Raw genomic sequence first — 55,462 nt, forward strand, 5'->3', positions numbered from 1 at the left:
CCTTCGTTCCTCGGCAGCTGCTACGAGGTATTAATCTTTCAACCCTGCCCCTGCTATGCGATGCTGGCGCTCTGCTCAATTGCCGACTACATCTTAAGAAACATCTGTAGGAGCGGCCCGCAGCTATCTGATCCTTAGACACATCTACCACAGGGAGCCAGCATGCTGACCCTGCTCAATCTGCTTTCCGCCGTGGCCTTGCTCATCTGGGGCACGCATATCGTCCGAACCGGCATCTTGCGGGTCTACGGTACCAACCTGCGCCATGTCATCGGGCAAAACGTCTCCAGGCGCATGTTTGCCTTTGTCGCGGGGATCGTGGTTACCGCCATGGTGCAAAGCAGCAACGCCACGGCCATGCTGGTCACCTCCTTTGTCGGCCAGGGGCTGATGGCGCTCACTCCCGCGCTGGCCACCATGCTCGGTGCCGATGTCGGTACGGCCTTGATGGCGCGGGTGCTGACCTTCGACCTGTCGTGGCTGTCGCCGCTGTTGATTTTTCTGGGTGTGATTTTCTTTTTGACCCGCAAGCAAACCCGTGCCGGGCAACTGGGGCGGGTGGGCATTGGCCTGGGCTTGATCATCCTGGCGTTGCAATTGATTGTCGAAGCCGCCACACCCATCACCCATGCTCAGGGTGTGAAGGTGATTTTTGCTTCGTTGACCGGCGATATTCTGCTCGATGCCCTGGTTGGCGCCCTGTTCGCCATGGTGTCTTACTCAAGCCTGGCAGCCGTGCTGCTGACCGCCACATTGGCGGGCGCGGGGGTTATCAGCCTGCATGTGGCCATCGGCCTGGTGATTGGCGCCAATATCGGCAGCGGCATACTGGCGTTTCTCAGTACCAATATGCAGAACGCAGCGGGCCGGCAGGTGGCATTGGGCAGCCTGCTGTACAAGCTGATCGGCCTGTTGTTGATCATGCCCGTGCTCGACCCGCTGGTGGCCTGGATGGACAGCCTGAGCTATAGCGCCCAGGAGTTGGTGATCGGCTTCCATCTGCTCTACAACACCGCCCGCTGTTTCTTGATGTTGCCGACAGTAGGCCTGATGGCGCGCATTTGCGCCTGGCTGCTGCCTGAGCGCGAGCAAACCAACGGTGTCGCCAAACCGCGCCACCTGGACCCCGCCGCCCTCGATACACCGAGCCTGGCGCTAGCCAATGCGGTGCGCGAAACCCTGCGTATTGGCGACCTGATCGACACCATGTTGGTCAATATGCTCGACGTTCTACGCGGCAAGCAAACGGCTATCACCGCGGAAATGCGCACGTTGAGCGATGAAGTCGAAGTGCTCTACAGCGCGGTAAAACTCTATCTGGCACAAATGCCTCGGGAGGATTTAAGCGAGCAGGACAGTCGGCGCTGGGCTGAAATCATCGAACTGGCGATCAACCTCAAACTTGCCAGTGATGTAATCGAACGCATGCTGCGCAAAGTCCAGCAGCAGAAAACCTCCCAGCGCCGGTCATTTTCAGAAACAGGGCTGGAGGAGCTGGTGGGCCTGCAAACCCAGTTAATCGATAATTTGCGTCTTGGGCTGACGGTGTTTCTCAATTCCGACCCGCAGAACGCCCGCCAACTGCTGCGTGAAAAACGCCGCTTTCGCGCCCAGGAGCGGCGTTTGGCCCACGCTCACGTAAGTCGCTTGCAGCGTAAAGTCACACAAAGTATCGAGACCAGTTCTATGCATCTGGAGCTGATCGCGGACATGAAACGCCTTAACTCGTTGTTTTGCGGCAGCGCCTACGTGGTGCTGGAGACCTCTGAAACCGGGGCCCTGGAGTTGGATGACGCAGCCGACACGCAACATTCGCCTTGAACGTTGTACGTCGGGCTGTTGTCAGCCGTTATGCAGCGACTAAGCTGCACGGGCTCAAGGATTCGAGAATTCAGGGATTTTTTATGCGTTGCCTGCTGTTTATCTGCTTGCTGCTTGGCGCTGCCCAAGGCTTTGCCCTGGATCGCTACAGCGTTGAGGGCTATCAACTGCCCAATGGTCTGCAACTGATCCTCAAACCCAACAACGATCGCGATCATGTGGCTATTCGGCTGGTGGTGGGGGTGGGTATGGATGACTTTTCCTGCGCCGATCAGCAATTGCCCCATCTGCTGGAACATTTGCTCTTCAGCGGCATCGACGACACCGGTGAAGGGGGGCTGGAGGAGCGCATGCAAGCGCTGGGGGGCGAATGGAACGCTTTTACCAGCAGCGCCGATACCACCTTTGTGATCGAGGCCCCGGCAAAAAATCAGCGCAAGATTCTCGACCTGCTGCTGGGGTTGCTGACCCGCACACAGCTGACCGAGCAGCGTATCAGCGACGCCAAGCAGGTGGTCGAGCGCGAAGACGGCGGCCATTATTCGCACTTGCAGCGCTGGCTGGACCGTCAGGACCTGGGCCACAGCGCCAGCAACCAGTTGGCTGTCGAATTGGGCCTGAAATGCGCCGAGCGGGCCGAAGTGCATGACCTTACCCGCCAGCAGCTAGAGGCTGTACGCCAGAAGTGGTACGCGCCCAACAACATGACGCTGATTATCGTCGGCGACCTTGACCGTTTCTTGCCAGCTTATCTCGAGCGAGCCTACGGTGCCCTCGAGCCGGTTGACCCCAGCGAGCACCGTCCCCTGGCCGCCATCGATGCCAAGGCCGACGCAGAGCGCGAGCTGGTGCGCGGTGTGGTGGGCGATACGGCAACCCTGCACTGGTTGCTGCCCGAACCGGTTATCGAAGGGCAATCCGATGAAACCTGGACCCTGCTGCGCGATTATCTGGAGTGGGCGCTGTACAGCGAACTGCGGCTCAAGCACGGCTTGTCTTACGGCCCCTGGGCTGAGCGGGAGGTGTTTGGCGGCGTGAGTTTTCTGAGTCTGAATGCGGATCTTGAACGCGAGAACGTGCCCAGGGCCCGTGAGGTGATGCAGCAACTCACGTCACGGCTGCTCAAGGACGGGCTGGATCCGCAGGTGTTTGCCCGACTCAAGCAAACGGCCATTTCCCGTCAGGCGTGGACGGTGCAAGGCAGCAGTGCGCTGGCTGATTACTACTGGGCCTCGCTGGGAGACTACGATGAAGGCCGTTTTGCCGACCCTGCCCGGCAGTTGCAGGCCATTAACCTGGAGCAGGCAAATGCCGCACTGCGCGAGTTATTTGCCGAGCCCGGGTACATTCGCATCGAAAAGCCGCTATTCAGCTATCACGGCTTGAGCATGGCCATTTTGGGCGGGTTGCTGCTGTTGATCAGCGCCGCGGTGGGTTGGCGCCTTTGGCGCCGGCGTTAAGGCTTGATTGCCGGAGTCGCAAACGTTTTGATACCGTAAAATCATTGCCTATTCGCGGCTGGTTGATCCAGCCGCCAGCGTGCGGAGTATTCATCGTGAGTGATCGTTCCAATCCTTGGCAATTGCAGGCCATCGTCTGCCAACTGCGCGCGGCGCGAAACCAGTGGCGTACGCAAAACGGCCGCGTCAGTGGCGAACAGGGCGGTCGCGAGCTGCCGTCGCGTGCTGCAATGGCCGATATTCTTGAAGCTCTTTGCGGTGCTTTGTTTCCGATGCGTTTGGGCCCGGTGGACCTGCGTGAAGAGAGCGAAGATTTCTACGTGGGCCACACCCTGGACGTAGCCCTCAATGCGTTGCTGACCCAGGCCCGGCTGGAGTTGCGTTATGTCGCGCGTCAGGGCGGGTTGCCGGATGAGGGAGTGGATGCGACGGCGACCTTGCTGATTCAGGACTTTGCCCTGGCATTGCCGGGTTTGCGCAGCATTCTCGATACTGACGTACTGGCCGCTTACCACGGTGACCCGGCGGCGCGCTGCGTCGATGAAGTGCTGCTGTGCTACCCGGGAATTCTGGCGGTGATTCATCACCGGTTGGCGCACCACCTGTACCGTGCCGGGCTACCGTTGCTGGCGCGGATCAGCGCAGAAATCGCCCATTCGGCCACGGGGATCGACATTCACCCCGGCGCGCAGATTGGCCGCAGTTTCTTTATCGATCACGGCACGGGTGTGGTGATTGGTGAAACTGCGATTATTGGCGAGCGTGTGCGGATTTATCAGGCTGTGACGTTGGGTGCCAAGCGGTTCCCGGCGGATGAGTCGGGACAGCTGCAAAAAGGCCATCCACGTCATCCGATCGTTGAGGATGATGTGGTGATTTATGCGGGAGCGACGATTTTGGGGCGTATCACCATTGGTCAGGGTTCGACCATTGGTGGCAACGTATGGTTGACCCGCAGCGTACCGGCAGGCAGCAACCTGACCCAGGCTAACCTGCTGCATGATGACGGGACGCAGAAGTAATACGGTTTAAGCCTCTTGCCCTCACCCCAGCCCTCTCCCGGGGGGAGAGGGAGCCGATGTGTGGTGACATCCCCCAATCAGTCCCCTCTCCCTCCGGGAGAGGGGCTCTTGATCTAGCGGGCGCTACGTACACCTTCAGCCAGCGCTGCACACAAACTCAGCACACCATCCACCGCCTGTTCAGGCGTCGCTGCATTCTCGATCTTGTCGATCAGGGCCGAGCCCACCACCACGCCATCGGCCAGGCGGGCAATTGCCGCAGCCTGTTCAGGGGTACGGATACCAAAGCCCACGCTGATCGGCAAATCAGTATGCCGACGCAGACGCGCGATAGCCGCGCCCACCTGTTCCGTGGTGGCCGAACCGGCACCGGTCACGCCCGCCACCGAAACGTAATACACAAAGCCCGAACTGCCAGCCAATACGGTCGGCAGGCGCACGTCGTCTGTGGTTGGCGTGGTCAGGCGGATAAAGTCCAGGCCTGCAGCCTGCGCCGGGTCGCACAGCTCGCTGTTGTGCTCGGGTGGCATGTCGACCACGATCAGGCCGTCTACGCCCGACTCTTTGGCTTCGGCGATAAAACGCGCCACGCCATAGTGGTGGATCGGGTTGAAATAGCCCATCAGCACCAGCGGAGTGTCGTTGTTACCGGTACGAAATTCACGAACCATCTGCAGGGTTTTTGCCAGGTTCTGCTTGGCACCCAACGCACGGATGTTGGCCAGTTGAATCGCCGGGCCGTCGGCCATCGGATCGGTGAAGGGCATGCCCAGTTCGATCACATCGGCGCCTGCTGCCGGCAAGCCTTTGAGGATGGCCAGCGAGGTGTCGTAATCCGGGTCACCGGCGGTGACAAAGGTCACCAGCGCCGCGCGGTTTTGTTCCTTGAGAGCGGTAAAGCGCGTTTGCAGGCGGCTCATCAGTGTTGCTCCTGTTGAGACTGTTCCATGTGGTGCATCACGGTTTGCATGTCTTTGTCGCCGCGACCCGAAAGGTTGACCACCATCAGGTGATCGGCCGGCAGCGTCGGTGCGCGCTTGAACACTTCGGCCAGCGCGTGGGCGCTTTCCAGGGCCGGGATGATGCCTTCAAGGCGGCAGCATTTGTGGAAGGCATCCAGCGCCTCAGCGTCGGTCACCGAGGTGTACTGGACACGACCGATATCGTGCAACCAGGCGTGTTCAGGGCCGATGCCCGGGTAGTCCAGGCCTGCGGAAATCGAATGGGCGTCGATGATCTGGCCATCGTCGTCCTGCAACAGGAAGGTGCGGTTGCCGTGCAACACGCCCGGCTCACCGCCATTGAGGCTGGCCGCGTGCTTGCCGGTTTCGATACCGTAGCCGGCGGCTTCTACGCCGATGATTTCAACGCTGGTGTCATCCAGGAACGGGTGGAACAGGCCCATGGCGTTGGAGCCACCGCCGATGCATGCCACCAGGCTGTCCGGCAGGCGGCCTTCCTGTGCTTGCATCTGGTCGCGGGTTTCCTTGCCGATCACGGCCTGGAAGTCGCGCACCATCGCCGGGTAAGGATGCGGGCCAGCCACGGTGCCGATCAGGTAAAAGGTGCTGTCAACGTTGGTCACCCAGTCACGCAAGGCTTCGTTCATTGCATCTTTGAGGGTGCCAGTGCCGGCCACCACCGGGATCACTTCGGCGCCCAGCAGCTTCATGCGGAACACGTTGGCCTGCTGGCGCTCGATGTCGGTGGTGCCCATGTAGATCACGCACTGCAGGCCAAAGCGCGCAGCCACGGTGGCAGTGGCCACGCCGTGCATGCCGGCGCCGGTCTCGGCGATGATGCGTTTTTTGCCCATGCGCCGTGCCAGCAGGATCTGGCCGATGCAGTTGTTGATCTTGTGGGCGCCGGTGTGGTTCAGCTCTTCGCGCTTGAGGTAGATCTTGGCGCCGCCACAGAACTCGGTCAGCCGCTCGGCGAAGTACAGCGGGCTTGGGCGGCCCACGTAGTCGCGTTGGAAGTAGGCCAGCTCCTTGATGAACTCAGGGTCTTTTTTCGCCAGCTCGTACTCGCGATCCAGGTCAAGGATCAGCGGCATCAGGGTTTCAGCCACATAACGGCCGCCAAATGAGCCAAACAGGCCATTGGCATCAGGGCCGGTACGCAAAGTGGATTGAGTCATGTGACGCTCCAGATAAAAAATGGCGAAGGTCTATGGGCCTGACTGTACCCGTGACAGCCCGGGATGAAAACCGATAAGATCGCCGTAACCTGTCAGGAAAACTCACAGATACCATGAGCCGCGATCTCCCCCCTCTTAATGCCCTGCGTGCCTTTGAAGCCACCGCCCGCCTGAGCAGCGTCAGCCAGGCGGCTGAGCAGCTACACGTCACCCACGGTGCCGTCAGTCGGCAATTGAAAGTGCTGGAAGAGCACCTGGGGGTGAGCCTGTTCGTCAAGGAAGGGCGCGGGCTAAAGCTGACCGAAGCCGGTATCCGCTTGCGGGATGCCAGTAGCGAAGCCTTTGAGCGCTTGAGAAATGTATGCGCTGAACTCACGCAAAGCCAGGTTGACGCTCCGTTCGTGCTCGGCTGTTCAGGCAGTTTGCTGGCGCGCTGGTTTATTCCGCGCCTGGGCCGATTGAATGCCGACTTGCCTGACTTGCGCCTGCACCTGTCGGCCGGTGAAGGCGATCTGGACCCGCGTCGCCCCGGGCTGGATGCATTGCTGGTGTTTGCCGAGCCACCCTGGCCAGCAGACATGCAGGTTTACGAATTAGCCAGCGAGCGCATTGGCCCGGTGGTCAGTCCCCGTTATGCGCGGTACGAACAACTGCGCCATGCCCCGGCCAGCGCCTTGCTCGACGAACCGTTGCTGCACACCACTTCGCGGCCGCAGGCATGGCCGAGCTGGGCGCAAAAAAACGCAATTGAGACGAAGGATTTAAAATACGGGCAGGGGTTTGAGCACTTGTATTACTTGCTGGAAGCCGCCGTTGCGGGGCTGGGTGTGGCGATTGCTCCCGAGCCGCTGGTGGCCCAGGACCTGCAAGCAGGACGGCTGGCTGCGCCCTGGGGCTTCAATGAAACCCCGGGGCAACTGACGTTATGGTTGCCCAAGCGCGCCGCAGACGGACGCGCCAGGCAACTTGCGCAATGGCTCAAGGCAGAGCTTGCGCGCAGCGCAGATTAATTGCCGCGCTTGCACAACAGGAAGGCTGCCAGCAGACCCAGTGCGCCGATGGCAACGCCAGCGGTGGCATACGGATGCTCTTGGGCGTATTCACGGGTAGCGATCGCGGTTTCGCGGGTTTTGTCCTTCACTTCTTCCAGCGCATCGCTGAGCAGATGACGTGAATGCTTCAGCGCGTTCTCGGCGTTGTTCTTGAGAATGCCAAGGGTCTTTTTGGACTCGTCCGAAGCGTCGTGCTTGAGGCTTTCAAGAGACTTGAGCAGGCTCTCGATCTCTGCTTCCATGCTTTGCAATGAGGCTTTACGTAAAGAGTTGCTAGCCATTAGGGCTCTCCTGCATTGATGAGTGAGGTGCTTGTTAAGTCGGACTACAGGGGCGTGAGAAAGTGCAGTTAACCTGAACTTTTCCTTTTAGATTGCCTACAAAGTATTTAGCACATTCGCTGCTAGGCTTTGATTTACGACAAAGGAGAACGTTATGTCTGACCATCACACCTACAAGAAAGTCGAATTGGTAGGCTCGTCCCCGACCAGCATAGAAGACGCCATCGGTAATGCACTGGCCGAAGCCAACAAAAGCATCAAGCACCTTGAATGGTTCGAGGTGATCGACACCCGCGGCCATATCAAGGACGGCAAGGTGGCGCACTATCAGGTAACGCTCAAAATCGGCTTCAGGATTGCCAGCAGTTGATTTGAGGCAAGGTTTTGCCCCGTGGACTGGCCGTTTGCCATAAAGTCCGCTACACAGTCTGGGTGCAATGCGGCATGTTCGCATTGCACCCTTTTTGTTTTGACCGGGGAATGTGACCGATGAAAAAGCTTTTATTGGCTGTAGGTTTGCTGAGTCTGGCAGGAACGGCGTTCGCGGCGGGCAAGCCGTGCGAAGAACTGAAAAGCGAAATCGCGGCGAAGATTGAAGCTAACGGCGCCAGACATTATTCGCTGACGGTTGTGGAAAAAGGTGCTGCCGCTGACGGCAAGGTAGTGGGCTCTTGCGAAGCCGGCACCAAAGAAATTGTCTATAAGCGCGGGTAAGTCCAGCTCAGTAGTAGATCTTGTGGGAGCGGGCTTGCTCGCGATGTGCACGCTGCGGTGTTTCAGATCAATCGCGTCGATACCATCGCGAGCAAGCCCGCTCCCACACTTCCCTTTGCGTCAGGCCCCTTTCATCACCTGCGACAGCAATTCATACGAGTGAATGCGGTCTGCGTGTTCGTACAGATCACAGGTAAAAATCAACTCATCGGCCTGGGTCTGCTCGACCAGCACGTCCAGCTTGGCCTTGATCTTCTGCGGGCTGCCGACCATCGCCAGGCCCAGGAAACTCATCACCGTCTCTTTTTCGTGGGGCAGCCACAAACCGTCCATCGTCGCCACCGGCGCGCGCTGCACCAGACTCTGCCCGCGCATCAGCGCCAGGATTCGCTGGTACACCGAGGTGGCCAGGTACTCGGCCTGCTCGTCGGTATCAGCAGCCACCAGCGGCACGCCCAACATCACGTAGGGCTTGTCCAGCACGGCAGAAGGCTTGAAGTGGTTGCGATAAACGCGAATCGCTTCATGCATCAACCGTGGTGCGAAATGTGATGCAAAGGCGTAAGGCAAACCCAGTTCACCGGCCAATTGTGCACTGAACAGACTGGAGCCCAGCAGCCAGACCGGCACATTGGTGCCAGTGCCCGGCATGGCAATGATCCGTTGGTCGGGAGTACGTGGGCCCAGATAGCGCATCAGCTCGGCCACATCCTGCGGGAAATCATCGGCACTGCCCGAACGCTCACGACGCAGGGCGCGGGCGGTCATCTGATCCGAGCCGGGCGCGCGGCCAAGGCCCAGGTCAATGCGTCCCGGGTACAGGCTTTCGAGGGTGCCGAACTGCTCGGCGATAACCAGCGGCGCATGGTTGGGCAGCATCACGCCGCCCGAGCCGACACGGATGGTTGACGTACCGCCGGCGAGATAACCGATCAACACCGAGGTCGCCGAACTGGCAATCCCATCCATGTTGTGGTGTTCCGCTACCCAGAAACGGTTGTAGCCGAATTTTTCCACATGCTGTGCCAGATCCAGCGAATTACGCAACGACTGGGCTGCACTGCCGTTTTCGCGGACAGGGACCAGGTCGAGGGTCGAGAATTTGATGTCAGACAGTCGTTTCATCAGCCGGCTACTCCAGGTGGGATGCAGGTCAGGGTGCTCGCATAACCTGCCAGTACTTACAGCAATATGGGCATATACCCGAGTTTCAATGGTCGACTGGGAATTGAGCTACTAAAAATGAAGATTGGTCCGACAGGGTGAACTTTGTGGGGCGAACTACCCTCACTAGTTCATTCAAGGCGTGAAACCTTCGCGCCGTTCTTCAGGAGGCACGCATGAGTATTAAAAAGAAAGCATCGGCTCATTGGGCAGGCGACCTTAAAACCGGCATTGGCTCCATCTCCACAGAAACCGGAGTGCTGCGCGAAGCGCCTTATGGCTTCAAGGCGAGGTTCGAAGGCGGTAAGGGCACCAACCCCGAAGAGCTGATCGGCGCAGCCCATGCAGGCTGTTTCTCGATGGCCTTGTCGATGATTCTCGGTGATGCCGGCCTCAAGGCCGACAGTATCGATACCACTGCTGAAGTAACCCTGGATCAAGTGGACGGCGGTTTTGCAATTACGGCCGTGCATCTGGTGCTCAAGGCCAAGGTGCCCGGCGCCACCCAGGCGCAATTCGACGAACTGACCACCAAAGCCAAAGAGGGCTGCCCGGTGTCCAAGGTACTGAACGCCAAAATCACCCTCGACGCGACGCTGGTGAGCTGACACCACCTGTGTGCCCCGCTAACCGCTAGCGGGGCACAATCGATACCCGGCTGCGACAGATCAGTCCTGCGCTGTGCGATATGTGATCGAATGGTCGTTACTCGCGTCAGATCATGACTTTGCGTTCTGCCTCAAGGGAGTCTCACCATGAAACGTTTTGCTCTAGCTGTAGTTTGCTGCGCCTTGGCCACCTCGGCTCTGGCGGCGCCCAAGCCGTGCGAAGAACTGAAAGCCGAAATCGAAGCCAAGATCCAGGCGAACAATGTGTCGTCCTACACCCTCGAAATCGTGAGCAATGAAGAAGTTCATGACGAGAACATGGTGGTTGGTTCGTGTGAAAGCGGCACCAAGAAAATCATCTACCAGAACAACGACCGTCAGCCTTCAAGGTAAGCAGTTGACCAGCCGCTCCTCGGCGACCACCTTGCCCGTTGCGTCGTACAGCCGGGCGTAGGCGTTGAAGCCCAGTGAGCGGGCCTGTAGCCGGTAACGCTGGCCGGGCTGGAAGTTGTCGTAATCGACGGTGACGTAACACAGGCGCTCCTGTGGGTCACTGAACATACCCATGCCGCCGACAAACACCTCGAAATCGAAGCGCACCATCAACTCGTGGCTACCTGGCGTTACTTGAAAATAGCGGCCATCGGCCTGTCGCTTGTTATCCAGACGCTCGGCCATTACCAGCTTGCCGGTTTGGGTTTCAAGGTCGACCCAGGCCATGGCGGGATCAGCCGGGGGGATTGGCGTGCTGGTACAGGCGCTGAGCAGACAAGCAGCCAGCAACCACAAAAGCGTGCGCATGATGATGTCCAAAAAAAGTGTTACGCAAGCATAGCGTGCATTATGGTCACATCACTCGCCTACTGGATCGCTTTATGACCTCGCGTGTTCGCGGCTTGTTGGTCCTTGCCTTGCCGCTTCTGCTCAGCGGTTGCTCCAGTGCGGGCTACTACTCGCAATTGGTCACCGGCCAATGGAATTTATTGCAGGCCCGTGAACCCGTGAGCAAGGTGATTGTTGATCCCCGGCGCCCGACAGTGTTGCGTGAGCAATTGGCAAAAGCCCAGGCTGCGCGCTCCTTCGCCAGCGAGCATTTACACCTGCCGGACAACCAGAGCTATCGTCTGTATGCCGACCTGAAACGGCAGTACGTGGTGTGGAATGTCTTTGCCACCCCGGCGTACTCCCTCGACCCCGTCACCCATTGCTTTCCCATAGCCGGGTGCGTGGCCTACCGGGGTTATTACAGTCAGGGAGCGGCGCGAGGCGAGGCGGCCCTGCAACACCAGCAGGGCATGGACGTGTTTGTCAGCGGCGTTGAAGCCTATTCCACCCTGGGATGGTTTGATGACCCGATCCTCAATGGCATGCTCAATTGGGGTGATGAGCGCTTGGCCACACTGATCTTTCACGAGCTGGCCCATCAGCAGTTTTATGTGAAGGACGACACTGAATTCAATGAGTCTTTTGCCAGTTTCGTGGAACAGGAAGGCACCCGCCAATGGCGCGTCGAACAAGGCTTGCCACCCTCCGACGGCAGCCATGTGCAGCAACGTGAACAATTTATCACCCTGGTGCTCGACACTCGCCAGCGCTTGAAGACCCTTTATGCACAGCCGTTGCCGGCAGCCGAAATGCAGCAGCGTAAAACCGCTGCATTCGAACGAATGCGCCGTGATTATCGTCAGTTACGGGATGAGCAATGGGCGGGAAATCCGCGCTATGACGCGTGGGTCAATGGCCCTCTCAATAACGCCAAATTGTTGCCCTTCGGTCTTTACGATCAATGGGTGCCTGCCTTCTCAGCCCTGTTCAAGCACGTGGGCGGCGACTGGCCGAGTTTTTATGCCGAAGTTGAACAGCTGGGTAAATTGCCCCCCGAACAGCGTAAGGCTGCCTTGTATAAATGGGCTGAACGCTGAGCTTTTTGAGGCTGCACTACATAGATAGCCCCCCTGAAATCCCTGTCTCAATAGGCTGAGAACCCACCGATACTCAGCCCGAAATGAAGCAGAACTTTCAAGGAATGCTGCCATGGAGCCAACCAACCCGCTGTTGAGCGCGCCCCTTCTGCCCCTTTACAGCAAGGTACGTCTAGAACATCTCAAGCCGGCAATCGAACACATTGTTGCCGACAACCTGCAGTCAATCAGCCGAATCGTCAGTGCCCAGTCCCAACCCACATGGTCGGGCCTGGTGTTGCCGATGGAAGCCCTGACGGCGCGGCTGGATGAAGCCATTGCCGTCATCACGACACTGGGGCAGGTACCAAGAGAAGTGTCATGGGAAACAGACATCGGCCAATGTTTTCTGGCTGCCTACAATTACAAGGCGCAAGTCTTGCAAAATCGCGAGCTTTATCTGGCCTGCAAGGCTTTGGCAGAAAGCCCTGAAGCCATGCAATTTGATCGCTCGCAGCAGGCTCTATTGGGCAAGATACTGCGCGACTACCGGTTGGCTGGGAGTGAGCTGTCAGCCTCTGGCAGAGGCGAACTCATCGAGCTCAACCACGAGATATCCCGACAGGAATGGGTTTTTTACGAAAACGCACGACAATCCAGAAAGTCCTGGAGCAAGCTGGTTACCGATGAGTCCTTGCTTGCGGGGCTTGCGAGTGAACTCAAGGGGCAGTTGGCAGACATTGCCACGGACGCCGACCTGCAAGGCTGGCTGATAACTCTTCAGGAGCGCGCTACCTACACCGCGATCATGCGCTCATGCGAAAACAGGGCGCTGCGCGAGGAGTTGTTCACGGCCTACAACACGCGGGCTTCCGAGCAGGGCCCCGCAGGCGGGCAATATGGCAATGGCCCGGTGCTCCATGATCTGCTCAGGCTGCGTCAGCAGAAGGCGCGCCTGCTGGGGTATGACAGCCATGCCGAGCTGAGCCTGCAGGGCAAGACGGCAACCTCGGTTGATGAGGTGCTGAGTTTTCTGCGCACTCGAATTGAACGCAAGTCGGCATTTTTTTCAACTCAAACCGCAGAGCTGAATGCCCTGGCGTCGGCCATGCAATACGACGGACTCAAACCATGGGATCTGTTGTTTCTGGCGCAAAAACGCGCTCTGCAACTAAGCCCGCTGGCGGGCGATCAATTGAAATCATATTTTGCGTTCACACGTGTTTTTGAAGGCATCGTGTTACTCGTCAAGCGCCTCTTCGCGGTCGATCTGGTCGAACAGGTATCGTTTGATACCTGGCACCCGGACGTTCGTTTGTTTGAGGTGGTCGAGTCAGGTGTTCGGGTGGGGCATCTTTATCTCGATCCTTACCTTCGTGAATCCAAGCCGAATATGTGCTGGATGCAGTCGGCACGTAACCGCAGAATCAATCAGCAAGGGGACCTGACCACCCCGGTGGCCATTCTCTATGGCAACTTCTCACCCGAATCCCCTGGCTCCCCATCACTGCTTACGCCGCAGCAGTTAACCCTGCTTTTCCATGAGTTGGGTTGTTGCATGAAGCAACTGCTGACCCGCAGTCCCTACGGTACATTTTCCCGCGTGGATGTACTGAATGCTGAGGCGTCCGGGTTTTCAGGCAAATGCGCTGAAAAGTGGTGCTGGTCACGGGACGGTCTGCGCTGGTTGGCCAGGCATGCCCAGCATGACAGTGAGCTGACCTATGAGCAGATAGACCAAGTACTTGAAGCGCGCAGTGCCGAGCGTTGGCTTGAAATGGCCCGCGAGCTTGGGCTTGCGCTGTTTGATTTTGAACTGCACCGCACCTGGGGCGATGGCCGCAGCGTGGAAGAGATCTGGCGCAGTGCACACAATGAACTCCAGCCCTTACCGTTGGCGCAGAACGACCGATCTGCCAACACTTTCGATGCGATCGTCTCGGGCCATGATGGCGCTTATTTCGTCAATGAATGGGCCGAAGCGATGGCTGAGCAGGTTTTTGCAAGGTTTGAACAGCAAGGTGTGTTTAACCCGCAAACGGGCTTGGCCTATCGCGAAGCCTTCCATGCACCGGGCATCGAACGCCCGCTGCATGAGTCTTTCGAGGTGTTTATGGGCCAGCCGCCCGCGAGCGTGTAGGTATCTTCAGGACTTGAGCCAGTTCTTCACCACGCATGAAGCAAAAGGGCTGGTACTGCATGCGCCGCTGCTCAGGGCTGCGCGCAACTGTGGGATATCCGCCTTCATCATGTAGCTCTCGCCATCTTTGTGGTGCGAGTTTTCGCCAAAGCCGCCCTGGGTCATTTCTTTCAGGGCGTCTTCCTTGCTCCAGTCCTGCACGACCACGCGGTACATCGCCGCCATCAGCCCGGTACGGTCCGAACCGTGCTTGCAGTGCATCAATACAGGGCCCTGTGCTTGTGCCGTCTGGATGGCACGCAGCGCGGCCAGCACATCGGTGTCATCTACATGGTTGGTGCGATAAGGCAGTTGGACTTGAGCGACGCCTGGAGTCTTGAGCCAGGAGCTGTCGGCATCAGGCAAGAAGTTGATGACGGTGGTTATCTGTAATTTTTCCAGCAGCGGCTGCGCGGCACTGTCAGGCAGTGCGCTGCGGTACAGGGTCGGGGACATTTGATAGAGGTTGTATTGCGTGGCAATGGGCTGTGCCCACTGTACAGGCCGGGCCTGGGCTGTTTCGTCGGCCAGGGCCTGAGGCACAGAAAACGCTGCCAGCAAGGTCAGGCACAGAGCAGGAAAAAACCGGGCTTTGGGCATATCAGTTCGACCATTAACAAAGAATTTGGAAGTTGAAACGCTAGATTGAGGGATGACTTATCAAAACTGTGTCAGGCATTTGTCAAAAAAGCGTGAGGGCGCAGCCAGTGATGGCCTGATGCTATTGGTGCGGCAAATTTACGCATGAAACGATTCATCTGGTCGCCTGGCCTGTTAGTATTTGTAACCAAACTTTGCCTGCGTCTTTTTTCTCAGGTCGATTTCGACCCGTATCGCTGCCAAAACGAAAAGCTGCCCATGAGCGGCTGTAATCCGTGAATGCCTGATGAGGTGCCCCGCATGTCTGAGCAAGACAACCCCCGGCGTGAGTTTTTGCGCAAAACCCTGACCCTGATTCCAGTGGTCACTGTTGCGAGCACGGGCCTGGGTGGTTCCGTTCTGATGGCTACGCCAGACGCTCAAGCCGCACCGGTCGCTGCGCCGCCCGTTGCCGCATCAGGCCCGGCCTATGAACCAACGTACTTCACGGCTGAAGAGTGGGCGTTCGTTAACGCCGCCGTCGCGCGTCTGATCCCGGCTGACGAGCAAGGCCCGGGGGCGCTCGAAGCTGGCGTTCCGGAATATATCGACCGTCAGATGAACACGCCTTACGCCAGCGGCGCGCTGTGGTTTATGCAGGGGCCGTTCAATGCCGACGCTGCGCCGGAAATGGGCTGGCAGAGCAAACTGGTGCCAAAACAGATCTATCGCCTGGGCATTGCTGCCACGGAGGAGCTCTGCAAAAAAGCCTATAACTCAACATTTGCTGGGCTAGACAGCGCTACCCGAGACGAAGTGCTCAAACAGCTGGAAGCCGGCACGCCTAAATTCGATAGCGTCCCGGCCAAGATGTTTTTCAGCTTTTTGCTGCAAAACACCAAGGAAGGCTTCTTTTGCGACCCTATTCACGGTGGCAACAAAGGCATGATCGGCTGGACCATGATCGGCTTCCCCGGCGCGCGCGCTGATTTCATGGACTGGGTAGAACGCAACGAGCAATACCCCTTCCCGGCAGTTTCCATTCGCGGCGAGAGGGCTTGAGCATGTCGACCGTTATGAAAAAAGTTGATGCAGTAATCGTTGGTTTCGGTTGGACCGGCGCGATCATGGCCAAAGAGCTGACCGAAGCCGGCCTGAATGTTGTGGCCCTGGAGCGCGGTCCGATGCAGGACACCTATCCAGACGGCAACTATCCACAGGTCATCGACGAACTTACCTACAGCGTGCGCAAAAAGCTGTTCCAGGACGTCTCCAAAGAAACCGTCACCATTCGCCATAGCGTCAATGACGTGGCCCTGCCCAACCGCCAGTTGGGCGCTTTCCTGCCGGGTAACGGTGTGGGCGGTGCAGGCTTGCACTGGTCGGGTGTGCACTTTCGGGTCGACCCGATCGAACTGCGCATGCGCAGCCATTACGAAGAGCGTTACGGCAAGAACTTTATCCCCAAGGACATGACCATCCAGGACTTCGGCGTCAGCTACGAAGAGCTGGAGCCGTTCTTCGACTATGCCGAAAAGGTTTTTGGTACGTCGGGTCAGGCCTGGACCGTCAATGGCCAACGGGTCGGTGAAGGCAAGGGCGGCAACCCTTATGCGCCGGACCGTTCGGACCACTTTCCGTTGGTGTCGCAGAAGAACACCTACTCCGCACAGCTGTTTCAGAAAGCGGCCAATGAGGTTGGCTACAAGCCTTATAACCTGCCGTCGGCAAACACCTCCGGGCCATACACCAACCCCTATGGCGCGCAGATGGGTCCGTGCAACTTCTGCGGTTTTTGCAGCGGTTATGTCTGCTACATGTATTCCAAGGCATCGCCCAACGTAAACATTCTTCCTGCCCTGAAGCCGTTGCCGAACTTCGAGCTGCGCCCGAATGCCCATGTGATCCGGGTCAACCTGGACAGCAGCAAAACCAAGGCTACCGGCGTGACCTATATCGATGCCCTGGGCCGAGAAATCGAGCAGCAGGCCGATCTGGTGATCCTGGGCGCGTTCCAGTTCCACAATGTGCGTCTGATGTTGTTGTCGGGCATTGGCAAGCCGTATGACCCGAAAACCGGCGAAGGTGTTGTCGGTAAAAACTTTGCTTACCAGAACATGGGCACCATCAAGGCCTACTTCGACAAAGACGTGCACACCAATAACTTTATCGGTGCAGGCGGCAATGGCGTGGCAATTGATGATTTCAACGCCGACAACTTCGACCACGGGCCGCACGGTTTTGTCGGCGGCTCGCCGATGTGGGTCAACCAGGCCGGTAGCCGGCCGATTGCAGGCACGTCCAACCCGCCGGGTACGCCGGCTTGGGGCAGCGCGTGGAAGCGTGCAACCGCCGATTACTACACTCACCAAGTGTCGATGGACGCCCACGGTGCGCATCAGTCCTACCGTGGCAACTACCTCGATCTGGACCCGGTGTATCGCGATGCCTACGGCCAGCCGTTGCTACGCATGACGTTCGACTGGCAAGAAAACGACATCAAGATGAACCGTTTCATGATGGAAAAAATGGGCAAGATCGCCGAAGCGATGAACCCCAAGGCCATTGCGCGTATCGGCAAACAAGTGGGTGACCACTTCAATACGTCGTCGTACCAGACCACCCACCTTAATGGTGGAGCGATCATGGGGACCAACCCGAAAACCAGTGCACTGAACCGTTACCTGCAAAGCTGGGACGTGCACAACGTGTTTGTGCCGGGTGCATCGGCTTTCCCACAAGGTTTGGGCTACAACCCTACGGGGCTGGTGGCTGCATTGACCTATTGGTCGGCGCGGGCAATCCGTGAGCAGTATCTGAAGAACCCCGGCCCACTGGTTCAGGCATAAGGAGCGATGACCATGAAAGCACTTGTTATCGCAACCCTGAGCCTGCTCGCCAGCTTTTCGGCGGTGGCCGCTGAAAGCGACCCGCAGGCGTTGATCAAACAAGGTGAATATCTCGCCCGTGCCGGTGACTGCGTGGCGTGCCATACGGCCAAGGGCGGCAAGCCGTTCGCCGGTGGCCTGGCGATGGAGACGCCGATCGGCACCATTTATTCGACTAACATCACGCCAGACAAAAACGGCATTGGCACTTACAGCTTTGAAGATTTCGACAAAGCCGTGCGTCACGGTGTTGCTCAGAACGGCAGCACCTTGTATCCGGCCATGCCGTATCCGTCCTATGCACGGGTCAACGAGGCCGATATGCGGGCGTTGTATGCCTACTTCATGAAGGGCGTTAAACCTGTCGAGCAAGCGAACCAGGAAGCCGATATCCCGTGGCCGTTGAGCATGCGCTGGCCGCTGGCGATCTGGCGCTGGCTGTTTGCCCCTGCGGTTGAAGATTTCAAGCCGCAAGCCGGGCAGGACGCGGTAGTTAGTCGTGGGGCGTATCTGGTGGAAGGCTTGGGCCACTGCGGTGCATGCCATACGCCACGGGCCCTGACCATGCAGGAAAAAGCCTTGAGTGCCAGTGATAGCCCGGCATTTCTGTCAGGCAGTGCACCGCTGGAAGGCTGGATCGCGAAGAACCTGCGCGGTGATCACAAGGACGGTCTGGGCAGCTGGAGCGAAGACCAGCTGGTGCAGTTCCTCAAGACCGGTCGCAGTGATCGCAGTGCGGTATTTGGCGGCATGAGCGATGTGATCGTACACAGCATGCAGTACATGTCCGACGCTGATCTGACGGCCATTGCCCGTTACCTGAAGTCGTTGCCAGCGGTGAATCCGGCTGACAAACCGCATCAGTACAACCCGGCAGTGGCGGACGCCCTGTGGAACGGTGATGACAGCAAGCGTGGCGCTGCGGTGTACATCGACAACTGTGCGGCTTGCCATCGTACCGACGGTCACGGCTATACCCGTGTGTTCCCTGCCCTGGCGGGCAACCCGGTATTGCAGTCGGCCGACCCGACGTCGTTGATACATATCGTGCTTAAGGGGGGGACGTTGCCTGCAACGCATACAGCGCCATCAACGTTCACCATGCCCGCATTCGACTGGCGTTTGTCGGATCAGGAAGTGGCCGATGTGGTCAATTTCATCCGCACCAGTTGGGGCAACCAGGCGGCTGAGGTGAAGGCCGGGGATGTGAAGGCGATTCGTTAACCCTGAGTATTCGGTGGGAGCGGGCTTGCTCGCGATGCAGACAACTCGGTATGCCTGACTTACCGAGTCGCTCCCATCGCGGGCAAGCCTGCTCCCACATTGGGTCTTCAGGGCTGTCTTGCAGACATCCCGAACCACTTCTGCGACAACGCCTCCAGCCTCCCGTCTGCCTTGATCCGCTGCAAGGCCTTGTCCAGGCTGGCCTGGAACGCCGGGTTGCCTTTCTGGAAGGGGATCACCAGGGCAACCTCCTCATCTGTGACCGGCGTTTTCTGCGCCACCGTGACCAATGGCCCACGTTCGACAAACCCATTGCCCTGAGCTACGCCTAAAGTCTGGCCTTGAAACATTGCAAGGCTGTTGAGTGAGCGCGGCTGCTCTTGCCGGGCAATCGTCTGCGCTGGCAGATGGCTGTAAGGTTCGCTGAAATCGAACCGATCCTGGAGTTCCTGGGTCAAAGCCACATGATTGATCGCGACATCGTATTTGCCGCTCTCAACCCCTGACAGCAAGTCAGCGTTACCGGTGACCAGAATGGAGGAATGTACTTCCAGTTCCTGAGCCAGCAACTCGGCCAGTTCAACGTCAAAGCCGGTCAGACGCCCGTCCTGCTTGAAGCTGAACGGTGCCATGTCGGCTTCCAGGGCTATGCGCAGTTCACCACGGTCGTTGATGTCGTCGATCAGTTCGGCCTGAGCAAAAGGGCTCGCCAGTGGCAGTAAAAGCATCAGGCCCGGCAATAAACGCATGGTCACTCCTTTGGTTGGGATGCAAGCGAATCGCATTTAACGTTCGCTTTGCTTTATGTTGGTCACTTGCGGGGTTGGACAACGGTTTGGCTCTAAGTTGTCAGGCACCGAAGAATTTTGCAAAAAACCGGAGAAAAAAATGAAAGCTCTACTGTCTCGTGTTGCGCTGGCTTCTGTATTGATGGGCGCTTCGGTCATGGCCACAGCGGCTGGCCTGGAATCGGAGCCTGCACCAAAAGGCGCCAAAGTGTTTATCGTCGAACCTAAAGACGGTGCCACAGTTGATCATACTTTCACCGTTAAATTCGGTATTGAAGGCATGCCTCTGGCGCCTATCACCGAGGCCACGCCGCATGCGGGCCATCACCACCTGCTGATCGATGTCGACCAGTTGCCGGCCGAGAACGCACCGATCCCGGCCGATGCCAACCATATCCATTTCGGCAAGGCCCAGACCGAAACCCAGGTCACCCTGCCACCTGGCAAGCACACCCTGCAACTGGTGCTGGGTAACCAGGTTCATGTGCCGTTCAAGCCAAGCATCGTGTCGGAAAAAATCACGGTTAATGTGAAATAAGCTTTTTCGACGCATAAAAAAGGGAGACCCGAGGGTCTCCCTTTTTAGTGAGAGGCGTTTAGAACAACACGCGGCAGCGAATAGTGCCGTTGATGGTCTGCAGCTTCTCTTGCGCCAGGTCCGAAGACTCGGCGTCGACGTCGATCACTACATAGCCAACTTTCTCGTTGGTTTGCAGGAATTGGCCGGAGATGTTGATCCCGTTTTCGGCGAAGATCTTGTTGATCTCGCTCATCACGCCCGGGATGTTCTGGTGGATGTGCAGCAGGCGGTGCTTGCCAGGGTGGGCCGGCAGGGCCACTTCCGGGAAGTTCACGGACGATACCGAGGTACCGTTGTCGCTGTACTTGACCAATTTTTCTGCCACTTCCAGACCAATGTTGGCTTGCGCTTCAGCGGTAGAACCGCCGATGTGCGGGGTCAGGATCACGTTGTCCAGGCCACGCAGCGGGCTTTCGAACACGTCGTCGTTGGAGCGCGGTTCAACCGGGAACACGTCGATGGCGGCGCCGATCAGGTGCTTGTCCTTGATTGCGTCAGCCAGGGCGTCCAGCTCAACCACTGTGCCGCGAGCGGCGTTGATCAGAATGCCGCCCTTTTTAATGGCACGGATTTCTTTCTCGCCGATCATCCACTGGGTGGCTGCGGTTTCCGGTACGTGCAAGGTGACGATGTCGGACATGCCCAACAGTTCGTGCAGATTGCCGACCTGGGTGGCGTTGCCCAATGGCAGCTTGGTCACGGTGTCGTAGAAGAACACCTGCATGCCCAGGCCTTCAGCCAGAACCGACAGCTGGGTACCGATCGAGCCGTAACCCACGATACCCAGCTTTTTGCCGCGGATTTCGAAGGAGTTGGCTGCGCTTTTGATCCAGCCGCCACGGTGGCAGGAAGCGTTTTTCTCAGGGATGCCACGCAACAACAGGATCGCTTCAGCCAGCACCAACTCGGCCACCGAACGGGTGTTGGAGTAAGGGGCGTTGAAAACAGCGATACCGCGTTCGCGAGCAGCGTTGAGGTCGACCTGGTTGGTGCCGATGCAGAAACAACCAACAGCGACCAGTTTCTTGGCGCAATCGAACACTTCTTCGGTCAGCTGGGTACGAGAACGGATGCCGATAAAGTGGGCATCAGCGATCTTTTCCTTCAGCTGGGCTTCAGGCAAGGAACTGGTGATGTACTCAATGCTGGTGTACCCGGCGGATTTGAGCACTTCAACAGCGGATTGGTGGACGCCTTCCAAAAGAAGGAACTTGATCTTGCTCTTATCGAGAGAAGTCTTGCTCATCTGCGTAAACCTGTGTCCCAGAGAAAAAATGGCAGGGAATGGACAGCGCGAGCTGACCTGGCCGGCGTGAAAACCGGCCCCGAGAATCGTCCTGTGGCTCGATTCTGCGGGGGGGTCGTATGCTAGCATAAGCGCCCCGCTAAACACCCATTCCTGCGACGTGAAGCGTTCTCAGGATGACCATGAATTGTTCGAGAGTTCTGTTGATGACCCATCCTGCCTTGATTGATGAGCTGAAGACCCTGGTAGAGCCTGGCAAGGTTTTGACCGACGCTGACTCCCTTAATGCTTACGGCAAGGACTGGACCAAGCATTTCGCTCCCGCCCCGTTGGCCATTGTGTTCCCGAAAACCACCGAGCAGGTGCAGGCTATCGTGCTGTGGGCCAACGCCCATGACGTGGCACTGGTACCGTCGGGTGGCCGTACCGGCCTGTCCGCTGCTGCCGTGGCCGCCAATGGCGAAGTAGTAGTGTCGTTCGACTACATGAATCAGGTGCTGGACATCAACCTGACCGACCGCACCGTGGTCTGCCAGCCAGGGGTGGTCACCGAGCATCTGCAGAACCTGGCCGAAGAAAACGGTCTGTACTACCCGGTGGACTTCGCTTCGGCTGGCTCCAGCCAGATTGGCGGCAATATCGGCACCAATGCCGGCGGCATCAAGGTGATTCGCTACGGCATGACCCGTAACTGGGTGGCCGGCATGAAAGTGGTCACCGGCAAGGGCGATGTGCTGGAGCTCAACAAGGACCTGATCAAGAACGCCACCGGCTATGACATGCGCCAGCTGTTTATCGGTGCCGAAGGCACCCTGGGCTTTGTGGTGGAAGCCACCATGCGCCTGGACCGTGCGCCGAAAAATCTGACGGCGATGGTGTTGGGCACGGCAGATTTCGATTCGATCATGCCGGTACTGCACGCCTTCCAGAACAAGCTCGATCTGACGGCTTTCGAGTTCTTCTCCGACAAGGCGCTGGCCAAGGTCATGGGTCGTGGCGACGTGCCTTCCCCGTTTGAAACCGACTGTCCGTTCTATGCGCTGCTGGAATTCGAGGCGACCACTGAAGAGGTTGCCAATGCGGCCCTGGAAACCTTCGAGCACTGCATGGAAGAAGGCTGGGTACTTGATGGCGTGATGAGCCAGAGCGAAACCCAACTGCAGAACCTGTGGAAACTGCGCGAGTACATCTCGGAGACCATTTCCCACTGGACGCCATACAAAAACGACATTTCGGTCACCGTGTCGAAAGTCCCGGCATTTTTGAAAGAAATTGACGCGATCGTCGGCGAACACTACCCGGATTTCGAAATTGTCTGGTTCGGCCACATTGGCGACGGCAACCTGCATCTAAACATCCTCAAGCCCGAAAACCTGAGCAAGGATGAGTTCTTCGCCAAGTGCGCGACGGTGAACAAGTGGGTGTTTGAAACCGTTGAGAAATACAACGGCTCGATCTCTGCCGAGCATGGCGTGGGCATGACCAAGCGTGACTACCTGACCTACAGCCGTTCGCCGGTTGAGATCGAGTACATGAAAGCGCTCAAGGCCGTGTTCGACCCTAAAGGCATCATGAACCCCGGCAAGATTTTTGCGGTTTAAAGTTAACGGTATTCAATAGCGGAGTCTGTCCATGAGCTATCAGCACCAGTATGTCGACGGTACCCGGATCCACTTTCCGATCGGTAAAGTGGTGTGCATCGGCCGCAACTATGCCGAGCACGCCAAAGAGCTGGACAACCCGATCCCGACCGAGCCCCTGCTCTTCATCAAACCGGGCAGTTGTGTCGTGCCACTGGAAGGCGGCTTTGCGATCCCCACCGAGCGCGGTTCGGTGCATTACGAAGCCGAAATTTCGGTACTGATCGGCAAGCCCCTGTCGAACAACCCGAGCGCCGAAGAAGTGCTGGATGCGATCTCCGGTTTTGCCCCTGGCCTGGACCTGACCCTGCGCGACAAACAGGCCGAGCTCAAAGGCAAAGGCCTGCCGTGGGAAATTGCCAAGTCGTTCGATGGCGCCTGTGTGCTGGCTCCTTTCGTACAGAGCAGCACTTTTGCTGACCTGGCCGATATCGGCATTCGTTTGACCATCAATGGCGAAGTGCGTCAGGACGGTAATAGCGCCCTGATGCTCAACCCGATCGTACCGATGATCCAGCACATGGCTGCGTGCTTCTCGCTACAAGCCGGTGATGTGATCATGACTGGCACACCGGTGGGCGTCGGCCCACTGAATGTGGGCGATGAGCTGGTGCTGGAGCTGACGGGCGTTAGCCGCTTCGAGAGCCGCGTTCGTTAGTCCGGGCCTGGCAATTGAAACAGCCTGTGGCAACGGCCACAGGCTTTGGCATTACACCGCCATCGGCGCGGTCATTGGTGCGTGGTGCTGGTAGCCTTCGAGGCTGAAGTCGCCCGGCTCGATCATGCCCAGCCACTCCGGCTGGTACACGCCGGTCTTGGCGAATTCCGGTACGCGGTCCGAGATTACCAGTTTGGGCATCGGGAACGGCTCGCGGGTGAGCTGCTCGTTAAGCATGTCCAGGTGGTTTTCGTACACGTGGGCATCGCCGATAAAGTAGGTGAACCAGCGTGGTGTATAGCCGGTCAGGCGGCCGATCAGGCTCAGCAGCGCAGCGCCTTCGGTCAGGTTGAACGGTGTCCCCAGGCCCAGGTCGTTGGAACGGATGTAGAGGGTCAGGGAAATCTCCCTGGTCTCGACATTCGGGTGGAACTGGTACAGCAGGTGGCACGGTGGCAGGGCCATTTCGTCGAGCTGGGCGCAGTTCCAGCCGTGGAACAGGATACGGCGGCTGCCCGGGTCATTGATGATGGTGTCGACGCACTGGCGCACCTGGTCGATGGCCTTGTACAGCACCACATAGGCCTGGCCGTCTTCTTCGCCTTCGGCAATCTGGCGATAACCCTGGCTCAGGCACAACTCGATAGCGGCCACATTGCTGCGATCAACTTGCTTGTAGGCCGGCCATTTGCGCCATTGCACACCGTAGATCTCGCCAAGGTCGTCTTCGCCCTGACGGAACGGGTTGGCCAGCCACTGGGCGTTTTCGTTGGCGTTCTGGTCCCACACCTTGCAGCCCAATGCGCGGAAGTCTGCAGCGCTATTGACCGGGCGCAAGAAACCGCACATCTCGCCAATGGCCGATTTGAACGCCATGCGCCGGGTGGTGATGGCCGGGAAGCCTTCCTTGAGGTCATAGCGCAGCATGGCGCCGGGCAGGCTGATGGTTTTTACGCCGGTACGGTTGGCTTGCAGGGTGCCGTTTTTAATGACGTTGGCAACGAGGTCGAGATATTGCTTCATGGTTTTCCTACCGTTTGAATGCGGGGCTTTATAAGCCCCGCCATCCGAATGTATTACGCAGCTTTTTGAGCCGCTGGATCGCGGTGGTAAGCCCACCAGATCAGGAACAGGCCGCCCGCGATCATCGGGATACAGAGAATTTGCCCCATCGTCACCCAGCCGAACGCGAGATAACCCAATTGGGCATCCGGCACACGGACGAATTCGACGATAAAGCGGAAGATGCCGTAGAACAGGGCGAACATCCCGGAAACCGCCATGGTTGGACGGGGTTTGCGCGAGTACAGCCAAAGAATCAGGAAGAGTGCCACACCTTCGAGGGCGAACTGGTAAAGCTGCGACGGATGACGCGCCAGTTGTTGTGGGTCGGTAGGGAAGATCATCGCCCACGGCACATCGCTGGCCTTGCCCCACAGTTCGGCGTTGATAAAGTTGCCGATGCGCCCTGCACCCAGGCCAATGGGCACTACAGGGGCGATAAAGTCCATGATCTGGAAGAATGACTTGCCGTTGCGCTTGCCAAAACCCCACACCGCCAGCATCACGCCGATCAGGCCGCCGTGGAACGCCATGCCGCCTTTCCACACTTCAAAAATCAGCAGCGGGTTGGCGATATAGGCGCTCAGGTCGTAAAACAGCACATAGCCCAGGCGCCCGCCGACAATCACGCCCATGGCCACCCAGAACACCAGGTCGGAGAGTTTCTCCTTGGTCCAGGTCGGGTCGAAGCGGTTGAGGCGGCGTGACAGGATCAGCCAGGCAGCGCCAATGCCGATCAGGTACATCAAGCCGTACCAATGAATTTTCAGCGGGCCGATGGCCAGTGCCACCGGATCAATCTGCGGGTAAGGCAGCATTGCGACTCCTTGTTAGATCAGGAAACTCAAGCCGACACAGAACAACAGTGCGGCAAACAGCCGTTTCAGCAGGCGTGGCGAGAGCTTGTGGGCCAGTCGCGCACCGAAACGGGCGAAAAACATGCTGGTCAGGGCGATCCCGAGCAGCGCGGGCAGGTAGACAAAACCGAGACTATGCGCGGGCAGGTCGGGGTTGTGCCAGCCAATGATCATGAAACTTGCTGCACCTGCCAGTGCAATCGGCAGCCCGCAGGCTGACGACGTGGCCACGGCCTGCTGCATCGGCACGCTACGCCAGCTCAGAAATGGCACGGTCAGCGAGCCGCCGCCGATGCCGAAAATCGCCGAAGCCCAGCCAATCACCGTACCGGCCAGGGTCAGCCCGACCTTGCCAGGTACCGTGCCAGTGGCCTTGGGTTGCAAGCCCAGGGCCATCTGAATGGCGATCACCACGGCGAACACACCGATGATTTTCTGCAAGTGGGGGCCGGCAATGGCTTCTGCGGTCAACGCACCGATGCCCGCACCGATCAGGATGCCCAGCGTCATCCAGAGCACCAGAGGCCAGCGCACGGCGCCTTTTCGATGGTGCTCGCGAATCGAGTTGATCGAGGTAAAAATGATCGTGGCCAGTGACGTGCCAACGGCCAGATGGGTCAGCACCTCGCTGTCAAAACCCTGCAAGGTGAAGCTGAACACCAGCACTGGCACGATGATCAACCCGCCGCCGACCCCGAACAGCCCGGCCAGCACCCCCGCAAAACCTCCCAGTACCAGATAGAGCAGAAATTCCATGACGCCCCCCCCAAATTTGATCCGCATGGTAACGGAGCAAGGGCTTTGGCTCCACTGCGCTGCACGGTATGGCGCGAGCCGCCCGAGCAATCTATAAGTAGTGTGGTTAAAAAAACATTAAGGACTGCCCATGTGTCTGATTGTCTTCGCCTGGCGCCCCGGCCATGCACAGCCTTTGGTCGTTGCGGCCAACCGCGATGAATTCTATGCCCGCCCCGCCAAACCCCTGGCGCAGTGGGCCAATGCGCCACAGGTATATGCCGGGCGCGACCTTGAAGCGGGAGGAACCTGGCTGGGCATCGGCGCCGATGGACGCTTTGCGGCCCTGACCAATATCCGCGAACCGCACAAGCCGCCTTCACGGCGCTCACGGGGCGAGCTGGTGGCAGACTTTCTCATCGGCCACCAGTCAATTGCCGAGTATTTCACCCAGGTAGGCCGACGTTCTGTCGACTATGCCGGTTTTAATCTGCTGTTGGGCACCGCAGATCAGCTCTGGCATTTCAATTCCGGGGAACTGGCGCCGCAACCGCTGAGCGCGGGGATTTATGGTTTGTCCAACGGCGGGCTGGATACGCCGTGGCCCAAACTGCTCAAAGCCAAGGCCGCGCTGGCCGAGGTGCTGGACAACCCGCAGCCACAAGCGCTGCTGGCGTTGCTCAAGGACCCGCAGACGGCCCCGTTCAGCGAACTGCCGGACACCGGCGTAGGTCTGGCCACGGAGAGTCTGCTGTCGAGTGTGTTTATCACCAGCCCCAGCTATGGCACCCGTGCCAGTACCGCGCTTATTGTGAATGCAGACGGGTCAAGGGTGATGGTGGAACACAGCTTCGGGCCGCATGGGGGGCGGTTGGGAGAGGTAAGGCTGGTGGTGTGACGCTAGCCCTCACCCCAACCCTCTCCCTCCGGGAGTGGGTTAGGGTGAGGGCGCTTTTCAGTAAGGCTTGATCGCCGCCGGGTTCATCATGCGGGTCAGGCCCATGTTTTTCAGCGCCAGTTGAATGGTGCTGCGAATGACCTGCGGGTTGTCGATGGTCATCACTTCGGCCAGCAGTTCCTTGGCGCGACTCAGGCTGACCTGACGCAGCATCCATTTCACTTTCGGCAAGTTGGTGGCGTTCATCGACAGGCTGTCAAAGCCCATCGCCATCAACAAGATCGCCGCCGCCGGGTCACCGGCCATTTCTCCACAGATGCTCGCCGGCTTGCCTTCGGCATGGGCGTCACGCACCACCGACTGCAGGGCCTGCAGCACCGCCGGGTGCAGATAGTCGTACAAGTCCGCCACGCGTGGGTTGTTGCGGTCCACAGCGAGCAGATACTGGGTCAAATCGTTGGAACCCACCGACAGAAAGTCGACCTGACGGGCCAGCTCCTTGGTCTGATAAACCGCAGCCGGGATTTCGATCATCACCCCAATAGGCGGCATCGGCACGTCGGTGCCTTCGTCGCGCACTTCACCCCAGGCGCGGTGCAACAGGTGCAGGGCTTCTTCGAGTTCGTGGGTGCCCGAGATCATCGGCAGCAAGATACGCAGGTTGTTCAGGCCTTCACTGGCCTTGAGCATGGCCCGGGCCTGCACCAGAAAGATTTCAGGGTGGTCGAGGGTCACGCGAATCCCGCGCCAGCCCAGGAACGGGTTTTCTTCCTTGATCGGGAAGTAAGACAGTGACTTGTCGCCGCCGATGTCCAGGCTGCGCATGGTCACCGGTTGCGGATGGAAGGCAGATAATTGCTCGCGATAAATCGCCAGCTGCTCCTTTTCGCTGGGAAAGCGCTGGTTGATCATGAACGGCACTTCGGTGCGGTACAGACCTACGCCTTCAGCGCCACGCTGTTGTGCTCGCGCCACATCGGCCAGCAGGCCGGTATTGACCCACAGCGGCATGCGATGCCCGTCAGGGGTGATGCAGGGTAGCTCGCGCAGGGCATCAAGCCCCAGGGACAGCTGGCGCTCTTCCTCGACCACCTCGGCGTATTGCTTGCGCAGCACTTCGCTGGGGTTGGTATAGACCTCGCCGTGGTAGCCGTCGACGATCATCTGGATGCCGTCGACCCTGGAGTACGGCAGGTCGACCACGCCCATCGCCGTCGGGATACCCATGGCGCGGGCCAGGATGGCAACGTGGGAGTTGCCCGAACCCAGTACCGACACCAGGCCTGCCAGCTTGCCTTCGGGCACTTCACCGAGCATGGTGGCCGTCAGCTCTTCGCTGACCAGAATGGTGTTGTCCGGGTAGACCATGGTTTGCTGGCGATCATGCTGCAAATAGGCCAGCAGACGACGGCCAAGGTCACGCACATCCGACGCCCGCTCACGCAGGTAGTCGTCGTCCATCAGTTCGAAACGGTTGACGTGATCGGTCACGACCTGGCGCAGCGCGCCCTGGGCCCATTGACCGGTCTTGATGACATTTTTGACTTCGCTGCCCAGCGACGCATCGTCGAGCATCATCAGGTACACGTCGAACAATGCCTGTTCTTCGGGGCGCAACTGGGTGGCGAGTTTCTTGGACACCGCGCGCATATCGTTGCGCACGCCTTCCAGGGCGGTCTTGAACAACGCAATTTCGGCGGGGATATCGGTGATGGTCTTGTCGGGCACCACATCCAGATCCGCGGGTGGCAGCATCACCACGGCGGTACCCACGGCAGCGCCCGGCGAACCCGGTACGCCGACGAACTTGGCTTCCTGGATGCCCTTGCCCTGACGGCCCAGGCCACGAATCGAACCCGTGGCTTCGGCGTGGGCAATAACCCCGGCCAACTGGGCGCTCATGGTCACCAGGAAGGCTTCTTCACCTTCGTCGAACTGACGGCGCTCCTTTTGCTGAATGACCAGGACCCCGACCACGCGCCGGTGGTGGATGATCGGCGCACCCAGGAAGGAGGCATAGCGCTCCTCACCGGTTTCGGCAAAGTAGCGATAGCGCGGGTGATCGGCGGCGTTTTCGAGGTTCAGAGGCTCTTCACGGGTGCCCACAAGGCCCACAAGGCCTTCGTTGGGCGCCATGCTGACTTTGCCGATCGAGCGCTTGTTCAAGCCCTCGGTGGCCATCAGGACAAAGCGGTTGGTCTCTGGATCAAGCAAATAGACCGAGCAGACCTGGCTGCTCATGGCCTCTTTGACGCGCAACACAATAATCCCCAACGCCGCCTTGAGATCCTTGGCGGAGTTAACTTCCTGGACGATCTTGCGCAGCGTATTGAGCATGGCTCGGGGTCGAACTCCGTGTCAGGCGCGCGTTAAAAGGCGCGGGGCAAGCTCTTTGAGAGCGCGACGGTAGACCTCGCGCTTGAATGTCACCACCTGGCCCAACGGGTACCAATAACTGACCCAACGCCAGCCATCGAACTCCGGTTTACCGGTCAAATCCATCCGCACCCGTTGCTCGTTGGAGACCAGGCGCAGCAAAAACCACTTTTGCTTCTGGCCGATGCACAGCGGTTGGCTGTGGGTACGTACCAGGCGTTGCGGCAAACGATAACGCAACCAGCCTCGCGTGCAGGCGAGTATTTCTACATCTTCGCGTTCAAGGCCAACTTCTTCGTTCAGCTCACGGTACAAGGCGTCTTCCGGCGTTTCGTCAGGGTTGATGCCACCCTGTGGAAACTGCCAGGCGTCTTGATTGATACGGCGAGCCCAAAGTACCTGACCAGCGTCATTTGTCAGAATAATCCCGACATTAGGGCGGAAACCATCGGGGTCGATCACGGCAACAACCTCGCAAACGCATGTCGCCGCATTGTTCCACAAAGGTTGTGAAAGCAGCAACGCGCCTTCCTGCCTTATGTGCACTCTTGTTAAAAGACCGTATTCTTGTGGCCTTTTCTCAGGCAACTCAACGGGTAACCTCAATGCGTCTGGCTTTATTCGACTTGGACAACACCCTCCTGGGCGGTGACAGCGATCACGCCTGGGGCGATTACCTGTGCCGCCGGGGCATTCTCGACGGCGACGCCTACAAGGCGCGCAACGACGCGTTCTATCAGGACTACCTGGCCGGCAAGCTGGACAACGCCGCCTACCTTAATTTCAGCATGGAAATCTTTGGCCGCCATGACATGGCGCAACTGGATCAATGGCACCGCGAATTCATGCGCGACTGCATTGATGGCCTGATGCTGCCCAAGGCCCATGCCCTGCTGGCCAAACACCGTGAAGCCGGCGACACCCTGGTGATCATCACTGCCACCAACCGCGTGATCACGGCCCCCATTGCCGAAAAACTCGGCGTGGAACATTTGATTGCCACCGAATGCGAAATCATCGATGGCCGTTACACCGGTCGCAGCACAGACGTACCGTGCTTCCGTGAAGGCAAGGTGACACGCCTGAACCGCTGGATCGAAGAAAACGGCTATAGCCTGGCAGACAGCTACTTCTACAGCGATTCGATGAATGACTTGCCGCTGCTGGAGCAGGTTGACCATCCGGTGGCGGTCGACCCGGATCCGAACTTGCGTGCGGAGGCCATCAAGCGTGGCTGGGAAGTCATCTCGCTGCGCGACTGACACACAACCTGTGGGAGCGGGCTTGCTCGCGATAAGATCGCCGCGGTTTTTCTGCAAGACCTCAGTGATGCCATCGCGAGCAAGCCCGCTCCCACACAAGCACGTGTGCTTAAACCGGCTTGGCGCCCATCAATCCCGCGATGGCGATAAAGCAGACTGCACAAAAAATGGCCAGCACCAGGGTAAACCACGGGTATCTGGCCATTCGCCCCAAGCGCAGACGGTTAAGGCGCACCACCAGCCACAGCCAGCTCAGGCTGCCGAGCAGGTACAAACAACTGCCCGCCAGCAGCCATATCTGGCTCAACGGCCAACCGGCCAGATGCACCAGAAACCAGCCACTGACGGGCAACGCCAGCAGACACAGGCCCATCAGCGCCCAAATATAACTCCAGGGCCGCTGCACCACTCCGCCTGACAGGTTTTTATCCCCTGCCCGCCAGCGGCGAATTACCACAACCAGCAAGGCAATGGCGCTGACAAACAGCAGCAGTGTCGACACGCCATGCAGCAGTTTTAACGCTGTGAACGTTTCCATTTGATTAATCCCTTGAGCCGTTCAATCAGCGTAGCGCCTATCAGCCAAGAAACAGCTGGTAGGCAGGGTTATCGCTCTCATCCCAGTACGGGTAGCCGATTTCTTCCAGCGCCGCCGGCACCAGGTGGCGCTCGTCCGCCGGTACCTGCAGGCCGGCCATGACCCGGCCATCCGCCGCGCCGTGGTTGCGGTAATGGAACATCGAGATGTTCCAGCGCCCGCCCAGCTTGTTGAGGAAGTTGAACAGCGCCCCCGGCCGCTCCGGGAACTCGAAACGGAACAGCAACTCATCGCTGACCTTCGCAGCATGGCCGCCAACCATATGACGGATATGCAACTTGGCCAGCTCGTTCTCGGTCAGGTCGACCACCGGGAAGCCCTGCTCAGTCAGACTGACCAGCAGCGCGCTGCGGGGATCGTTCTCGGGGTGGGTCTGCACGCCAACGAAAATGTGCGCTTCGCTGCCAGTGTGGTAGCGGTAGTTGAACTCGGTGATCTGACGCTTGCCCACGGCCTGGCAGAACGCCTTGAAGCTACCCGGCACCTCAGGAATGGTCACCGCAATGATGGCTTCACGGCCTTCACCCAGCTCGGCCCGCTCGGCCACATGACGCAGTCGGTCAAAGTTGACATTGGCACCGGAGTCGATTGCCACCAGGGTCTGGCCGCGCACGCCGCGCTGCTCGACGTACTTCTTGATTCCGGCCACGCCCAGCGCACCGGCAGGTTCGGTGATCGAGCGGGTATCGTCGAAGATATCCTTGATGGCTGCGCAGATCTCGTCAGTGCTGACGGTGATCACTTCATCCACATAGTCCTTGCAGATATCGAACGTGTGCTGGCCAATCTGCGCCACGGCCACGCCGTCGGCGAAAATCCCCACGGTTGGCAGCACCACGCGCTCGCCCGCCGCCATCGCGGCTTGCAGGCAGTTGGAGTCATCGGGCTCGACACCAATGATCTTGATGTCCGGGCGCAGGTACTTCACATACGCCGCAATACCGGCAATCAGCCCGCCGCCGCCCACCGGTACGAAGATCGCATCCAGCGGCGCCGGGTGCTGGCGCAGAATTTCCATCGCCACGGTGCCCTGCCCGGCAATGGTGTGCGGGTCATCGTAGGGGTGAACGTAGACGTAGCCTTCTTTTTCGACCAGTTGCAGCGAGTAGGCCAGCGCCTCGGGGAACGTGTCGCCATGCAGCACCACAATGCCACCACGGGAGCGCACGCCTTCGACCTTGATCTCGGGGGTGGTCTTGGGCATCACGATGGTCGCTTTGACCCCCAGCACCTTGGCCGCCAGGGCCAGGCCCTGGGCGTGATTGCCCGCTGACGCCGTCACCACGCCGCACGCGCGCTCGGCGTCGGTCAGGTGCATCAGTTTGTTGTAAGCGCCACGAATCTTGAACGAGTACACCGGCTGCAAATCTTCGCGTTTGAGCAAAATCTGGTTGCCCAACCGCTGGGTAAGCTGGTTGGCAGCTTGCAGTGGGGTTTCTACGGCAACGTCATAAACGCGCGAGGTGAGGATCTTCTTAACGTACTGTTCGAGCATCGGAAAGCTTCACTGGGCGGGTTGGCAGGGACCAAGGAGTCTACCCCAGCGTTTGCGCAGGCGACCATACGAATCCAAAGGTTTTAAAGCCTTGGGTTATACTCAGCTCCTTTCTTTTTCCCCCTTCCCGCCCCGGAGCCCGCATGACCCAGGATCAACTCAAACAGGCCGTAGCCCAGGCTGCTGTCGACTTCATCCTTCCAAAACTGGATGACAAGAGCATCGTCGGGGTCGGTACCGGCTCCACTGCCAACTGCTTTATCGATGCCCTGGCCCAGCACAAGGGTGCATTCGACGGCGCGGTAGCGAGCTCCGAAGCCACCGCCGCGCGTCTCAAGGGCCACGGCATTCCGGTGTACGAACTGAACACGGTCAGTGATCTTGAGTTCTACGTTGATGGCGCCGATGAAAGTGACGAAAACCTCAACCTGATCAAGGGCGGTGGCGCAGCCCTGACCCGCGAAAAAATCGTCGCTGCCGTGGCCAAGACCTTTATCTGCATCGCCGATGCCAGCAAGCTGGTTCCGGTGCTGGGCGCATTCCCGCTGCCAGTCGAAGTTATCCCGATGGCCCGCAGCCACGTGGCTCGCGAGCTGGTAAAACTGGGCGGCGATCCGGTGTACCGCGAAGGTGTGGTTACGGACAACGGCAATATCATCATTGACGTGTTCAACATGCAGATCACCAACCCGGTTGAGCTGGAGCGTCAGATCAACGCCATCGTCGGTGTTGTGACCAACGGTCTGTTCGCCGCCCGCCCGGCCGACCTGCTGTTACTGGGCACGCCTGAGGGCGTGAAAACCCTGAGCAAGTAACTGCGCCAGCAGGAAAATTTCAACTGTGGGAGCGAGCCTGCTCGCGAACGAACTTCGCGAGCAGGCTCGCTCCCACAAGAGAAAATGATCGGCCATTTCTCATCTACAAAGCCGGTTTCTTGAACACGTAAAACAGATTCGGCTCGCTCACCACATAGATAGTCCCTTCATCGTCCATCGCGACGCCTTCTGCCTGTGGCACTGAGCGGGTCAGACCGTGCTTGCCCTTCTTCAGCGACAGTGTGCTGATCGGTTGGCCGTCCAGACCCAGTTCAAGCAGCAATTTCGACTCATCTGACAGTGCCAGCAAATGCCCGGTGCGTTCGTCAAACTGCAAGCTCGACAAATCCCTTACAAACAACCGTGCATCCCGTCGCGGATTGCTCACAACATGGGTGGCATAAGGTTGCTGGGGGTTGGCTTGAGGGAAGCCGCGCACTTCATAAATCAGCATGGGGTCGCGCTCCTTGGCTACAAACAGGCGCTTGCCCACCGAGTCATAGGCCAAACCTTCAAAGCCCTTGTTGCCCGACTGATTGATCCCCAGCGTCAATTGCTCGGCATCCCGGGCATCCAGAACCCGGGTGTTGTCATCGACCTTGACCTTGATCAGGCGCTGTTGACGTTCATCGGTAATGACGTAGGTATTCTCGCCAATAAATTCGACTGCCTCGGCATCGCCGAACCCGACCAGTGCAATGCGGCGCAAGACCCGGCCATCAAGGGACAGCTCGATCAGCTCGGCTTTCTTGTTGGTCACGGTAAACAGGCTCTTACGCAATGGATCGAAGGTCAGTGCCGAGACATCATCCTCAAGCCCTTCGATGACCTTGCCCTGCATTACGGCGCGGTAGTCTCCCAGGTTGATTGCATCAGGATTGGCGGGGTGCCACATCTGGCTGATCTGGAACCAGGTCCGTTCAAACAGGCGAAAATGTTGCGCGGCAAAGCCGGCGGCCAGCAAGGCCACCAGCGTTATACAGAGAGTAAAAACGGTAGTGCGGTTGACACGGCGCATGGGTCGAACTCTAAACAGATCAGGCCAATGAAATACCACGGCTGTCTGAATTGAACCTTAAACCTCAACGGGCAACATGTCTTGCGCGGGCGCGGGATTTATTTGGCCACCTTCTCGAAGCGATAAAACAGGTTCGGTTCGCTCACCATATACAGCGTGCCGTGTTCATCAATCGCGACACCTTCGGCCCGGGGAATGGTGTTCTTCAGGCCATTGAAGCCACCGAGTAAGGTGATGAAGCTGACCTGCTCACCCAGCTCATCGAGCTCCAGCAGCATGTGCGAATCGGCCGACAGTACGAGTGTATGGCCTGTACGCGGATCGATGCTCAGGGCCGACAGGTTACGCAGATCCAGCTCATCGCTTGGCACTTTCTGCTTGCTGCCGGTTAGCACCTGGCTACCGTCGCTCTTCCATACAAACAACTGCGGCGGACGCTCTTCACCCAGCAGCAGTTGTTGGCGGCGAGGGTCCCAGGCAATGGCTTCGAAGGCCTTGTTCTGGTTTTTCGAAGGCCCCAGGTCGTACTTGGGGAAGTCGGCAATATTCAGGGACTTGGTGTCCGCGTCGATGTTGATGATGCTCAGCATATGCTCACGCTCATCGACAATGGCCAGCAGGCCGTTCTCCATGACTGTCAGGCCCTCCGGGTTGCTCCAGCCCACCAGCGGAATTTTGCGTAGTACGTCGCCATCCAGAGTCAGTTCCACGAGAAAAGGGTTTTTACCCATCACCGAGAACAGTGTTTTGGTCAGCGGGTTATAGGCCAGGTCCGATGCCTCGTCCTTTTCCATTCCTGGCAACACCTTGGCATCAATCACCGCCCTGTAGTCAGGTAGCCATATGCTTTCGTTCTGCTCGGACGGGCTCTCAAACCGCTCCAGTACCCACAACGCACCGCGGTCATCCCAATGCATGATCCACGCGAGCCCGTAGACCAATACCCCCACCAGTAATACCCAGGAATACCAGCGCATGCTGAAACGTGAGGGCCGGGGAACAGGCGGTATCAACTGTGGGTTTGTTGCCATTTGAGTGGGCTTCCGAAATGTTGGGCCAGATCTAAATATCACAAAGCGGGCTAACCAGCTGCCTCGTGCATGGCGATTATGCAGACGGAGTGTGAAATAAATGGCAAAAACGCAAAAAAATCATGCTGGCTGAGGTCCCGAGTGATTGGGCGTGTGCAAAGGCCTGGTGAGAGAGGACCATTAAACAGCCTGTAAACTTAGACTGATGACTCATCGCTCATCGCCAGAACTACTTGTCATGCAACTTTAAAGTACTCTTTCAGTAGGAACATTCTGAATAATTCAGGGACATTTATATTACTTCTGTTCGCCCTTGACACTCATACCCACAGACTCTTATCTAATAAAAATAATCGAGCCCAGCCACTTGTCAAAAAGCAAATATTTATCGCGTTAACCATGTGCGGCCAGTACTCGGTGCTGAAAGCGAGGGCCGGTCTGCGCAGACGTGTACCGTTCCCTTACATACTGGAAAGGAATCTTTAAATATGCCCTTTACCTCATGTTTCAACAAACTCCCTCCGCCCGTACTTTCAAACTCCGCAAGGCATACTGTGTGCGCGCGCGCGGCCGAGCACTTGCTTATTACAATAAACCCTTACAAGAACATGGAAGAAGGTGACCTTGTAGAGTTGTTCTGGGATGGTTGCTATGTCGCCTCGCGGCAGATTTTCAAAGCCGGTATTGGCCAGCCTGTCATGTTAAGAGTGCCAGAGAGTTTTATTCAAAATGGTACGGCGCGCCTTTACTACCGGGTGATGCATATCGGCAGCAGCCCGGTTCTTTCTGCGCAACTTAAAATATTGGTCAAACTTGACTGCCCTGGCGGCGAAGCCATTGGCGACGAAAACCAGGGCCTGGCCCCGCTTGTAATTCCGCAGCCCATCCAGCGCTACGGGGTTAACCCAAGCCAGATGAAACGCGGTGTCCCGGTGAGTATCGAACCCTATCGCAACATGGCCAACAATGACGCCATCACCCTGCTCTGGGGGGATGTACGCCTGGATTTGCCCAAACTGCGCAAAGTGGATATCGACAAACCCGTCAGCGTGTTCGTGCCCCCCCACATCATCCAGGAGGCTGGCGAAGACGCCAAGCTGGAAGTCACCTACTGTGTGATCGACCGCGTGGGCAACAATTCGCGCTGGGCACCGGCGCGAGTGCTCAAGGTAGGTGCTCCCAAGCTCTATCTCAACCCTGCCCCGAGGGAGGTACTGCACGCCGCAGAGCCCCGTTCCAACTGGCGTAACCAGGAGCAGGGAGCCAGGGAATCGTCTATCCATATTCCTAAAAGTTAGTTCTTAAAATTTTTATACTCGATTAGGGTATATGAACCGGACCACCGGACTCTCAGCTTTTATCCGCGCCGCACGAGCGGCGCTCCCATGAAACGTGAGGTAGGTATGGTCCGTAACACAATCACCCTTGTGCATAACGCCAGGGCATTGAGTGCAGCCAAGGAGCGCAACTAATGTCCAGCTTGGCCAATGCACACCTGCAAAGCGACCAGGATGTCGCGCCTCTGTTGCTGGCAGCGCAGGTTCTGCGCACCGACAACGAAGCCCTTGAAGCCGCACACACACTGGCAGCCAGTGCACGCGAACACGCGGGCAAACGCGACCAGCAACGCAAGCTGCCGTGGTCGCTCATAGAAGCCTTCACCCGCAGCGGCCTGGGCAGTATTTCCATTGCCCGCGAATTTGGCGGCCCCCAGGTGTCATTTGTGACCCTGGCTGAAGTGTTCGCGATCATCTCGGCTGCCGATCCGGCGCTGGGGCAAATCCCGCAAAATCAGGTTGGCATTCTCAGCCTGATCGCTGCCACGGCCACCCAGGCGCAAAAAGAACAACTGTTCTCCAGCGTGCTGCAAGGCTGGCGCATCGGCAATGCGGGCCCGGAACGCGGCAGCAAAAACACCTTGGACATTAAGGCCCGGATCATCGCCGATGGCGACGACTTCGCCATTAACGGTCAGAAGTTTTACTCCACCGGCGCCCTGTTCGCCCACTGGATTGCGGTAAAAGCCGTCAACGATGAAGGCAGGCAGGTCATGGCCTTCGTTCGTCGCGGTACACCAGGCTTGCGCGTCGTGGATGACTGGTCCGGTTTTGGTCAGCGCACCACCGCCAGTGGCACCGTATTACTTAACAACGTGCGGGTGGAAGCCGAACAGGTGGTCGACAGTTCGCGCCTCAACGATGCTCCGAACATTCAAGGCGCCGTGTCGCAATTGATCCAGGCCGCCATTGACCTGGGCATTGCCCGCGGTGCCATTGCCGACACCCTGAGTTTTGTCCGCGAGCGCTCACGCCCGTGGATCGACGCCAAGGTCGAACGCAACAGCGATGATCCTTATGTGATTGCCGATATCGGCAAACTGCACATTGAGCTGCACGCAGCCGAAGCCTTGTTGCGCAAAGCCGGACGCGTTCTGGACGAAGTCAGCGCGGCAGCGATCGACGCCCCTGGCGCTGCCCGCGCATCGATTGCGGTGGCCGAAGCCAAGGTGCTGAGCACCGAGCTGTCGCTGCTGGCCAGCGAAAAATTGTTCGAACTGGCCGGCAGCCGCGCCAGCCTTGCCGAGTTCAACCTCGACCGCCACTGGCGCAACGCCCGGGTGCACACCCTGCACGACCCGGTGCGCTGGAAATACCACGCCATCGGCGCGTATCGCCTCAACGGCACCCTGCCTGCCCGGCATTCCTGGATCTGACCCTGGAGACACCCATGTCACTGATATCCAAACAGGTCCCGGTTATCCACAGCGATGCCGAGGCCCTGAGCGTAGCCCGTGAACTGGCGGCGTTTTTCAAACGCGACAGTGCCCTGCGTGACCGCGAGCGGCGCTTGCCGTTTGATGAGCTTGAGCTGTTTTCCCATACCGGCCTGTGGGGCATCACCGTGCCCAAGGCCTACGGCGGCGCAGGCGTGTCCAGCGTCACCCTGGCGCAAGTGATCGCGCTGATCGCTGCGGCCGATGCCTCTCTGGGGCAAATCCCGCAAAACCACTTTTATGCACTCGAAGTTTTACGGGTCAATGGCACACACGAGCAAAAGCAGCGGCTCTATGCCGAGGTGCTGGCCGGAGAGCGCTTCGGCAATGCCCTGGCTGAAATCGGCACCAAGACTGCACACGATCGCACCACCCATCTGGCCCAGGCCGAACACGGCTACCGCATCACCGGCCGCAAGTTCTACGCCACTGGCGCACTGTATGCACAGCGGATACCTACCTCGGTTGTGGACGATAACGGCATCCAGCATCTTGCATTCGTGCGCCGCGACAGCGATGGCCTAAGCGTGATCGACGACTGGAGCGGTTTTGGCCAGCGTACTACGGGCAGCGGTTCGGTGGTTTTCGACAACGTACTGGTCGCAGCACAAGACGTGATCCCGTTTCAAAGCGCCTTCGAGCGTCCGACCCCGGTTGGTCCGCTGGCGCAGATCCTTCACGCGGCCATCGATACCGGTATCGCCCGCGCCGCCTTTGAAGACGCCCTGCATTTTGTGCGCAGCAAAACCCGGCCCTGGATTGATGCCACTACGGATATCGCCAGCGAAGACCCGCTGACCCTCAAAAGCTTCGGCCATTTGAGCGTACGTCTGCATGCCGCCGAAGCCCTGCTGGAACGTGCCGGAGCGTTTCTGGATATTGCTCAGAGCAACACCAGCGCCAGCACCGTCGCCGCAGCCTCGATTGCCATCGCAGAAGCCCGGGCCCTGAGTACAGAAATTTCCCTGGCCGCCGGCAGCACCCTGTTCGAGCTGGCGGGCAGCCAGGCCACCCTGGCCGAGCACGGCCTTGACCGTCACTGGCGCAACGCCCGCGTGCACACCCTGCATGACCCGGTGCGCTGGAAGTACCACGCGGTAGGCAATTACTACCTAAATGATGCCAACCCGCCATTGCGGGGGACCATCTGATGAGCAAAAAGAAGATTCTGATCAATGCCTTCAACATGAACTGCATTGGTCATATCAACCACGGTCTGTGGACTCATCCACGTGACAACTCGACCACCTTCAACACCCTTGAATACTGGACTGAGTTGGCGCAGCTGCTGGAACGCGGGCTGTTCGACGGGCTTTTTATCGCCGATATCGTGGGGGTGTACGACGTTTATCAACAATCGGTTGATATGCCACTCAAAGAGGCGATCCAGCTACCGGTCAATGATCCCCTGCTGCTGGTTTCGGCGATGGCTGCCGTCACCAAGAACCTCGGTTTTGGCCTGACCGCCAACCTGACCTACGACACGCCGTATTTATTCGCGCGTCGCATGTCGACCCTGGACCACCTGACCCGCGGTCGCGTGGGCTGGAATATTGTTACCGGCTACCTCGACAGTGCAGCCAAAGCCATGGGCCTGACCGAACAGGTCGAGCATGACCGGCGCTACGATCAGGCCGATGAGTACCTGCAAGTGCTCTACAAGCTATGGGAAGGCAGCTGGGAAAACGACGCCGTGCTCAATGACCCGGCCCGGCGCATCTATGCCCGGCCCGACAAGGTGCACAAGATCAAACACGAAGGTGAGTTCTATCAGGTGGAGGGTTATCACCTTTGCGCACCGTCGCCGCAACGCACCCCGGTGCTGTTTCAGGCGGGCAGCTCGGATCGCGGCCTGGTGTTTGCCGGTCGCCATGCCGAGTGCGTGTTTATCAGCGGGCAGACCAAGGCAGCGACCAGAGCCCAGGTCGACAAGGTGCGCGCCAGCGCTGTGGCTGCGGGCCGCAACCCGGACGACATCAAGCTGTTTATGGGGATCAACGTGATCGTGGCGCCGACCGAGGCCCAGGCATTGGCCAAGCGTGACGAGTACCTGAGCTATGCCAGTGCCGAAGCCGGCGTGGCGCACTTTTCCAGCTCCACGGGTATCGACTTTGCCGATTACGAACTGGACGAGCCGATCCAGTACGTGAAGAGCAACGCGATCCAGTCCGCCACCAAAGTGCTGCAAAACAACGACTGGACCCGGCGCAAGCTGCTCGAACAGCACGCCCTGGGCGGGCGTTACATCACGCTGGTGGGTTCGCCTGCGCAAGTGGCCGACGAGCTGGAATCCTGGATTGCAGAAACCGGCCTGGACGGGTTCAACCTGACCCGCATCGTCACCCCTGAAAGCTACGTCGATTTTATCGACTTGGTGGTCCCCGAACTGCAGCGCCGGGGCTCTTATAAAACCGCTTATGACACTGGCAGCCTGCGTCAGAAGCTGTTTGTGGAAGGCGATGCGCACTTGCCGCAACGCCATACAGGTGCGGCCTTCAGGCACAGCGCATAACTGTTTTTTTGTGGGAGCGAGCCTGCTCGCGAAGCTTGCAGGACTGCCAAACTTTCGCGAGCAGGCTCGCTCCCACAGGGTTCGAATTCCGACTCTTTGACTGGGCAATTATCATGAACAAAAAACACGCACTGGTTCTGGCCCTCGGGCTGTTTAGCGGTTTGCTCCACGCGGCCGATAAGCCGCTCAAGGTCGGCACCACCGCCGCGTTCGCCATTCCCCTGGAAACCGCAGTGGCCGAGGCCGACAAGCAAGGGCTCAAGGTCGAGCTGGTGGAGTTCACCGACTGGATCGCACCCAACGTCAGCCTGGCCAGCGGCGATATCGATGTGAATTACTTCCAGCACATCCCGTTCCTGGAAAACGCCAAGGCCGCCGCCGGGTTCGATTTGGCACCCTACGCCAAAGGCATCATCAACAACGTGGGCCTGTACTCGAAAAAATACAAAAGCCTCGACGCCCTGCCTGAAGGCGCAACTGTTGCCATCGCCAATGACCCGATCAATAGCGGGCGTGGCCTGCAACTGCTGGCCAAGGCCGGGCTGATTACACTCAAGCCGGGCGTTGGCTACAAGGCGACGGAAGAGGACATCATCGCCAACCCGAAAAAGATCAAGATCCTGCAGGTTGAGGCCGTGCAACTGGTACGCGCCTACGACGATGCCGACCTGGTGCAGGGTTATCCAGCCTACATTCGCCTGTCGAAAACCTTCGATGCCGAGTCGGCCTTGCTGTTCGACGGCATCGATCACCCCGAGTATGTGATTCAGTTCGTGATCCAGCCCAAGAACAAAGACGACCCGCGTCTGGCCAAATTTATTGATATCTATCAGCACTCGCCAGTGGTCAAAGCTGCGCTGGATAAGACCTACGGCACTCTGTACCAGCCCGGCTGGGGAGGCTGACCATGAATGTGGCCATTGCTCGCGAGCGGCTCGATCAGCCGCAGCCCGGCGCCAACCACACCGAGCTGCACCCTGAGTTGAGCCACGCCCATGTGCGTTTTATCGGTATCGGCAAAACATATGACGGCCGCCAGGGCCCTGTGGATGCCCTCACGGGTATTGATCTGGCAATCCAGCGCGGGGAGATCTTCGGCATCATCGGGCGCAGCGGTGCTGGCAAGTCGTCGTTGATTCGCACCATCAACCGCCTCGAACAGCCTACCCGCGGCCGCGTGCTGATCGATCAGGTCGATATCGCCAGCTTTGACGAAGACAAGCTGGTGGCGCTGCGGCGCAAGATCGGCATGATCTTCCAGCACTTCAACCTGATGTCGGCCAAAACCGTATGGCAGAACGTCGAGTTGCCACTCAAGGTGGCGGGCGTGCCCAAGCTGCAACGGGAGCAGAAGGTGCGTGAGCTGCTGGAGCTGGTTGGCCTGCAAGGCAAGCACACGGCTTACCCGGCGCAACTGTCGGGCGGGCAAAAACAGCGTGTGGGCATTGCCCGTGCGCTGGTGCACGATCCGGCGATTTTGCTGTGCGATGAAGCCACCTCGGCCCTGGACCCCGAAACCACTCAGTCGATCCTCGGTCTGCTGCGCGAAATCAACCAGCGCCTGGGCCTGACCATCATCCTCATTACCCATGAAATGGCCGTGATTCGTGATATCTGTCACCGCGTAGTGGTACTGGAGCAAGGTCGCGTGGTCGAGCAAGGCCCTGTGTGGCAGGTCTTCGGCGATCCTCAGCATGACGTCAGCAAGACCCTGCTGGCGCCTTTGCAGGCGACCCTGCCTGAAGCGCTGCGTAACCGTATTTCGGCGCAGGCACAGTCCGCACAAGCCAGCGTGATCTTGCGCCTGCGTTTTACCGGCCGGCAGGCCCAAGAGCCTGACCTGGGCGCGCTGTTCAGCGCGCTGGGAGGGCAAGTGCGACTGCTCCACGGCGGCGTCGAACACATCCAGGGGCATGCCCTGGGGCAACTGCTGCTCAGCGTAACCAGCACTTCGCTGGGCGCCGAAGAGCTGCGCAAACGGGCCGGGCAATGGGCACAACAGGTCGAGGTAGTGGGCTATGGGATTTGATCGTTTATGGCAGGGGGTGATCGACACCTTCCTGATGGTCGGTGTGTCGTCGCTGATCGCGCTGGTTCTGGGCATACCGCTGGCGGTGATCCTTGTCACCAGCGGCAAAGGCGGGATTTATCAAGCCCCCACACTGAACAAGGCTCTGGGTGCGTTCGTCAATCTGTTCCGTTCAATCCCGTTTCTGATTTTGATGGTGGCATTGATCCCGTTCACCCGCCTGATTGTGGGCACTACCTACGGCGTATGGGCGGCGGTCGTACCGCTGACCATCGCCGCCACACCGTTTTTTGCACGCATAGCTGAAGTCAGCTTGCGTGAGGTGGATCACGGTTTGATCGAGGCCGCCCAGGCCATGGGCTGTAAGCGCCATCACATTATCTGGCACGTACTGTTGCCCGAAGCCTTACCCGGCATCGTCGGCGGTTTTACCATCACCCTGGTAACGATGATCAATTCGTCTGCCATGGCCGGTGCGATTGGTGCCGGCGGGCTGGGTGACATCGCGTACCGCTATGGTTACCAGCGCTTCGACTCGCAGGTGATGCTGACCGTGATCGTATTGCTGGTGATTCTGGTGGCCGTGATTCAGCTGGGTGGTGACCGCCTGGCCCTGGCACTGAACAAACGCTGAGGTATAGTCGGCGGCCAGCCCTGCCGCCGCCCGAGCCTGCGATGACCCTCGATGCAAAAACTCTCGAACAGATTGCCGCCACGACCCTGAGCCACTATCAACAGAGCGCCGAGGGCTTTCGTGAAGGCACCCGCGACCATGACGTGAGCCAGAACATCGACGCCCTGTTGCGTCATATTCAAGGTTCGGCGCCCTTCACTGTCCTGGATTTCGGCTGCGGACCGGGTCGCGACCTGCAGGCTTTCACCCGCCTCGGGCATGTGGCAATCGGGCTGGACGGCACCGAACGCTTCACCCAAATGGCCCGCGAAGACAGCGGCTGTGAAGTGTGGCACCAGGACTTCCTCAAGCTCGACTTGCCCGCTGAACGCTTCGACGGCATCTTCGCCAATGCTTCGCTGTTCCATGTGCCGACCCAGGAACTGGGCCAGGTGCTGGGCAAGCTGCATGCAGCCCTGAAATCCGGCGGCGTACTGCTCAGTTCCAACCCGCGCGGCGACAACCGCGAAGGCTGGAACGGTGAGCGTTACGGGGCTTATCACGATCTGCAGAACTGGCGGACGATGCTGACGGCTGCAGGGTTTGCCGAGCTGGAGCACTACTACCGCCCGGCGGGCTTGCCCCGTGACCAGCAACCGTGGCTGGTGAGTGTGTGGCGTAAAACCCTGTAAACCTGTGGGAGCGGGCTTGCTCGCGATGCAGGCAACACGGTTTACCTGCGTGGCCGCGGTGATGCCATCGCGAGCAAGCCCGCTCCCACAAGGTGGCCTGGGTTAGCCGAAGAACCAGTAGCACACCGCAATCGCCGCCACCACGCCGGCAAACTCGGCCAGCAGGGCGCAACCCACCGCATGCCGGGCACGCTGGATGCCCACGGCGCCGAAGTACACCGCCAGCACATAGAACGTGGTTTCCGTGCTGCCCTGCACCGTGGCCGCCACTAGCGCCGGGAAGCTGTCCACCCCCTGGGTCTGCATGGTCTCGATCAGCAAGGCCCGCGCCGCACTGCCCGAAAAGGGTTTGACCATGGCCGTTGGCAGCGCATCGACAAAGCGCGTATCCCAACCCAGCCACTCAACCACATGGCGAATACCGTCCAGGCCAAAATCCAGTGCCCCGGAAGCACGCAGCACACCCACCGCGCACAGCATCGCCACCAGATACGGCAACAGGTTTTTCGCGACGTCGAAGCCTTCCTTGGCCCCTTCCACAAACGCTTCGTAGACCTTGACCTTGCGCAGCGCCCCGATCACCAGAAACAGCATGATCAGGCCGAACAGCGTGAGGTTGCCCAGGATCGACGACAAGCTGGCCAGCGCCGTGGCTGACAGGGTCGCCAGCAATGCCATGAAACCGCCCAGGATCAGCGCGCCAGGCACCAGGTACGCCAGCACCACCGGGTCCCACAGACGCAGGCGCTGGACAATGGCCACCGACAGCAAGCCGACCAGGGTCGAGGCGCTGGTGGCCAGCAGGATCGGCAGGAATACCAGTGTCGGGTCCGGCGCCCCTTGCTGGGCACGGTACATGAAGATAGTGACCGGCAGCAGGGTCAGGGACGAGGCGTTGAGCACCAGAAACAGGATCTGTGCATTACTCGCACTGGTCGGGCTCGGGTTGAGCTCTTGCAGGGCACGCATGGCCTTGAGGCCGATGGGCGTGGCCGCGTTATCCAGCCCCAGGCCGTTGGCGGCGAAGTTCAGGGTGATAAAGCCCAGCGCCGGATGCCCAGGCGGGACTTCCGGCATCAGGCGCTTGAACAGAGGTCCCAGGGCCCTGCCCAGCCAATCGACGATGCCGGCTTTTTCGGCAATGCGCAGGAAGCCGAGCCATAACGTCAGGGTGCCGAAGAGCAAGATCATCACTTCGACGGACAACTTGGCCATGGCGAAGATGCTTTCCACGATCGCCGAGAAGATCCCCGCGTTGCCCCCCACCAGCCATTGGGCGAGCGCCGACACCGTAGCGACGACGAAAAAGCTGAGCCATAGGCCGTTGAGCATCAAGAAAACTCCTGGAAGATGATGCGAATGATAGCGGCCTACCCCCAGAAACAACAAACCCCGGCCAGGGCCGGGGTTTGTGGGAGTTGCGCTACCAGGCGAGGTTACTCACCTTTTGGCAGGGCTTCCTTGCTGCGCCAGTGCGGCAGCGAGTTCCAGTAGCGCTCGCCCTTGGCGTTGTCGTACATGCCTTCCCAACGGGAGATTACCAGTACCGCCAGGGCGTTACCGATCACGTTCAGGGCCGTACGGGCCATGTCCATCACACGGTCAACACCGGCGATAAAGGCCAGGCCTTCCAGCGGGATACCCACGCTGCCCAGGGTCGCCAGCAGTACCACGAAGGATACGCCTGGTACACCGGCGATGCCTTTGGAGGTCACCATCAGGGTCAGTACCAGCAGCAGTTGCTGGCTGATCGACAAGTCGATGCCATACAGCTGGGCGATAAAGATTGCCGCGATGCTCTGGTACAGGGTCGAGCCGTCAAGGTTGAACGAGTAGCCGGTCGGTACCACAAAGCTGCAGATCGCTTTCGGGCAGCCGTAGGCTTCCATCTTCTCGATCACGCGTGGCAGCACGGTTTCGGAGCTGGCGGTGGAGTAAGCCAGAACCAGTTCATCCTTGAAGATACGGATCAGCTTGAACACCGAGAAGCCGAACAGCTTGGCAATCAGGCCCAGCACCGCAACGGCGAAGAACAGGATGGCGCCGTAAACCAGCAGCACCAGCTTGGCCAGAGGCACCAGCGAGGCGAAACCGAAGTTGGCGACGGTCACGGCGATCAGGGCGAACACACCGATTGGCGCGTAGTTCATGATCATGTGAGTGACTTTGAACATCGACTCGGACACGCCCTGGAAGGTTTTCACCAGCGGGTCGCGCAGTTCGGCGTTCAGGCTCGACAAACCGAGACCGAAGAGCACCGAGAAGAAGATGATCGGCAACATCTCACCGCGAGCCATGGCCGCGAAGATGTTCGATGGAATCAGGTTGAGGATGGTCTCGATAAACGCATGTTCATGCGTGACTTCAGCTGCCGTGGCTGCGTACTTGGAAATATCGACCGTGCCCAGGGTGCTCATGTCGATACCGGCACCGGGTTGGAACACGTTGGCCAGCACCAGGCCGACCAGGATCGCGATGGTGGTGACCACCTCGAAGTAAATGATGGTTTTAAAACCGATACGACCGAGTTTCTTCGCATCTCCCACGCCTGCAATCCCGACAACCAGTGAAGAAATCACGATTGGGATTACGATCATCTTGATCAGACGGATAAAGATATCGCCGGCAGGTTGCAGAACGTTACTGATCCACCAGGCCTTTTCAGCACTGAAATGGTTAAGCAGCGCGCCGATTGCAATCCCGAGGACCAGACCAATCAGGATCTGCCAGGCGAGGCTAAGTTTTGCCTTCTTCATGTCATTACCCTTACTTCAAGTGGACTCGGGCAGAGGCTCTGAATAGAGCGCTTGAAAGCGCAAAAAGCAGAAACCGCCACCCCCGTAGAAGGTCGCCCAAACCGAGCCCGAAAGGCTCTTTGGCAGGCGAAAAAAGGCGCAACTATTCCCATGCATGAGGTGGCCGTCTAATGCCGTAAACGCCTACCCTATGCCGAATCGGCATGGGTTTTGTCCGACAAGACCTCAAATCGCCCCTCCTGAGAATCCACAGAATAGACGACATAAGTGCCGTAGACCGGCTGTTTCAAGGTCTTTTTGGCTAAGGAGGGGGTGGCATTAAGCCGCTTATATCCAAGAAATATCCGACAACACAAATCAGATATAAGTCCGGGCTATTTTTCTACAAGTCGATATACGGTCGACGTTTCGAAGTGCTGTTCAGGCCACATTTGTTTTCAAAAAAATGAACCCTGATAAGGCATTACAGCCGCCGAAAGATTTTCTCCGGGCACAAAAAAACCAAGGTAGAACCTTGGCTGCCTGCATCCATGTAACCGGTTTCATGCCCCTCGGCCGCCGCCCGTTACCAGGACAGCGACCGTAGCCTTAAAGGAGGGGGCGGTCATCTCTAGCCTCGACCGCGGCGACCAAAGATAAAGGACACCACAAACATCACCAGGAACACGACAAAGAGAATCTTGGCAATGCCGGTAGCGGTGCCCGCAATACCACCGAAGCCAAGGACAGCAGCGATGATGGCGATAATCAGGAAGGTAATGGCCCAACTCAACATGGTGATTCTCCTTATTACTGTGCGAAACAGGGTGATGAGGGTGTGTCTCGACGCCCGATCAGGGCCTCAAGGTTGTGAACACTTAAAACACCCAACGTTCAGGTGCTGGTTGCGAGCGGGCGATTTGGGTTTCGTCCGAGGCTGCGAGTTCGTAACGGCCAGTGGTATCAGACACTGGGCCAAATGCCTTGAAGTGCTGCTGGGGAGCGATGTAGTGCTGTGCAGCGGCAACCGGCTGCGGTGCTTGCTCCAACCGGCCCAACTGCTGACCACCGATCAGGGTCACCGACAACGCAAGGCTGGCGAACAGACCTTGTTGCAGATGCAATGACGAAACACGCAAGTTGGAGAATTCGTGAATATTCATGTTCAAACTCCTGCCACCCGGTGGTCAATGTGAGGTTGAGCCGCTCTGTGCGACGCTCTGTACAAGGGTAATTGCAGGGGCCGTGCCAGCTTTTGGCACAATAAAAAACCGTTATAAATCAATATGTTATCTATTTGTTCGGATGGATTTGACGCGCAACCTGCACGATGCCCGGCCTGCGGGTCGGGCGTTCTGCACGATCAGGGGATACCACACGTCGCGTAGCAGCTGACTCGCGGAGCGAGGCTGCGTGCGGCGGCACAGCCGTCGCAAATCAGACACCACGGTGTGCCAGTAAAATCCGGTTTTCAGGGTTTACGACGGCTTCGCCGTCGGACGCAGCCTTGCTCCGCGAGTCAGCTGCTGCGAGAGGGATTAATTTCGACCTGCGACTCAACGCAAAAAGCCGCAAAATCAGCCAGTTACCTTATGCAGGCCAGAGCCTTCGGTGCTAGCCTCGGAATCAATCAGAAAAATCATGCAACTTGCCCGATTATTCCGACACTAACCAAGACCACATATAAAGGAACGTAGGAAATGGATTCAGCCAAAGAGCAACAGGGCCGCATTCTGCTGGTCGACGATGAGTCCGCCATCCTGCGTACATTCCGCTATTGCCTCGAAGACGAGGGCTACACTGTCGCCACCGCTAACAGCGCAGCGCAGGCCGACGCACTGCTGCAACGACAGGTGTTCGATCTGTGTTTTCTCGATCTGCGCCTGGGCGAAGACAACGGTCTGGATGTGCTGGCTCAAATGCGTATCCAGGCGCCGTGGATGCGTGTTGTGATAGTCACTGCCCACTCGGCCGTCGATACAGCCGTTGATGCGATCCAGGCAGGTGCCGCCGATTATCTGGTCAAGCCGTGCAGCCCCGACCAGCTAAGGCTGGCCACGGCCAAGCAACTGGAAGTGCGCCAGTTGGCGGCCCGGCTTGAAGCCCTGGAGGGTGAAGTACGCAAGCCCAAAGAAGGCCTCGACTCCCATAGCCCGGCCATGATGGCGGTGCTCGAAACCGCCCGCCAGGTGGCCGGTACGGATGCCAATATTCTTATTCTGGGCGAGTCGGGTACCGGTAAGGGGGAACTGGCACGCGCAATCCACGGCTGGAGCAAACGGGCGAAAAAGTCCTGTGTCACGATCAATTGTCCGTCACTGACGGCCGAGCTGATGGAAAGCGAACTGTTTGGCCATACCCGTGGAGCCTTTACCGGTGCCAGCGAAAGCACCCTGGGCCGGGTGAATCAGGCCGATGGCGGTACCTTGTTCCTCGATGAAATCGGCGATTTCCCGCTGGCCCTACAGCCAAAACTGCTGCGCTTTATTCAGGACAAAGAATACGAGCGCGTCGGCGACCCCGTTACCCGCCGCGCCGATGTACGGATTCTGGCCGCCACCAACCTCCACCTTGAGGACATGGTGCGCGATGGCCGCTTCCGTGAAGACCTGCTCTACCGTCTCAACGTGATCACCCTGCATTTGCCGCCGCTGCGCGAGCGCAGTGAGGATATCCTGACCCTGGCCGACCGTTTCCTGGCCCGTTTCGTCAAGGAATATGCTCGCCCTGCCCGCGGCTTCAGTGAGGAAGCCCGCCGGGCCCTGGCCAATTACCGTTGGCCGGGCAATATCCGCGAGTTGCGCAATGTGGTTGAGCGCGCGAGTATTATTTGCCCGCAGGAAGTGGTTGAAGTCAGCCATCTGGGCATGGCCGAACAAACGGTACCCAACGCCCCGCGCATTGGCGCTGCTCTGAGCCTCGATCAACTGGAGAAAGCCCATATCGGCGCCGTCCTGGCCACCAGTGAAACCCTGGATCAGGCAGCAAAAACCCTGGGTATCGATGCCTCGACGCTGTACCGCAAACGTAAGCAGTACAACCTGTGAGCCCGCGATGAAACTTGCGATCAAGCTGCGCACCCGCCTGTTCCTGAGCATTTCCGCGTTAATCACGGTGGCGCTGCTTGGCCTGTTGCTTGGCGTCGTCAGCGTGATGCAAATGGCGAAAACCCAGGAAGCGCTGATTCGTAACAACTTCATTACCCTCGATCTGGGCCTGAAACTGCGTCAGTCGCTGGGCGATCAGTTGGTGATGATGCTGCACAACCAGCCAGATCCTGAAGCGCTGAAGTCATCAGCCCGGGAGTATTTGAAGCTGCTCGACGAGGGCATCGAGCATGAGCGTAAAAACAATCTGCATAGCGGTTTTGCCCAGGCCCGGGAGGATTACAGCAGTTTTTTGCTGGCCTTCAACAAGGCCAGCGACGCGCAACTGAACCTGAGCAATGACAAGGATCTGACCAGCCGCTTCAATCAACTGCGCAACGGTCTGATTACCGAACACCGTCGTGCGCTCGACACCATATATGCCGCCCAGGCCGCAGCCCGGGATCGCGCCTTGGTCGTCGCCGCCTTGCTCGGCCTGGTCGGCATTGCCGTGCTGATCATCGGCTTTATCACTGCCCACGGTATTGCCAGGCGTTTTGGTGCCCCGATCGAGGCACTGGCCAAGGCCGCGGATAACATTGGCAAAGGCAATTTCGAAGTGGTGTTGCCGCTCTCCTCGGCCACAGAGATGAACCTGCTGACGCGGCGCTTTGGGATTATGGCCGAGGCATTGCGCCAGCATCAGGCAACCAACATCGACGAGCTGCTGGCGGGCCAGCAGCGGCTGCAAGCGGTACTCGACAGTATCGATGACGGGTTGTTGATGATCGATCAGCAAGGCCGGCTGGAGCACTTGAACCCCGTCGCACAGCGCCAGCTGGGTTGGGATGAAGGGCGATTGGGGCAGTCGCTGGGTGAGGCCTTGCAACGTCCGGAACTCGACCAGCAACTGCAAACAGTACTGCGCGGAGGCAGTCTTGAGCGCTTGCCGGAAGACTTGAGCGTCGACATTGAAGGCGAAACCCGACTCCTGACCTACAGCTTGACCCCGGTGAGCCAGCCCAAGGGGCCTATCCTCGGCGCCGTCATGGTGCTGCACGACGTCACCGAGCAGCGTGCCTTTGAGCGGGTACGCAGCGAGTTCGTGTTGCGGGCCTCCCATGAGTTGCGCACCCCCGTCACCGGCATGCATATGGCGTTCGGGTTGTTTCTGGAGCGTTCACGCTTTGATCCCCAGTCACGGGAAACCGACCTGCTCAACACCGTCAACGAAGAAATGCAGCGCCTGATGCAGTTGATCAATGACCTGCTGAACTTCTCCCGCTATCAAAACGGCATGCAGAAGCTGACGCTGGCCCCTTGCAGTGTCGAACACATGCTCGAGGACGCCCGTGTCCGTTTCGCCGACCGTGCGCGGGTAAAAAATGTCGAGCTGCTGGTGCAGCTGCAACAACCGCTACCTGAGTTGCGGGCCGATCAGGCCCAGTTGGAGCGGGTGCTGGACAACCTGCTGGACAACGCCTTGCGCCACACCGCCAGTGGCGGGCAGATCTGCCTGCAGGCCAGGCGCCATGGGGAACGGGTGATTATCAGCATCGAAGACAATGGCGAAGGCATTGCCTATAGCCAACAAGGGCGGATTTTTGAGCCCTTTGTGCAAGTGGGGCGCAAAAAGGGTGGCGCCGGCCTTGGGCTGGCACTGTGCAAAGAGATTGTGCAACTGCATGGCGGGCGCATTGGGGTGTATTCGCGTCCAGGGCAAGGCACACAATTTTACATGGCCCTGCCATTGCTCTAGCTCATCAGTGCTTTTGCGTGTTCAGCACTTTCAAAATGGCCGCACTTTCAGCATCCGGAGTGCCATCGTATCGCGAAGGCCTGAAATGCATCTGGAAGGCGGCCAGAACGTGGCGAGTGGCGACATCCAGCTCTCCGGTTTGCGGGGTTTCGTAGCCCAGAAGCGCCAGTTGCTGCTGGAACCAGGTGATGCTTGGCAAGTTGCTGGCGTACAGTGCTTGCTCCCGGGCTACGGCCCGGGCGTTCGGCCAGATGCCAAAGCCTGCGTCGGCCAGGCGCTTCCAGGGAAACAGCGGGCCTGGATCCAGCTTGCGCAAGGGCGCGATATCGCTATGGCCAATAATGTTGCGCGGGTCGATCTGATAGCGGGTTGAAATATCTTTGAGCAGTGCGATAACCGACTGGACCTGACCCTCTGTATAGGGGTACCAGACTCGACCTTCGGGCGTATCGCGAAAACCCTTGTTGACGATTTCAATGCCGATGGAGCTGGAGTTAAGCCAGGTGCGGCCCTTCCATTGGCTTTCACCGGCGTGCCAGGCGCGCTGGTTTTCATCCACCAGTTTGTAAATGGTCGGCGGAGTATCCCCGACCAGGTAATGGCTGCTGACCGGGCCGCGGGTTAACAGCTCCAGGGAGCGCTCCAGCGAGGTTGAGGTGTAGTGAAGCACCACAAACTGCACGCGGCTGTCGTGGTTGATTGAAGGATGACTGGTGTCCATGCGCAGACCGTTGCTGCAACCGGCCAGCAGGGCAAGGGACAAGATCAGGGCGGAGAATTTCATGGGCGAGAACAACACGACTGAGCAATTAATAGGCAAGCATACCTTACCGCCCGTGTCGTGCAGCTGTACCGGATGAAGACAAGGGCTGCGACCTTGTAAACACCAACAGGGTCGCAGCCTTCGGAAGGTGATTTATTTGCCGCACACCAGGTAAAAACTCATCGATGAATCCCCGGATGGCCCGTTGGCACCCAGCATCAAGCCTATAACATTCACTTCGGATCGGGTCGGTTTGCTCGACAATTTGGCGATGCTATAAAGGGTATGTTCATAGCTTGAATTGTCGTAAGTCGATGCCACACAAAATTTTGGCTCCTTTTGAAAGGCATCGGGCATCAGATTAACTTTATAACTGGCTGCATAATCGGGTTGGCTGGAGTATTCAATACTTTCAATCCAGTGCGGCGATTGTGCGGCCAGTGTTCCATCCTTGTTAATGGAGGCCGAATAGATCGGGGTTTTAGTGGCTGCACTTACCGAAACAGAGCCCGTGATCAAAAAGAACACAGGTAACAAGTAAATCAATATTTTCATACACTACCTTTTACGGCCGTACACCGTACTGGCTTTATACCACCGGGCTAGAGCCTGCAGTGCCCGGCGGCATTGTCGATGGGGGTTTGATAAAGAGATGTCTACAGTGCCGTCGTTACTTGTCGGGTAACCAAACCGGACTGTTATTTTATATAAGTCGCCCACTCACAACCCGTCAAGAAAGCCGCGAGGGAATCCGTTAATTAATTTTAAATACCGACAGGGACTACTTGCTGTCTAGAAAGTAACTACATAAAGCGACAAATAAATATCAAGTTTCAATAGTCGCTGCTTGAGGCTCCACGCAGTTACGTCCACGCCGTTTGGCCCGATACAGTGCTTCATCAGCCCGTTTAAGCACATGGTCACTGCGATCACCCGGCCTGAACGCGGATACACCGATAGACGTGGTGATGGTCACGGGTTCGCCCTTGAAGTGGAACGGACAGGCCTGGATTGCTGCCCGCAGCTTCTCGATCAGATGCAAACCTGCGCTCAACGGCGTATCGGGCATCAGTAGCACAAACTCTTCGCCACCAAAGCGGGCAATAAAGTCGATCGGCCGCAGATGCTTGCGCAACTGGGTGGCAATGATCTTGAGCACCTTGTCGCCCGCCAGGTGGCCGTAACCATCATTGATACGCTTGAAATGATCGAGGTCGAGCATGGCAATCAGTAGAGGATTACCGTTTTTTTGCCACTGATCGACTTCATATTGCAGGCGTTCGCCCCATGCCGCCCGGTTAGGCAGATCGGTCAGGGGGTCTATCAGTGCTTTTTGGCGCTGTTCTTCAAGATGCTCGCGATAGCCCTGGGCCTGCTGTTCCATGCTCGCGATACGCTCGGCCAGCCCCTGGAGGTGGGCCGAGACCTCCTGTTCACGGGCGATGCGCTGCTGCTGGTGCTGGTCCATCGTGCCCAGCAGCCCTTCGAGACGATTCTCCAGCAGGTGCTTGAGGCTGTTAAGGTCAACGGCGTCCTGCACGCTGTTTTGCAAACCGTCCACATGTTCGCGCAGTTGGCTGTGCAAGTCGTCGGCGGCGGATCGACCCTCGGCATGACCCTCGCTGGCCGCCTGGAGGTTGTTCTGAAATGACTCCAGGCGTTCATTGAGCTGTTTGAGGTAAGCCTCGAACTCATGCTGGCCGCTGTCAGTGATGGCCAGCATCAAAACCGCAAGATCGTCGAGGATCGGCAGTAATTCGTACCAGTTGAGCCCTTTTTCCAGACGTCGGCACATGGCCTCGGCCTGTGGCCTGTGGTGTTCAGGCAGCGACAGGCCGCTCAACAACCCGAGCAGTGTGGACTCAATGTGCTCGGCCACGCTGCTGTAGGTTGGCTCGGGGGCATCAGGCAGGGCATAGACAGCATCGACTTCGGCCAGCTCAGTCTGTTCGTCGAGCGGCGACTGCTCAACGAAATCCCTGGCTTGATCATTTTCGGCCTCAACCATCGCGACCACTGACTCAAGTGCACCGCTGGATGCATGCTCTTGAGCCTCTTGAGGTACCGAAGGGGACGGCTCGGCAAGCGCCTGGGCGTCATCGTCAGCCGTAGCAACGGGCGGCAAGGGCTGTGGTTCGGCTTCAACAATTACCGGTTCAGGCTGAGGCGTGGGTACTGCCGGCGGCTCGGCAACATGCGCTGGGACCACGCTGTTCGGCGCAGCCGGTCGCGGCGCCTGAGTCTCAACCGGAATCGGAACCACAGTCGCTTCGCCAAGTGCCTTTTCAGCGTCTTGTGCACCAAATAATCGCTGTAACAAGCCCGGCTTGGGCGGCTGGGCGTCATTGAGTTGCGGCGCCAGTGCCTGCCCTTGCAAGTGACTCAGCTCACCAAGCAGCAGCGGTATT

The 55,462-nt window shown here is 58.5% G+C and carries 53 protein-coding genes (1 of these 53 only partly in view); 29 read left to right on the top strand and 24 right to left on the bottom strand.

Translation table 11 applies throughout. From position 1 onward, the window contains the following. Window positions 1–162 precede the first annotated feature (162 nt). The 3 genes from V6L81_RS03490 (at window position 163) to epsC (ending at window position 4,303) form a co-directional block, all read left to right on the top strand. Window positions 163–1,821: a Na/Pi cotransporter family protein gene (locus tag V6L81_RS03490; RefSeq protein WP_094999625.1), complete on the top strand. Its 1,659-nt coding sequence runs from the start codon at window positions 163–165 to the stop codon at window positions 1,819–1,821. Window positions 1,822–1,904: 83 nt separating this feature from the next. Next, complete coding sequence (locus V6L81_RS03495) at window positions 1,905–3,281, top strand: pitrilysin family protein (protein ID WP_095020610.1); 1,377 nt, start codon at window positions 1,905–1,907, stop codon at window positions 3,279–3,281. A 95-nt stretch (window positions 3,282–3,376) separates the two neighbouring features. Then, the gene (epsC, locus tag V6L81_RS03500) at window positions 3,377–4,303 is read left to right on the top strand and encodes a serine O-acetyltransferase EpsC (RefSeq protein WP_338660480.1); all 927 of its coding nucleotides are present in this window, start codon (window positions 3,377–3,379) and stop codon (window positions 4,301–4,303) included. A 113-nt stretch (window positions 4,304–4,416) separates the two neighbouring features. Here the strand turns inward: epsC and trpA are convergent, their stop codons facing one another. Continuing rightward, entirely contained in the window at window positions 4,417–5,223 is an 807-nt protein-coding gene (trpA, locus tag V6L81_RS03505; protein ID WP_095038471.1) for a tryptophan synthase subunit alpha, read from the bottom strand. Beyond that, window positions 5,223–6,443 (bottom strand): tryptophan synthase subunit beta, encoded by a 1,221-nt coding sequence (gene trpB / locus V6L81_RS03510; protein WP_095020612.1) that lies wholly within the window; start codon window positions 6,441–6,443, stop codon window positions 5,223–5,225. The genes trpA and trpB overlap by 1 nt, the downstream gene beginning before the upstream one ends. 113 nt (window positions 6,444–6,556) lie before the next feature. On the opposite strand from trpB, the gene V6L81_RS03515 reads away from it, so the two are divergent. Continuing rightward, window positions 6,557–7,453, top strand: a complete 897-nt coding sequence (locus tag V6L81_RS03515; protein WP_095038472.1) for a LysR family transcriptional regulator — start codon at window positions 6,557–6,559, stop codon at window positions 7,451–7,453. On the opposite strand, the gene V6L81_RS03520 is transcribed toward V6L81_RS03515, so the two are convergent. Further along, the gene (locus V6L81_RS03520) at window positions 7,450–7,776 is read right to left on the bottom strand and encodes a YqjD family protein (protein WP_016782799.1); all 327 of its coding nucleotides are present in this window, start codon (window positions 7,774–7,776) and stop codon (window positions 7,450–7,452) included. The genes V6L81_RS03515 and V6L81_RS03520 overlap by 4 nt on opposite strands. 154 nt (window positions 7,777–7,930) lie before the next feature. Between V6L81_RS03520 and V6L81_RS03525 the strand changes: the two genes are divergently transcribed. Further along, window positions 7,931–8,146: a dodecin gene (locus tag V6L81_RS03525; RefSeq protein WP_094999631.1), complete on the top strand. Its 216-nt coding sequence runs from the start codon at window positions 7,931–7,933 to the stop codon at window positions 8,144–8,146. A 119-nt stretch (window positions 8,147–8,265) separates the two neighbouring features. Further along, window positions 8,266–8,490 (top strand): DUF1161 domain-containing protein, encoded by a 225-nt coding sequence (locus tag V6L81_RS03530; RefSeq protein WP_094999632.1) that lies wholly within the window; start codon window positions 8,266–8,268, stop codon window positions 8,488–8,490. 120 nt (window positions 8,491–8,610) lie between these two features. Here V6L81_RS03530 and V6L81_RS03535 read toward each other — a convergent pair whose 3' ends face one another. Next, window positions 8,611–9,615: an LLM class flavin-dependent oxidoreductase gene (locus tag V6L81_RS03535; protein WP_338660481.1), complete on the bottom strand. Its 1,005-nt coding sequence runs from the start codon at window positions 9,613–9,615 to the stop codon at window positions 8,611–8,613. A 215-nt stretch (window positions 9,616–9,830) separates the two neighbouring features. Between V6L81_RS03535 and V6L81_RS03540 the strand changes: the two genes are divergently transcribed. Both V6L81_RS03540 and V6L81_RS03545 read left to right on the top strand, forming a co-directional pair. Beyond that, window positions 9,831–10,262 (top strand): OsmC family protein, encoded by a 432-nt coding sequence (locus V6L81_RS03540; protein WP_094999634.1) that lies wholly within the window; start codon window positions 9,831–9,833, stop codon window positions 10,260–10,262. 147 nt (window positions 10,263–10,409) lie between these two features. Further along, window positions 10,410–10,655 (top strand): DUF1161 domain-containing protein, encoded by a 246-nt coding sequence (locus V6L81_RS03545; protein WP_094999635.1) that lies wholly within the window; start codon window positions 10,410–10,412, stop codon window positions 10,653–10,655. Here V6L81_RS03545 and V6L81_RS03550 read toward each other — a convergent pair. Then, window positions 10,647–11,063, bottom strand: coding sequence for a hypothetical protein (locus V6L81_RS03550; RefSeq protein WP_094999636.1), 417 nt, complete (start codon window positions 11,061–11,063; stop codon window positions 10,647–10,649). The two genes, V6L81_RS03545 and V6L81_RS03550, sit on opposite strands and share 9 nt — an antisense overlap. A 74-nt stretch (window positions 11,064–11,137) precedes the next feature. Between V6L81_RS03550 and V6L81_RS03555 the strand changes: the two genes are divergently transcribed. Together V6L81_RS03555 and V6L81_RS03560 are read left to right on the top strand one after the other, a co-directional pair. Beyond that, the gene (locus V6L81_RS03555) at window positions 11,138–12,184 is read left to right on the top strand and encodes an aminopeptidase (RefSeq protein ID WP_338660482.1); all 1,047 of its coding nucleotides are present in this window, start codon (window positions 11,138–11,140) and stop codon (window positions 12,182–12,184) included. A gap of 112 nt (window positions 12,185–12,296) precedes the next feature. After that, a complete protein-coding gene (locus tag V6L81_RS03560) occupies window positions 12,297–14,303 on the top strand; it encodes a M3 family metallopeptidase (protein WP_338660483.1) in 2,007 nt (668 codons plus the stop codon). A 6-nt stretch (window positions 14,304–14,309) separates the two neighbouring features. Here V6L81_RS03560 and V6L81_RS03565 read toward each other — a convergent pair whose 3' ends face one another. Next, window positions 14,310–14,942 (bottom strand): dual specificity protein phosphatase family protein, encoded by a 633-nt coding sequence (locus V6L81_RS03565; protein WP_094999639.1) that lies wholly within the window; start codon window positions 14,940–14,942, stop codon window positions 14,310–14,312. Window positions 14,943–15,242: 300 nt separating this feature from the next. Here V6L81_RS03565 and V6L81_RS03570 point away from each other — a divergent pair, with 300 nt between their 5' ends. From V6L81_RS03570 to V6L81_RS03580, 3 genes are read left to right on the top strand one after another with little or no spacing between them, the layout of a single operon-like run. Further along, window positions 15,243–15,983: a gluconate 2-dehydrogenase subunit 3 family protein gene (locus V6L81_RS03570; protein ID WP_094999975.1), complete on the top strand. Its 741-nt coding sequence runs from the start codon at window positions 15,243–15,245 to the stop codon at window positions 15,981–15,983. A 2-nt stretch (window positions 15,984–15,985) separates the two neighbouring features. Beyond that, window positions 15,986–17,770, top strand: coding sequence for a GMC family oxidoreductase (locus V6L81_RS03575; protein ID WP_094999640.1), 1,785 nt, complete (start codon window positions 15,986–15,988; stop codon window positions 17,768–17,770). A 12-nt stretch (window positions 17,771–17,782) separates the two neighbouring features. Continuing rightward, a complete protein-coding gene (locus V6L81_RS03580) occupies window positions 17,783–19,033 on the top strand; it encodes a cytochrome c (RefSeq protein WP_095026757.1) in 1,251 nt (416 codons plus the stop codon). Window positions 19,034–19,140: 107 nt separating this feature from the next. Here V6L81_RS03580 and V6L81_RS03585 read toward each other — a convergent pair whose 3' ends face one another. Further along, window positions 19,141–19,782 (bottom strand): transporter substrate-binding domain-containing protein, encoded by a 642-nt coding sequence (locus tag V6L81_RS03585; protein WP_095026756.1) that lies wholly within the window; start codon window positions 19,780–19,782, stop codon window positions 19,141–19,143. A 139-nt stretch (window positions 19,783–19,921) separates the two neighbouring features. Here V6L81_RS03585 and V6L81_RS03590 point away from each other — a divergent pair, with 139 nt between their 5' ends. Next, window positions 19,922–20,359 carry a DUF4399 domain-containing protein gene (locus tag V6L81_RS03590; RefSeq protein ID WP_338660484.1) on the top strand — a complete coding sequence of 146 codons (438 nt, stop codon included), beginning with the start codon at window positions 19,922–19,924 and terminating at the stop codon, window positions 20,357–20,359. A gap of 58 nt (window positions 20,360–20,417) precedes the next feature. Here V6L81_RS03590 and serA read toward each other — a convergent pair whose 3' ends face one another. After that, window positions 20,418–21,647, bottom strand: coding sequence for a phosphoglycerate dehydrogenase (serA, locus tag V6L81_RS03595; RefSeq protein WP_083369705.1), 1,230 nt, complete (start codon window positions 21,645–21,647; stop codon window positions 20,418–20,420). 206 nt (window positions 21,648–21,853) lie between these two features. Here serA and V6L81_RS03600 point away from each other — a divergent pair, with 206 nt between their 5' ends. Together V6L81_RS03600 and V6L81_RS03605 are read left to right on the top strand one after the other, a co-directional pair. Next, entirely contained in the window at window positions 21,854–23,248 is a 1,395-nt protein-coding gene (locus V6L81_RS03600) for an FAD-binding oxidoreductase (RefSeq protein WP_094999644.1), read from the top strand. A 31-nt stretch (window positions 23,249–23,279) separates the two neighbouring features. Beyond that, complete coding sequence (locus V6L81_RS03605; protein ID WP_094999645.1) at window positions 23,280–23,945, top strand: fumarylacetoacetate hydrolase family protein; 666 nt, start codon at window positions 23,280–23,282, stop codon at window positions 23,943–23,945. 51 nt (window positions 23,946–23,996) lie between these two features. Here V6L81_RS03605 and V6L81_RS03610 read toward each other — a convergent pair whose 3' ends face one another. From V6L81_RS03610 to V6L81_RS03620, 3 genes are read right to left on the bottom strand one after another with little or no spacing between them, the layout of a single operon-like run. Then, window positions 23,997–24,968 (bottom strand): thymidylate synthase, encoded by a 972-nt coding sequence (locus tag V6L81_RS03610; protein ID WP_095020616.1) that lies wholly within the window; start codon window positions 24,966–24,968, stop codon window positions 23,997–23,999. A gap of 53 nt (window positions 24,969–25,021) precedes the next feature. Continuing rightward, window positions 25,022–25,825 (bottom strand): prolipoprotein diacylglyceryl transferase, encoded by an 804-nt coding sequence (lgt, locus tag V6L81_RS03615; RefSeq protein WP_094999647.1) that lies wholly within the window; start codon window positions 25,823–25,825, stop codon window positions 25,022–25,024. Window positions 25,826–25,837: 12 nt separating this feature from the next. Continuing rightward, window positions 25,838–26,620, bottom strand: coding sequence for a sulfite exporter TauE/SafE family protein (locus tag V6L81_RS03620; RefSeq protein ID WP_095020617.1), 783 nt, complete (start codon window positions 26,618–26,620; stop codon window positions 25,838–25,840). A 130-nt stretch (window positions 26,621–26,750) separates the two neighbouring features. On the opposite strand from V6L81_RS03620, the gene V6L81_RS03625 reads away from it, so the two are divergent. Then, window positions 26,751–27,497, top strand: coding sequence for an NRDE family protein (locus tag V6L81_RS03625; protein WP_338660485.1), 747 nt, complete (start codon window positions 26,751–26,753; stop codon window positions 27,495–27,497). Between the two features lie 57 nt (window positions 27,498–27,554). On the opposite strand, the gene ptsP is transcribed toward V6L81_RS03625, so the two are convergent. After that, window positions 27,555–29,834 carry a phosphoenolpyruvate--protein phosphotransferase gene (gene ptsP, locus V6L81_RS03630; protein ID WP_094999650.1) on the bottom strand — a complete coding sequence of 760 codons (2,280 nt, stop codon included), beginning with the start codon at window positions 29,832–29,834 and terminating at the stop codon, window positions 27,555–27,557. Between the two features lie 21 nt (window positions 29,835–29,855). Further along, window positions 29,856–30,335, bottom strand: a complete 480-nt coding sequence (locus V6L81_RS03635; RefSeq protein ID WP_019828104.1) for an RNA pyrophosphohydrolase — start codon at window positions 30,333–30,335, stop codon at window positions 29,856–29,858. A 143-nt stretch (window positions 30,336–30,478) separates the two neighbouring features. On the opposite strand from V6L81_RS03635, the gene V6L81_RS03640 reads away from it, so the two are divergent. Next, complete coding sequence (locus V6L81_RS03640) at window positions 30,479–31,135, top strand: HAD family hydrolase (protein WP_338660486.1); 657 nt, start codon at window positions 30,479–30,481, stop codon at window positions 31,133–31,135. Between the two features lie 109 nt (window positions 31,136–31,244). Here the strand turns inward: V6L81_RS03640 and V6L81_RS03645 are convergent, their stop codons facing one another. Continuing rightward, window positions 31,245–31,673, bottom strand: a complete 429-nt coding sequence (locus V6L81_RS03645; protein WP_338660487.1) for a DUF2269 family protein — start codon at window positions 31,671–31,673, stop codon at window positions 31,245–31,247. A gap of 40 nt (window positions 31,674–31,713) precedes the next feature. Continuing rightward, a complete protein-coding gene (gene ilvA, locus V6L81_RS03650) occupies window positions 31,714–33,228 on the bottom strand; it encodes a threonine ammonia-lyase, biosynthetic (protein ID WP_095017897.1) in 1,515 nt (504 codons plus the stop codon). Between the two features lie 143 nt (window positions 33,229–33,371). On the opposite strand from ilvA, the gene rpiA reads away from it, so the two are divergent. Next, window positions 33,372–34,043 (top strand): ribose-5-phosphate isomerase RpiA, encoded by a 672-nt coding sequence (rpiA, locus tag V6L81_RS03655; protein WP_048361307.1) that lies wholly within the window; start codon window positions 33,372–33,374, stop codon window positions 34,041–34,043. Between the two features lie 103 nt (window positions 34,044–34,146). Here the strand turns inward: rpiA and V6L81_RS03660 are convergent, their stop codons facing one another. Next, window positions 34,147–35,061: an SdiA-regulated domain-containing protein gene (locus V6L81_RS03660; RefSeq protein ID WP_095023162.1), complete on the bottom strand. Its 915-nt coding sequence runs from the start codon at window positions 35,059–35,061 to the stop codon at window positions 34,147–34,149. Window positions 35,062–35,159: 98 nt separating this feature from the next. Further along, window positions 35,160–36,092, bottom strand: a complete 933-nt coding sequence (locus tag V6L81_RS03665) for an SdiA-regulated domain-containing protein (protein WP_338660488.1) — start codon at window positions 36,090–36,092, stop codon at window positions 35,160–35,162. 488 nt (window positions 36,093–36,580) lie between these two features. Here V6L81_RS03665 and V6L81_RS03670 point away from each other — a divergent pair, with 488 nt between their 5' ends. From V6L81_RS03670 to V6L81_RS03705, 8 genes are all read left to right on the top strand, one after another. Beyond that, window positions 36,581–37,390, top strand: a complete 810-nt coding sequence (locus V6L81_RS03670; RefSeq protein WP_095024835.1) for a hypothetical protein — start codon at window positions 36,581–36,583, stop codon at window positions 37,388–37,390. 173 nt (window positions 37,391–37,563) lie between these two features. Continuing rightward, window positions 37,564–38,805 carry an SfnB family sulfur acquisition oxidoreductase gene (locus V6L81_RS03675; RefSeq protein WP_095023164.1) on the top strand — a complete coding sequence of 414 codons (1,242 nt, stop codon included), beginning with the start codon at window positions 37,564–37,566 and terminating at the stop codon, window positions 38,803–38,805. A 14-nt stretch (window positions 38,806–38,819) separates the two neighbouring features. Then, window positions 38,820–40,016 carry an SfnB family sulfur acquisition oxidoreductase gene (locus V6L81_RS03680; protein ID WP_094999658.1) on the top strand — a complete coding sequence of 399 codons (1,197 nt, stop codon included), beginning with the start codon at window positions 38,820–38,822 and terminating at the stop codon, window positions 40,014–40,016. Next, the gene (locus V6L81_RS03685) at window positions 40,016–41,377 is read left to right on the top strand and encodes an LLM class flavin-dependent oxidoreductase (protein WP_338660489.1); all 1,362 of its coding nucleotides are present in this window, start codon (window positions 40,016–40,018) and stop codon (window positions 41,375–41,377) included. The genes V6L81_RS03680 and V6L81_RS03685 overlap by 1 nt, the downstream gene beginning before the upstream one ends. A gap of 113 nt (window positions 41,378–41,490) precedes the next feature. After that, a complete protein-coding gene (locus tag V6L81_RS03690; protein WP_094999660.1) occupies window positions 41,491–42,282 on the top strand; it encodes a MetQ/NlpA family ABC transporter substrate-binding protein in 792 nt (263 codons plus the stop codon). Between the two features lie 2 nt (window positions 42,283–42,284). Then, on the top strand, window positions 42,285–43,406 hold the full coding sequence (locus tag V6L81_RS03695; protein WP_094999661.1) for a methionine ABC transporter ATP-binding protein: 1,122 nt from the start codon (window positions 42,285–42,287) through the stop codon (window positions 43,404–43,406). Continuing rightward, window positions 43,396–44,040 carry a methionine ABC transporter permease gene (locus tag V6L81_RS03700; protein WP_094999662.1) on the top strand — a complete coding sequence of 215 codons (645 nt, stop codon included), beginning with the start codon at window positions 43,396–43,398 and terminating at the stop codon, window positions 44,038–44,040. The genes V6L81_RS03695 and V6L81_RS03700 overlap by 11 nt, the downstream gene beginning before the upstream one ends. Window positions 44,041–44,081: 41 nt before the next feature. Further along, window positions 44,082–44,711 carry a bifunctional 2-polyprenyl-6-hydroxyphenol methylase/3-demethylubiquinol 3-O-methyltransferase UbiG gene (locus V6L81_RS03705; protein ID WP_095017892.1) on the top strand — a complete coding sequence of 210 codons (630 nt, stop codon included), beginning with the start codon at window positions 44,082–44,084 and terminating at the stop codon, window positions 44,709–44,711. Window positions 44,712–44,813: 102 nt separating this feature from the next. On the opposite strand, the gene V6L81_RS03710 is transcribed toward V6L81_RS03705, so the two are convergent. The 4 genes from V6L81_RS03710 to V6L81_RS03725 form a co-directional block, all read right to left on the bottom strand. Beyond that, window positions 44,814–46,043 carry a nucleoside recognition domain-containing protein gene (locus tag V6L81_RS03710; protein WP_094999664.1) on the bottom strand — a complete coding sequence of 410 codons (1,230 nt, stop codon included), beginning with the start codon at window positions 46,041–46,043 and terminating at the stop codon, window positions 44,814–44,816. 104 nt (window positions 46,044–46,147) lie between these two features. Next, complete coding sequence (gltP, locus tag V6L81_RS03715; protein WP_094999665.1) at window positions 46,148–47,467, bottom strand: glutamate/aspartate:proton symporter GltP; 1,320 nt, start codon at window positions 47,465–47,467, stop codon at window positions 46,148–46,150. Window positions 47,468–48,077: 610 nt separating this feature from the next. Then, the gene (locus V6L81_RS03720) at window positions 48,078–48,242 is read right to left on the bottom strand and encodes a DUF1328 domain-containing protein (protein ID WP_019828122.1); all 165 of its coding nucleotides are present in this window, start codon (window positions 48,240–48,242) and stop codon (window positions 48,078–48,080) included. 82 nt (window positions 48,243–48,324) lie between these two features. Further along, a complete protein-coding gene (locus V6L81_RS03725; RefSeq protein ID WP_094999666.1) occupies window positions 48,325–48,609 on the bottom strand; it encodes a hypothetical protein in 285 nt (94 codons plus the stop codon). A gap of 537 nt (window positions 48,610–49,146) precedes the next feature. Between V6L81_RS03725 and algB the strand changes: the two genes are divergently transcribed. Both algB and V6L81_RS03735 read left to right on the top strand, forming a co-directional pair. Further along, entirely contained in the window at window positions 49,147–50,493 is a 1,347-nt protein-coding gene (gene algB, locus V6L81_RS03730; protein WP_094999667.1) for a sigma-54-dependent response regulator transcription factor AlgB, read from the top strand. A gap of 7 nt (window positions 50,494–50,500) precedes the next feature. Further along, window positions 50,501–52,291 carry an ATP-binding protein gene (locus tag V6L81_RS03735; protein WP_094999668.1) on the top strand — a complete coding sequence of 597 codons (1,791 nt, stop codon included), beginning with the start codon at window positions 50,501–50,503 and terminating at the stop codon, window positions 52,289–52,291. Between the two features lie 4 nt (window positions 52,292–52,295). Here the strand turns inward: V6L81_RS03735 and V6L81_RS03740 are convergent, their stop codons facing one another. The 3 genes from V6L81_RS03740 to V6L81_RS03750 all read right to left on the bottom strand — a co-directional run. Beyond that, window positions 52,296–53,075, bottom strand: coding sequence for an N-acetylmuramoyl-L-alanine amidase (locus tag V6L81_RS03740; RefSeq protein ID WP_094999669.1), 780 nt, complete (start codon window positions 53,073–53,075; stop codon window positions 52,296–52,298). A 132-nt stretch (window positions 53,076–53,207) separates the two neighbouring features. Beyond that, window positions 53,208–53,609, bottom strand: a complete 402-nt coding sequence (locus V6L81_RS03745) for a hypothetical protein (RefSeq protein WP_095038478.1) — start codon at window positions 53,607–53,609, stop codon at window positions 53,208–53,210. Between the two features lie 271 nt (window positions 53,610–53,880). Further along, window positions 53,881–55,462: the 3' portion of a diguanylate cyclase gene (locus V6L81_RS03750; RefSeq protein ID WP_095020622.1), read on the bottom strand. It continues 407 nt past the right edge of the window; 1,582 of the gene's 1,989 nt are visible here — the last part of the coding sequence; the start codon falls outside the window, past its right edge; its stop codon occupies window positions 53,881–53,883.

Source organism: Pseudomonas bubulae, assembly GCF_037023725.1.
Taxonomy (GTDB): domain Bacteria; phylum Pseudomonadota; class Gammaproteobacteria; order Pseudomonadales; family Pseudomonadaceae; genus Aquipseudomonas; species Aquipseudomonas bubulae.

What these genes read in the sequence shown, in the direction of transcription:
- V6L81_RS03490 (WP_094999625.1), top strand. Translation starts at nt 163, where the DNA reads ATGCTGACCCTGCTCAATCTGCTTTCCGCCGTGGCCTTGCTCATCTGG.
- V6L81_RS03495 (WP_095020610.1), top strand. Translation starts at nt 1,905, where the DNA reads ATGCGTTGCCTGCTGTTTATCTGCTTGCTGCTTGGCGCTGCCCAAGGC.
- trpA (WP_095038471.1), bottom strand. Translation starts at nt 5,223, where the DNA reads ATGAGCCGCCTGCAAACGCGCTTTACCGCTCTCAAGGAACAAAACCGC.
- trpB (WP_095020612.1), bottom strand. Translation starts at nt 6,443, where the DNA reads ATGACTCAATCCACTTTGCGTACCGGCCCTGATGCCAATGGCCTGTTT.
- V6L81_RS03515 (WP_095038472.1), top strand. Translation starts at nt 6,557, where the DNA reads ATGAGCCGCGATCTCCCCCCTCTTAATGCCCTGCGTGCCTTTGAAGCC.
- V6L81_RS03520 (WP_016782799.1), bottom strand. Translation starts at nt 7,776, where the DNA reads ATGGCTAGCAACTCTTTACGTAAAGCCTCATTGCAAAGCATGGAAGCA.
- V6L81_RS03525 (WP_094999631.1), top strand. Translation starts at nt 7,931, where the DNA reads ATGTCTGACCATCACACCTACAAGAAAGTCGAATTGGTAGGCTCGTCC.
- V6L81_RS03530 (WP_094999632.1), top strand. Translation starts at nt 8,266, where the DNA reads ATGAAAAAGCTTTTATTGGCTGTAGGTTTGCTGAGTCTGGCAGGAACG.
- V6L81_RS03535 (WP_338660481.1), bottom strand. Translation starts at nt 9,615, where the DNA reads ATGAAACGACTGTCTGACATCAAATTCTCGACCCTCGACCTGGTCCCT.
- V6L81_RS03540 (WP_094999634.1), top strand. Translation starts at nt 9,831, where the DNA reads ATGAGTATTAAAAAGAAAGCATCGGCTCATTGGGCAGGCGACCTTAAA.
- V6L81_RS03545 (WP_094999635.1), top strand. Translation starts at nt 10,410, where the DNA reads ATGAAACGTTTTGCTCTAGCTGTAGTTTGCTGCGCCTTGGCCACCTCG.
- V6L81_RS03550 (WP_094999636.1), bottom strand. Translation starts at nt 11,063, where the DNA reads ATGCGCACGCTTTTGTGGTTGCTGGCTGCTTGTCTGCTCAGCGCCTGT.
- V6L81_RS03555 (WP_338660482.1), top strand. Translation starts at nt 11,138, where the DNA reads ATGACCTCGCGTGTTCGCGGCTTGTTGGTCCTTGCCTTGCCGCTTCTG.
- V6L81_RS03560 (WP_338660483.1), top strand. Translation starts at nt 12,297, where the DNA reads ATGGAGCCAACCAACCCGCTGTTGAGCGCGCCCCTTCTGCCCCTTTAC.
- V6L81_RS03565 (WP_094999639.1), bottom strand. Translation starts at nt 14,942, where the DNA reads ATGCCCAAAGCCCGGTTTTTTCCTGCTCTGTGCCTGACCTTGCTGGCA.
- V6L81_RS03570 (WP_094999975.1), top strand. Translation starts at nt 15,243, where the DNA reads ATGTCTGAGCAAGACAACCCCCGGCGTGAGTTTTTGCGCAAAACCCTG.
- V6L81_RS03575 (WP_094999640.1), top strand. Translation starts at nt 15,986, where the DNA reads ATGTCGACCGTTATGAAAAAAGTTGATGCAGTAATCGTTGGTTTCGGT.
- V6L81_RS03580 (WP_095026757.1), top strand. Translation starts at nt 17,783, where the DNA reads ATGAAAGCACTTGTTATCGCAACCCTGAGCCTGCTCGCCAGCTTTTCG.
- V6L81_RS03585 (WP_095026756.1), bottom strand. Translation starts at nt 19,782, where the DNA reads ATGCGTTTATTGCCGGGCCTGATGCTTTTACTGCCACTGGCGAGCCCT.
- V6L81_RS03590 (WP_338660484.1), top strand. Translation starts at nt 19,922, where the DNA reads ATGAAAGCTCTACTGTCTCGTGTTGCGCTGGCTTCTGTATTGATGGGC.
- serA (WP_083369705.1), bottom strand. Translation starts at nt 21,647, where the DNA reads ATGAGCAAGACTTCTCTCGATAAGAGCAAGATCAAGTTCCTTCTTTTG.
- V6L81_RS03600 (WP_094999644.1), top strand. Translation starts at nt 21,854, where the DNA reads ATGACCCATCCTGCCTTGATTGATGAGCTGAAGACCCTGGTAGAGCCT.
- V6L81_RS03605 (WP_094999645.1), top strand. Translation starts at nt 23,280, where the DNA reads ATGAGCTATCAGCACCAGTATGTCGACGGTACCCGGATCCACTTTCCG.
- V6L81_RS03610 (WP_095020616.1), bottom strand. Translation starts at nt 24,968, where the DNA reads ATGAAGCAATATCTCGACCTCGTTGCCAACGTCATTAAAAACGGCACC.
- lgt (WP_094999647.1), bottom strand. Translation starts at nt 25,825, where the DNA reads ATGCTGCCTTACCCGCAGATTGATCCGGTGGCACTGGCCATCGGCCCG.
- V6L81_RS03620 (WP_095020617.1), bottom strand. Translation starts at nt 26,620, where the DNA reads ATGGAATTTCTGCTCTATCTGGTACTGGGAGGTTTTGCGGGGGTGCTG.
- V6L81_RS03625 (WP_338660485.1), top strand. Translation starts at nt 26,751, where the DNA reads ATGTGTCTGATTGTCTTCGCCTGGCGCCCCGGCCATGCACAGCCTTTG.
- ptsP (WP_094999650.1), bottom strand. Translation starts at nt 29,834, where the DNA reads ATGCTCAATACGCTGCGCAAGATCGTCCAGGAAGTTAACTCCGCCAAG.
- V6L81_RS03640 (WP_338660486.1), top strand. Translation starts at nt 30,479, where the DNA reads ATGCGTCTGGCTTTATTCGACTTGGACAACACCCTCCTGGGCGGTGAC.
- V6L81_RS03645 (WP_338660487.1), bottom strand. Translation starts at nt 31,673, where the DNA reads ATGGAAACGTTCACAGCGTTAAAACTGCTGCATGGCGTGTCGACACTG.
- ilvA (WP_095017897.1), bottom strand. Translation starts at nt 33,228, where the DNA reads ATGCTCGAACAGTACGTTAAGAAGATCCTCACCTCGCGCGTTTATGAC.
- rpiA (WP_048361307.1), top strand. Translation starts at nt 33,372, where the DNA reads ATGACCCAGGATCAACTCAAACAGGCCGTAGCCCAGGCTGCTGTCGAC.
- V6L81_RS03660 (WP_095023162.1), bottom strand. Translation starts at nt 35,061, where the DNA reads ATGCGCCGTGTCAACCGCACTACCGTTTTTACTCTCTGTATAACGCTG.
- V6L81_RS03665 (WP_338660488.1), bottom strand. Translation starts at nt 36,092, where the DNA reads ATGGCAACAAACCCACAGTTGATACCGCCTGTTCCCCGGCCCTCACGT.
- V6L81_RS03670 (WP_095024835.1), top strand. Translation starts at nt 36,581, where the DNA reads ATGCCCTTTACCTCATGTTTCAACAAACTCCCTCCGCCCGTACTTTCA.
- V6L81_RS03675 (WP_095023164.1), top strand. Translation starts at nt 37,564, where the DNA reads ATGTCCAGCTTGGCCAATGCACACCTGCAAAGCGACCAGGATGTCGCG.
- V6L81_RS03680 (WP_094999658.1), top strand. Translation starts at nt 38,820, where the DNA reads ATGTCACTGATATCCAAACAGGTCCCGGTTATCCACAGCGATGCCGAG.
- V6L81_RS03685 (WP_338660489.1), top strand. Translation starts at nt 40,016, where the DNA reads ATGAGCAAAAAGAAGATTCTGATCAATGCCTTCAACATGAACTGCATT.
- V6L81_RS03690 (WP_094999660.1), top strand. Translation starts at nt 41,491, where the DNA reads ATGAACAAAAAACACGCACTGGTTCTGGCCCTCGGGCTGTTTAGCGGT.
- V6L81_RS03695 (WP_094999661.1), top strand. Translation starts at nt 42,285, where the DNA reads ATGAATGTGGCCATTGCTCGCGAGCGGCTCGATCAGCCGCAGCCCGGC.
- V6L81_RS03700 (WP_094999662.1), top strand. Translation starts at nt 43,396, where the DNA reads ATGGGATTTGATCGTTTATGGCAGGGGGTGATCGACACCTTCCTGATG.
- V6L81_RS03705 (WP_095017892.1), top strand. Translation starts at nt 44,082, where the DNA reads ATGACCCTCGATGCAAAAACTCTCGAACAGATTGCCGCCACGACCCTG.
- V6L81_RS03710 (WP_094999664.1), bottom strand. Translation starts at nt 46,043, where the DNA reads ATGCTCAACGGCCTATGGCTCAGCTTTTTCGTCGTCGCTACGGTGTCG.
- gltP (WP_094999665.1), bottom strand. Translation starts at nt 47,467, where the DNA reads ATGAAGAAGGCAAAACTTAGCCTCGCCTGGCAGATCCTGATTGGTCTG.
- V6L81_RS03720 (WP_019828122.1), bottom strand. Translation starts at nt 48,242, where the DNA reads ATGTTGAGTTGGGCCATTACCTTCCTGATTATCGCCATCATCGCTGCT.
- V6L81_RS03725 (WP_094999666.1), bottom strand. Translation starts at nt 48,609, where the DNA reads ATGAATATTCACGAATTCTCCAACTTGCGTGTTTCGTCATTGCATCTG.
- algB (WP_094999667.1), top strand. Translation starts at nt 49,147, where the DNA reads ATGGATTCAGCCAAAGAGCAACAGGGCCGCATTCTGCTGGTCGACGAT.
- V6L81_RS03735 (WP_094999668.1), top strand. Translation starts at nt 50,501, where the DNA reads ATGAAACTTGCGATCAAGCTGCGCACCCGCCTGTTCCTGAGCATTTCC.
- V6L81_RS03740 (WP_094999669.1), bottom strand. Translation starts at nt 53,075, where the DNA reads ATGAAATTCTCCGCCCTGATCTTGTCCCTTGCCCTGCTGGCCGGTTGC.
- V6L81_RS03745 (WP_095038478.1), bottom strand. Translation starts at nt 53,609, where the DNA reads ATGAAAATATTGATTTACTTGTTACCTGTGTTCTTTTTGATCACGGGC.